We start from the raw sequence: 57,671 nt of genomic DNA on the forward strand, positions 1-57,671 counted from the left end.
GGTGCTTTTTTTCGCCTGCTCTGCTAAAAAATTCCTGCAATGCGCCTTTAGTTAAATTTTCGGCAAAATCAAAACGTTTTGATGATCTTCCCATAAAATAGAAATTTTCAGGCAGTACAACGAGGTTCGCTCCATCCGCTTTCGCATGACCGATTAGACGCTCTGCTGCTTCTAGGTTTCTTGCTATATTGTCACTTGCACTCATTTGAATGACACTTGCAATAAACATCATATTTTTTTCCTTATTCTTTCATCGATATCCAGTCTAACAAATTCATGATAAAATTAGAGTCTATCAGCATCGCAGATTTTTGAAGTTGTATATTATGAAAAAACGCCACTATAGCCACATTGACCGATTGATCCACGCCTTCGATAATAGTTTACGTACGCTAACCACCACACCTAAAAGTTCACGGCCGAATCCTGCGATTGATAAAAGCACAACAGAACTTAATGATAGTGAAAAAGAGCATATCGCCGGCCTCATGCGCATTAACCACACTGGGGAAGTCTGTGCCCAAGCCTTATACCAAGCGCAAGCACTAACGGCTGAAAAACCCAACAATCAAGCAATCAATGCAACAAGCTTCTATTGAGGAAAACGACCACCTAAACTGGTGTGCAACCCGCCTAGAAGAACTTGAAAGCCACACCAGCTATCTCGCCCCCCTCTGGTACAGCGCCTCTTTTGCCATTGGCACAGTTGCAGGACTCGCCGGAGACCGCTGGAACCTAGGCTTTGTTGCCGAAACCGAGGACCAAGTCACTCGTCACCTCGAAAAGCACCTAACTAAAATACCCAAGAAAGATGAAAAAACGCGTGCTATTCTCAATCAAATGACGATTGATGAGAAACAACATGCCGAACAAGCACGCTTGCAAGGCGGTAAGAAACTCCCCTTGCCCGTACGATTGGCGATGAAACTGACCGCAAAAGTGATGACAACAACCGCCTATAAGATATGAAACAGGAGCAAAGCAAATGCCAGGATTTTTAGATAACATGAGCGGTGTGATGGCCATTGGCGCTCCAGATACTGATATTGTGGGGCCAGCGGCCGTTGCTAGTGTAAATAATGCAAACTTTGCCGAAACCTTAAACCCTGTCGTCAATATTATTATGGGAGGATCACCAGCAATCAATTCACTAGCAAAAACAGCGACAACTCTTGGTAGCGTTGGCCCGGGTATGCTAAGTGGCACAGCTTGCGGTCCGGCATCACGCATCCCCAATCCAGCCAATATCACTCTAATCATTGGTGGTGCACCTGCTGCGACGTCTCCAGGTGATCAAACCATGCAAAATTTAACCAATGTGCCCATCGGCGCAACGGTCAAACCCGGCCAGTTCACAATTATGAAAGGCTAAAAGTCAAGCCAGAGCTCACTCCGACTTGACTGTAGTTTAACAAAATGAATGGACCTTTAGCTTAGCTTGATGCAATTTTAGTTGCATACTCACCTGATTTTTGACCACCATCAAATTGATAAGCAGGTGCGGCAACGGTCAAGTTGACATAAGCATCATCACTTTCTGAGTTTATACTCTCAAAGTTTAAGATTAATGCCTTATCAATTTTATAAGTCGCACTTACTTCCAGACTGCCTTTGACACGACGATATGTAACTAATTCAACATCAACAGTTTCCTGAGCGTTCATCGCATTTAAGCACCCTGCTATTAAGTCATTGCTTTGCTTAGTCTTGAATTCAAAGACATGTTGTTCTGCTCGATTATCTGTCGCTTGTGTTGTACCAAATGCAGCAAAGCTATGCTGAATAGACAAGCCAAAACCTTTTACAGGAACAAATTCATTATTATGCACCGGGTCGCCCCCATCGGCATTAGTAATGACATTACCTTCAAGTTTGACTTGCACAGCACAATTATAGTTCGATTGCTTATTAGCAGAGGTTGCTGTGTTAGACTGTAAAGATGCTATAGACATGGTATTTCTCCTAATTAAAACTATAAATTATAATCTTCATCTCGCCTTCAATATCAGTTTTTTCTTAATTGCTCTACCTCCTTCATTTTCATTTGAAAATATAACACTATTCCAGCCAAGCGCCGTCTTTCTCACCCCTAATTTAGCTTGATTACAACTGTTTTTACTATCTGTCATATAAACTTCAAAACTAACGGGTGACCTAATAAGCTGTTTAATTACTTTGAATAGATATGCTGTTAACTGTGCACCCGGATAAAAATCCTCACTATTTTTACAAATTATATTAATATAAACCATTGACTGATAGCTTTTCTTCTTAGAGCCAATATAGCTATCTACTTGCAAACTTGAATTTCGCAAACCCAAACATGCTCTAAACTCATGACCAATATCAACATAGGACAAGATAAAATCCTCAAAACTAACCGATTCAAATGAAAACAGTGATTTTATAAAAAAGCACATTGATGCCTTGCTCTTACCAGCAGCAATCAAACTTGCCAAAAAAATGATTGCTTATTAATGGATAGAGCTTCTTTAGGAAAATTTGAGATAGAAGATATATAATCAAATATCTTGTTATTTTCATTTAACTTATCAAATAAAAAATAATTCTCTTTTCTAATAAACTTTAAAAACACCTCAAAAAAATAAGACGAATAAAATGAAAAAATGCGCTGTAATATTTTGCGTATCATCCACCAAAGCAGACTCTATGTAATGATCCGGCAATGGAGAAGTAATGCTTGTCAAGCCAAAAAAATTTATATTTGCAGTAAAATAAATAAGATTATTATCGATAGAAACAAATTTTTTACTATCAACATCATAAATAGGATTAGATAAACTAGGCTTGGAATAAAAAAATAATTTATTACTATTTTTTTATTAATTAGCCTAGTTATATCACACAAGCCATCGATATCTATTTTTTTCGTCTGGTAGACAATAGATCGAGCGATTGGATTTACTTCATACTTGTCCATGACATTTCAACCATGTTATCCATATCGTTAATTAACAATCGATAAAAGCAGCCTAACTCAGCTTGATCAAATACAATTTCTTTTAAAATCCGGCAAAACAAATACATTTCGCCTTTATCAGTGAATTTACTTCCATTAATATCAATCTTTATATCAATACCATTCAAAATAACATCTTTGTAAGGAAAAGCCGAAATTTTTTCGGCCAACTGACTGTATACTATCAACAAATCGATTAACAATTACATGATATTTATCACCGTGATAAATAAACCCTTTCCATGATTGGATCAACTCTGACAAACCTTCTTTTGTCTCAACATCAAAATATTGACTACTGAAACAACCTGATAGTTTCCATAATGAGTCACCAGATAGATCAGGCATTAAAGGCTCTGATACACGACTAACATTCTTTAAATCAAAGCAAGCAGGCGCACCATCACCTAAGCGATTTACTGAAGCTGTTGTTAATTTTTCATGAGCAGTTGTATGCAAAACCTCCAGATCTGTAAAAATAATTTCCTCACCTTCATTTAAAGTCTCCAGAGGAAATCGCAATGCATATTTTAATTGTTTACAATCACTTGCAAGAGAGCAGACTTTTTCATAAACAGAGTCAATTTCATCATTTGTTTGAGAAATTGCCTCATAAATTTTTTTTCACACCATCAGCAACAATAAAGCTTCTCACTTGCTTAATATCACAAACACAATAGTCTTCATCGTAACTGTCTATATATACAGGATACTTAGACTTTTCAGGTATTCTTTTGATTGGAACCGCTGTTGCCTTTTCTATATTAACTCCTACCACACAGCCCAGCAGAAAGGTCTCTAAATCAACATCAGCGATTTCATTATTACGGTCATCAAAAATAAATTCAACACTAAAATCACTATCAATTTTTATATTTTTATTATCTGCATTGATCTCAAAAAATAAAAACCGCTCTGGAAAAGAAACAAACTCTTGAAAAAGATTAGTTCTTGAACATATTTTATCTAAATATTTCAAATTGAATGTATCAAGGCCATAATCCTCGATTTTAGCGGAAAATTTTTCCCCATTAACAACATAGTTAACGGAAATTATTTTATTAAAAAGATGGTAATATAAGTTATAAGCTTCATTTAGCTGCTTATTAATAAAATAACGCATATTAACATCGGCAAAAGAGAATACTGCACCTTCAAGAGTATTATAATCTAGCCTCACTTTAGTCCTATGGTGTTTTTTCTCTGTGACTGAATTAATTATTTTAATGGGTGGAATTTTCACCGTATCGGCCGTAGCAAAGATAATATTCCTCCCTTCCTGACTACTAAATGTTTGCACTCCTTTTTCAATGATAGCAGCAGAAAGCATAACTCTTTCTTTCGGAATAAAATTTAAGATTGTCGCACTCGGTTGCGGACGAATAAATTCAGGTGCTAATAAATCAAAAATTTTTAAAATCACTTCTGGATAAGACTGATCAATTCTTTGCTCAATTTTTGCAGCTAAATAAGCCAAGCTTTTATTAAGAATATCGACTTCAGGGCTAATAGCATCACGCCCCATCACATTTTCTAATGATGGGTGCAAACGTAAAAAGTCATCTCTTGCCTTGTCAACACTAGAAAGGTGCTTATTTAAATAGTCATCAAACACTGTCGTCACTTCATTACCTTTGCCATGCCATTCGGGTAAATTGCAGTCCTATAATTCACCTTTCTAGGTTTATCTTCATGATAAATATCGCCACTAATGATCAGTTCAAAGCGACTTTTACCCATACATTCTTCACCTAAATTTACAGAAATATTATTAATTCTTGATTCATACTCACCAATCAACCTTTCAATATCCCGACAAAAATCACTAAGTTCGACCTGATCTCCATGAATAATATCTGCAACATTCTTAATGCCGTAATTCCTAAACAATTTCGAGCTATCTTCTCGTGTATTCAATATTTTTATTAAAGATGCTTGAATATCGTCGTAGAGATTAACGCGATATGGAGCATGGCTCTCCATATCGCTTGCTTTTGCAACCTTATCAAGAAAGCCCATTACTCTTGCTCTAAGCGCCCAACAAGAGACAAAGTAATATCTGAACCCATATACTTAAAGTGTGGGCGTATGTTCATATTAATTGAGTACCAACCCGCATTACCCGGAACATCACTGACCTTAACACTAGCCTTACGCAAGGGCTTTCTTGAGCGTATCGACGCACTGACATTATCTTGATCAACAACAAATTGATTAATCCATTTGTTTAGCTCTTTTTCAAGATCAGCACGCTCACGCCATGAACCAATATTCTCACGCTGAATCACTTTAAGATAGTGGGCAATTCGGCAGATAATAAACATATAAGGCAGCTGAGTGCCTAATCGATAGTTCATTTCAGCCGCTCGCGCATCTTCATCTGTTCCAAAAAACTTTGGCTTTTGAATAGAGCTTGCCGAAAAAAATACCGCTTTATCTGTCCCTTTTTTAAAACTTAAAGGAATAAACCCTTCTTCAGAAAGTTCAAACTCACGGCGATCAGAGATTAAAACTTCTGTCGGTATTTTTGTTTCTATTTCGCCCATAGAGTCAAATAGGTGAATCGGCAATCCATCTACAGCACCACCACTGGTTGGCCCCGTAATATTCGGGCACCAGCGAAACTGTGCAAAACTATCAGTTAATCGTGTTGCAAATGCAAATGAACTATTACCCCATACATAGTCTGTATGTTGATTGACTTCTTCAGTATATCTAAACGTTTTGCAAGGATTTTCTTCAGGGTCATAAGGCGTACGCAACATAAATTTTGGTAACGTCAACCCGACATAACGAGAGTCTTCACGCTCCCTAAACGAACGCCACTTCGCATACATAGGCCCTTCGAAAATAGCATGCAAGTCTTTTAGGTTCGGTATTTTCTCATAGCTTTCTAAACCAAACATAGACTCAGCTGCAGAGGCTATAAATGGTGCATGAGACATTGCTGCAACCGAGGCAACATTTTCTAATAAGCTAATATCACGAGTTGACTGATTAAAGCTGTAATTTGCCAAAACACTCGCATAAGGTTCGCCTCCAAATTGCCCATACTCAGACGTATACATCACTTTATATAAGCCTGATTTAACGACTTCAGGAGAGTCTTCAAAGTCTTCGATCAAATCATCTTTTGAGATATTAACCATTTCGATTTTAGTATTTTCTCTAAAATCAGTCTGATCAACAACATATTTCAAACCACGCCAAGATGACTCTAAGCTTTGAAATTTTTCATTATGTAAAATTTCATCTACTTGTGCAGACAATACATCATCAATTTTAGAAATCATTAAATCAACCATAGAGCGGTCAATTTTGATATTATTTAAATCTTCTTTGCTTTGCAATTCACCAACGAGAGCCGTAATACCCTGCTTCACAACCGCGTACTCATCTGTGTTTGGTGTAATATTCGTATGTCCAATAATATCTTCAATCAAGATAGTATCATCTTTAACTTGTTCGTCTACGACTACAGATTCCATATCCAGTTACCCCTCTTGCTTTTCGATACCCAGCTCATTGCATACTTTATCTAAAGTGCCTTTATTTTCTATTACTTTTTGCAAGTTTTTCCTAAACTCAGGCACATTCGCCAATGGAGACTTTAATGAAACCAGTGCTTTACGCATCTCATACAGTTTTTTTAGTTCATCAACTTGCTGGACAATATTATCTGGTTTAAAGTCTGATATTTTTTCAAGTTTAAGCTCAACATTGATTTCACTATCATCATTCGCAATTTTATTTTTCACAGGAATAGTTAAATTTAACCCCATCCCTTGCATAACATCATTAAAATTATCTTTATCAATATTAATAGGCCGCCTATCTTCGACAGCTCGTTCGTCTGATTGACCTGTATAATCACCAACCATAAGCAACTTTAATGGCAATTCAACGGTCTCAGATTGATCCCCCGTATTTGGCTTATAAACAATATTCACCCGTTCTTTCGGTGCAACTGATGCATCACTCATCGCTCGTCTCCTTTACTAAGATTACACTTGGATAATAAACACTTAAGCTTTCTAAAAGAGTCTGATATGTTTCGTATTGATATTCTTGAAGATTATTTTCAGATATTTTTTTAAAATAGCAATGATAAAGCAAAGAAATACATTTAACATAGTGCGTATTTTCATTGGATAAATCTACTAAAATAGGATTTTTCTTTAAATCTTTATAAATTTTCTCAAGTGCATTAATCGCCATATCAAAATAACCTATTTTAATTAACTGCCAAGAGCGCTCTAAACAAAGTTCAATCTGCTCAATAGCCGACAATCGCTTTTGCAATTTATTTTGATAATAATTCACCAATTCACTAACATCATTAAATTCAAGATTTATTGTTTTTTCTTCTTTTAAGATTTTCTCTTGAAGCCAATTAATCGTCTTCTTAGAAGCACATGCCTCATTCTCAGCAAGCTTTGTAAATATTAGCCGAGGATAGCGAATAATAAATACTTTTAAATTATGCTTTAACGCCTCACCAATTAATAAGCTTTTAGAGTTTTCACTACAGACAAATAAATAATACTGTATATCTAAAGACAAGGGATACTGACAGAATAAACACTCTAAATAAACCATGGCTTTCTTATAATCACCTTGATCTATTAGGTATTTTGCATGGCAAATCTTATCAACAGACACCCCTGTAATACCAACCATTGATTGACACAATTCATCCTGAGAATCATTGACACGATGCCAAGTTAAGGATCGATTAATATTTATAACACTTGCATCAATATCACCTTTAGCTTGAATACTTTCTGAATTATCTTGCAATAGCTTTAATATTAGATCATTTTCAGAAAATGTTTCTTGTGTATTATCCTCATTATCATTAATATCAGCAACTACCTGATCATCATATTCATTCTTATTATCAATCGCTTCATGAAGCTGCTCTTTTTGGGTGTACTCTTGCTCAAGCAGTTTAGACTTTTTCTTTAACTCTGTACATAATGGTAAAAAACAAAAACCAGCTCCAATATTGAGTAAAACTTGATCCAATTGGCTCACTTTGCTCAAAATTGAGTTTATTGATACCTCTGTCAGTTCCCTATCTTGAAAATCAATACCTTCAACTTTAATTCGCTCATAAAGCCACTCTAATGCCGCATGCTTAAAGCGCTCCTTTCTCGGCATCGTATTAGCATCATAAAAATGATTTTTAAACAGCTCTGACAAATAATCTAAAAGACTTTCAAACTCTGCAACTTTTCTCAATTTTAAACAAGAAAATATAAAATAACTTGCTAAGACAAAATCATTAACTTTCTCTAAAATAAGTCGACAGTTCCTATAAATAATAGACCAATCAACTGTATCTGGATTATTCGAGCTTAACTTATTAATTTCAGCATTAACTAATAAATACTCATCACTGTATTTATATTCATTTAGGTCTAGCAGAGGCTCGACGACTGGATTCATCATATTAACCCATATTAATCAGATCACTACTAATATTAACATAGTCTGAGGACTGAATACTTGTTTGTTTTGATTTTATCGCCACACTATTATTCACTTTCATATTAATTTCTTCGGCATGAACAATTTCTGCTTCAGAAACTTTTCTTTCAATAAATTTCGCCTTTTGTAAAAGCTGCTTTACTGTTTGATCAAATAGCGAGCATATGGCGCGAACAGAGTTCACCGATGAACTCACACTGAAACCAAAAATAGAGAAATGTTCAAATCTTAATAAATTATTTCTTGAGTCTATTTCCATTTTTTTGCAGCTAAATCTATTTCATTGATTTTAACCGTAAATTTTTTAGATTGAATAGATAACTCATCATTTGAAATAATAAGCTCTCGATCCGTTTTTAAACTATGTGGCGCATTAGAGTGACGCTTTAATACAGCTAAAATTGTACACTCCCCATCACCTTCACAACAAAGTAACACCTTATCACCAACTTCAGGTACTGTCATACAAGAAAAAGCTAAATCTGCATTATGTGCCCCTAAAGAAGAAGATAGTCGATAAACTGATTTTGACTTCATAGCAATAAATGCTGTAATTAACTCACTATTAGTATCACTAAAAGAGTTTGATTTTATTTCATTATCAATATTAATAGGCTGGTGACCAGGCATCGGCTTGCTCCATCTCTTTATTAGACCCTAAAATTTTATTTACCTCTTTACCTGACACCTTACTTTTAATAATTTTGGTCTTATAAAGAGCCGCTTGTGAAAGCTCAGTCTGATCAATTTCACACTGGTGGAAGCTCGCATAATGAAGCAATATACTTTCAAAATTACAATTTATAAACCTAGAGCCATTAAATACACTTTCTGAAAGATTTGCACGTGATAATTCTACGTCTTTTAGTGCTAAATTATCTGCATTAGTTTGACTCAAATTTGCAGATAAAAAATTAGAATTTAATATTTTGACATTATTCAGATAAGCACCTTGAAGAAAAATATAAGGCGAGTCTACTTTTATAAATTCCGCATCATCAAGGTTCACATTGATGAATCTTGATAATTTCATCATTTTATTAGTATTAAAAGAAACTCCTTGTAGATTACAATGTATAAAATTTGCTGATATTAGATTCACAGAACTAAAGTCATAGTCCAAAAAGTGGGTATGAGAAATGACTGCTTTCTCTAAGCTTGCATCGATTAGACAAATCTTAACCTTTTGACACTTCACTAAGGAGCCGCCTTTCATATTTGCCTTGCTGAAATTAACCGTGTCAAGTCTAGAATCACAGAATGATACAAGTTTTAAAGAACCAGCCGTAAAGTCTATATCAATTAATTCGCATTTTGTAAAACTTGCTGAAAATAAATCATTGTGACTATAGTTGCAATCTTTCAATAGCGTCTGTGAAAAATTAGCTCCTTTCATACGAGAATCCGAACAATCATTATCCAATAATTCACATTCTGTCACTGATAATAAAGATTGATTCGACCCTTTAAATATAGATCGTTCTATTGTGCAATTATTAAATGAAGCGCCAACTAAAGATGCCTGAGAAAAATTGCATTGACTAATTTTACATTCATTAAAAGATACTCCTCCTAAGTCTTGCTTAGAAAAATCAACACCTAATAAATTTTCTTGGTAATAAGACTCTTTTATCACTCTACCCCCTCATACAACAGTGGAGGTCGCTGGTCTTCATTCGCAAGGTTCTTATCAATCATCTTTTCCAAATAATGATCAACAAGCGCATCTTTAATATTAACCTCAACAAACTTGGCATTATAAAAGTTACAGTGAAATAAGTTCGCGCCTAAAAAGCTGACAAAAATACAGCGTGACTTAGAAAACTCAGCCTGACTTAAATTTGCAGCGGTAAAATCACACTGATAAACAAACGAACTGGAAAAACCTGACTTTGAAAGCTTTGCACGATAAAAATTACTATCTTTAATCTCACTGCTAAAAAATGATGATTTATCTGCATTAACGCTAGAAAAATTAGATTCATCAATCTTTGAGTTACACCAACCGCTCTCTTGTAGATTACACCCATTTAGATCCAGCCGTAACAAGTTTGCTTTATGGCCACCAAATTTAAATAAGTCGCAAGAGTCCATTACAATATCTTGACTTTCAACCAGCGATATAGATGCCTTTTTTGAAATTAACTCTTTCAAACTTTAGGCTTAGTAAATTTGACTTTGTAAAATCTGCAAGCGTAAAATCTGAATCAGTAATTATACTATGAGCTAACTGACTATCTGATATTGATAGATTGATCGCTTTAACATTTAAAAATTTATATTTAATCAATTTGCTTTTAGAAAAAGTGCAGCCTGTCATTTTAACTGATGAAAAGCTGATAGAACGACTTTCAATTTCATAAAAATTAGCAAACACTAAATTACAATCACTAAATTCTGCTTGCTCCATAATAAAATTCACGGCATTGAGCGAGGAAAAAGAAGTGTTATTCGCCTTAAAATTAATAAACTGGCTATCTCCTATACTCATATCATTGCATTCACAGTGATTAAATAGGGCACTATTTATACTAGTTTCAGTTAATCGCATACTGTTTGCAAGCACGTTATTAAACTTTACATCCTCTATAACACAATGAATAAATAGGCTGGTATTAAGTTGGCAGTGATTTATTAAAGTCGATCGAAATGTACAGTGCTCAAATGTCGCATTATTAAAATTAGCTTGGTCAATAATACAATCAACAAATTGACATGCATTAAACCTGACACCTTGCATATTAAACTGATTTAGCTCATCGCCAGAAAAAGTAATATGGCCGACTGACTGCCCTGCAATCACCTCACCACTTTTCATTTTCCGCATAAATCTAGCTTTTGTTAGCATGATTATCCTGGTGTTTTCTGCATAGATTTTAATAAATTTTGCATACTATCCTGGTATTGATCCATCAGTTGTTTATATTTGTCATAGGATGCTGGGTCATTTGCATCTAGAGATTTTACGGTTTTATTCATTTTTCCCATAAGATCATACATCTTAGAAGTAGATTCATGCATATGTTGACTAAAATCATCCAGTTGAACGCCTCGCCATTGCTCCATACCTTTAGGAACCGGCATATCCCCTTTGAACATAGGCATATCCATGCCCGTTGGTTTTGGTTTATTCATTACATGCATTTTTTTGACATAGTCAAGATCTTGGTGATCAACCATTTCTTGATGCATCTTTACCACTTTCTTCTTAGCGTCATCCATTTTTTTATTATATTCTTGCTTTGCTGCATCCATTTTCTGGCGATTTTTTGCAAATAAATTCTCAAGCTCTCCCTCAAGCTCTTTAAAATCGTCAAAATCATCATGGGCGGATTTTGGCAAATACTTTTCAGGATTTTTAGCGCGATCTGCTGATTTCTTTTTATAATCCTGGATATCTAACGGCTGACCTAAAGGCTCACTTTCTATTTGTAAAAAATTAATATTTGTTGCATCTTCATCAATAACAGGAATTTGTCCATGAAAAATAATAACCCCGGTTGCTATTTCAGGAAACAACCAACAGGTATCAAGCTGCATTGGTGTTTCCGAATATACTCTTTCTTTACCCTCTTGCACCTCAGCAAAACAACGCACACGAATTCCCGGCAACCTTCCTTCAAGGACAGGTTGCTCTGCACTCATATTTTGCAAATAAAAATGCTCTTTTCCTGTTAACATAAAAGGAAGCTGTTGATCATCAGGAGCAATATTAAAATATTTCCAATTCACATCTGATGGGAAATAAGGCCAATGTCGCTCTAACCATTCTTGATTATAAGTACCAGCGAACTCTAACCGAGGTTGCCAAAGTGCACCGATAGGGCCAAAAGACGCTGGCCTTACCTGTTGGCCCGGTTGGGTTTGTCGATCATAAGGATATTCAATATTGGGGAGATGCCATAATTCTTTTTCAGGCGCCTTACCTTTGCCTAATGGGTTAGCATTAAACTTATCACCGCCAAAGGCATTAGGATAAGTTATTTCCAAACGCCGAAATTTTTGGGCATCAGTGGCTCGCAAGCCGACTGTCGACTCTTGCCAATAACGATCACCCGACACCAATAATGTTTTCTCAATCGATTCAAAATGAAGCTTAACAATAGTTTCTGAAACTGGTTCAGATGAATACGCCGCGCCTTGCACTAAAATGTCTGTATTTTGTTTAGCAATTCCATAAGGGTCTAAATGTTCAAAGTCGCGTAATTGCTCAAGGCAATCTTTCCAGACTATTTTTTCATGCAGCAACTGCTCTTGATTAAGTTCAAAAGGAACCATCACAGCAAGTGTTAAATAGAGTTTATTATCAAAGCCATAACAACGTGTTAAAGCTGCATGTTCTGTGCCTTTATAAATTTTCATCGCATATTTTCCAGTACAATTTTAGCTAGACACGTTGCCATTATACTATTGGTAAAAAGGATATCAATATAAAGCGCATTAGAAATTATTAAAGTTTTGTTAAATGGTTTTAAACAAAAAATTTGCCTATTTTATTAAATTAAAGAAAACACAAAACGAGTAATTAGCTTGTATCCACCGCTTGAATTCCTTGTTATCATCAGTTTTCATGGTATATTATTCTCGATTGAGTAAAAAACAAAAGGAACGAATTCGATAAAATGAAAAACCATATTCTCATTTTATTATTCACTTCATTTATAGCACTTGCAGGCTGCAGCCCCGGCTTACACCTAAATTTTAATGCCACAAGCAATCTAAATCCTGATATTAATCATCACCCTTCACCTGTTGTTGTTTATTTATACACTTTAAAGCAACGTGAGCTATTCGATCTTGCGAACTTTCAAAGCCTAGTAAATGCATCAAAAACATTAAGTGACTCGCTTGTTAAGTCATATACATTTGAAATCTACCCTGGGCAAACAAAAGAGTTATCATTGCCTCTATCAAAAACAGCAAGCTACATTGGCTTATTCGCAGCTTATAGAGACCTTCCTGTCAACAGTTGGAAGAATGTCATTGATATTAGTCATCACCCCAGTTCTGTGACACTCGCCATTAAGCTAGACAACAACACCATTAAAGTGAGCCGATGAAAACATAAAGAACAGAAGGATTAAAAATGGATACAGGTAAAGTTGTGTGGTCTGAGGGCTTATTTCTCAAGCCTCATCACTTCCAACAGCAAGATCGCTACTTTGAAGCGCTACTCACACAACACCAGCTTTGTTTGCAAAAATACGGCTGGGGGATTAAAACAATAACAATCAGCCCCACAGACATACAACAAAACAAACTGACTGTCAGCCAATGCTCAGCGATCTTCCCAGATGGCACTTTTATCAATGCAGGTCAAGGCGATATCAGTGGTCTATCACTAGAAAATATTGAAACCGATACAACCATTTATCTTGCAATTACTAAATCAAACGAAGTTGGCCTTGAAGTTGACCTTGATGGCACTGAATCAAAAACACGCTACAATGCAGTCCGAAAAAAGGTAAAGAACACCACAGACAGCCTTAATGAATATGAAGATCTTATTGTTGGTAAGCTTAATATTTTCCTCACAACAACGGTTATTTCTGAGCTCGAATGTATTCCTATACTGCAATTTTCTAAACACAAAAGTGATAACACTCCAGTTTTTAATACCGATTTCTCCCCTCCTTTACTTTCAACAACAGGCAGCACAGCCATTCAAAGTTTGCTTGAAGACGCCTTACAAATTCTTCAGCAACGCCGCCACAGCTTAGCAACACGCTTTGCCGATAACAGTAGCATCGACCGTGGCATGGTTGGCTTATTAATATTGCAATCTATCAATCGCTATTTGCCTCTGTTAGAACACACCCTCGATCATGACCATACTGCACCAGTGCAAATCTTTGAGTACTTATTACAGTTGGTCAATGAAGTTGCTACTTTCACGACCAAACCCCGTTATTGTGAAAAAATTATTTATGATCATATTAACCCCTATGGCAGCTTTTATAAACTCAATCAAACACTACATAAAGTATTGAATTATGTTATTGAAGATAATATCATTGAGATACCCATTAGCTATATGGATAACAGTGTGTTCCTTGGTTCATTGGAGAAAGTCAGCCCAAGCCATCGTATTATTCTTGCTGTTTCAGGAAAAGTAAATAAAGACATTATCCGCAACCAGTTGCCTTATCTCATAAAAATTGCATCTCCTGATGAAATCAATGACCTGATCCGCTTACAGTTACCTGGGATTCCTATCGATTCGATCATCCGCCTTCCTTACAATATCCCTTTTTATGAAAATACATCCTACTTTGAAATTAATCACTTTCACGACAAATGGGAATCATTAATTCACTCTGGCAGCATCGCCATGCATATCAGTGATTTCATCCCCGATATGAAGTTATATTTGTGGGCAATGAAAGAGGAATAAAAGAGGAATACTTGCATGAGTTTAGCAGAAAACTTTTTCACTCATTCACATAATGATGCAGCAACAATCATTGCTGACAACTTACTGCTTCAAGCATCAAGTTCAGTATTTTGCTTATTATTTGAAATCAATTGTGATCAAAAATTTTGATGCCAATACACTCAGACACCGAGTTATCTCCTGCCTCAATGATTATATCGATCAGTGCGGAAAACTATCAATAAGCCAAGAAAAAACAAAGGCTTCCACTTATATTCTTTGCTGCCTCATCGATGAGACGATTCTGCTACATTCATGGTCAAAGAAAATAGAATGGGATAAAGCAGGCGCACTTCATTTTTTCTTCAATGAATCTTGGGGGGGAGAAAAATTTTACCAAATATGCCAACATTGCCTGGATAAAATTGATACTTTCCACGATGTGCTCGATCTAATCCAAACAGCAATTAACTTTGGCTTTAAAGGTCGTTATGGCGCACAAACAGATGGTGAAATTCAACTTGCTAAGCTCAGTCACAACTTAAAAGAAAAGCTATCCAAATATCATCCAAAACCACCTACTCAGGAAAAAAAAATTAACGAGAAAAAAGTAAAAAAAAGTAAAATTAATTAAAAAAACATTGCTTGGTTCATTATCATTTTTGGTCATTCTTTATATCATCCTGACTATCACGCTGTACGAATATTCATCTCCTACGTACAACCTTCTTAGCACACTCATGCATTAATAAGGCAGTGTCATGATAAACTTTACAAAAAAGATATTTTCCATTCTTATCAGCAGAACCTTCGTAACATTGATACTATGCCTAATTCTCTGTGCTCTAGTCTGGTTTTATAGCCCAAAAATCAGCTTTAATGGTCACTATTATTTTGCTGCCCCCCTGCCTCGTGCTATTACTATTCTTATCATTGCTCTACTTTGGGGTCTTGCAAATCTGCGGTTTCGCATTCAGCCTTGGCGATCTCGCAAAGTCATTTCAGCAGCAAGGACCACAAAAAATAACAAGAGTTATAACCCAAAAATACAAGCCCTTTGCCAAAAATTAAAAAGTAAACACTTTAACAAAAATGACATAATTATTATTATTGGCGAAAGCAACCCGGCAAAGCGGTTTATTTTCAATCAAGTTAATATTATCAAGTCCTCTGAACACTCAAATAATAATGGCATTGATTGGATCATCACTGATCAACAGGTTTTAATTTATCTTCCACATGATGATCTAGTCGATGACAATTTAAAAAACATTACTCAGCCACTCATCAAACTCAATCCTATCAACCCGGTAAACTCTATTATTATCATTGAATCATGTGAAAATATTATCAATACAAATAAAATCAATAATAGAAATATTAAATCAGTCAATCAACTCAATCGGGCTATTGGTTACTCTACTCCAACTTATTTTTACTTTTCTAACAGTAATGAACTTACAGGCTATAAACAATATACCAAACTTGCCAATCAGAACAAAACATCTGCAACCGTAGGACTTTGCTCTTATGAGCGAAATAATGTTAAATTTTTTATGTGACTTTAATACACTAATAAAAACAAAACTCTCACACTATTACCAAATTTCAAATACAAGTAACAAATTCGATAATATCCTGTCATTTAAGTTTTTATTAGAGCTTAGTAAATTGCGCAATATTATTAGTAAGTTTATTACAGAAATCCCTCATTATACCAGTACAACACCACTGCATATCCACGGTCTCTATTTAAATCCCATCTTGCAAGGAAAACGTGGGCAGAGTGACGATACAATTATTTTTTCAAATAACACAATCATTAATAAAATTACTGAACATTCTAATAAAATTTCTGATAATTTCAATCAAATTCGCTTAAAACGAAAAAAAGTGAAGCACACCGCCATCGCTGGGATCATCCTATTATGTACACTTGCTATTTCCTCATCATGGATGGTTGCACTCAATAAAAATTATTAATTATGTCTACGATATTAATAATGACATTAATAAAAATTTAATTAATTCTAGCAATTTAGCAACAATAGATCGCCTTTCCAATTACATTCAAATACATTCTTGGCCATCATTCGGGCTGCTTAATATTAACAGCGTTCCGGCACAAACCAAACGACTTTACCACTATTATTTACGACAGTCTTTTCTCCCCTACATCAGCACAATCGCTGAAAACCAAATTCGCAATGCCATCAGCCATCATAATACACTTTACCTATACCAATGGCTCAGCAGCTATTTAATGCTAAGTGATAAGAAACATTTAAACAAAAATTTAATTCATAGCACTTATCTTGACTATTGGAATGAAAAAGTGGGCTATAGTAGCAGCACCCAGCAAAATCGCTTATTTCAATTAAATAATCTACTACAACTCAACTTCCAACCAATTCAGCTTAATAATCAACTCGTCAAAAAGGCTCGGGCAGTACTCGACAATAAAACACTAGCAGAGCAAGCTTACTTAAATCTAAGCAACTTTTACAGCCAAAAAATAAATCTTTATCCACCTCTCCTGTTGACTTAGACAGCACACTCTCTATATCAAAAAACACTAATATCCCCTACTTATTTACTCAAAGTGGCTATAATAGTGAATTTAAAGACTCTTATGCTGATTTTCTGAAAACAGTTATTAATAACCAGTGGATACTTGGTAAAAATTTCCAAGTCAGTGACCAATCGACGCTAGAAGCACAGATGAATAATTTATATTGGTCGCAATATTTAGATGTCTGGAATAATTATATCGCCAATATTAAAGTCACGCCATTTAGCAATTTATCCGCAGCAACACAAAATCTTGGTCTATTATCCAAAGACAATGAGTCCTCTATTGTTCGACTATTGCAAGTTGTCAGTGACAATACCAGCTTTACAAGTGATAGTAGCACTCTTTCTAATAATGTCATTTCTAATGCATATAGTGCTTCTAATAGCCTACTTATACAGCCAAATAAAAATACACCAGCACCCATTCATACTTATATTCAAGCAATTAATAACCTTTATCGCTACTTTGTGAATATTCAGCAAAGCGCAGTGCCTGATCAAGCCGCATTCCAGCAGGCAAAACAGTTATTTAGCGATAGTCAAACGAACCCAATCAAACAACTTAGAATACTTGCCTTGCAAGCTCCAGAACCTTTAGCCACTTGGCTCAATCAAATTGTAAGGTCCAGCCTAATTACTATTTTTAACTCAGCAAATAAATATATCGAAAGCCAGTGGGATAATAGCATTAAAAGCCGGTTTAATACCGCCTTTAAAGATAGCTACCCATTTACGAAAACCTCCAATAACAATGCAAGCCCAGATGATTTTTTAAATTTTATCAATAAAAATGGCGATATGCATGCATTTTTTACAAAATATCTTGAAGCTTTTATCTTTGCTAACAAGAACTATCAAGCTAAAAGCCTATATGGGGTGAAGTTCCCAATAAATGCCAATATTAGCAAAACACTAAATAATGTAAAACACCTTGCAGATATGTTTAACCTCAGCAAAGATAGTAAAGTCTCATTTATTATCGAGCCTCGAGCATTAAGCAAAAACATTCGAAATATTTCAATAAATTATGGCGACAATAGCTTTACCTATGCCTACGGGCCAATATTCCCATACCATTGGAGCTGGCCGCTTGCTTCATTAAACCAGGATTTGATTATCAAAGCGCAATTATTTTCTGGCACTTTAAAAACATATAGCTTCTCCGGTCCATGGAGCCTATTTAAGTTTTTATCACAGACAGACGTGAAGCAAATTTCACCCACTACCTATACTGTAGAATATAAAGACAATGGCATCGATATTTCCCTAACACTCACAGCAAGTAGCAGTCTCAACCCATTCAAAGGAACACTAACCGCAGCACTTTCTCCCTTAGTGCGTTATATCGACCTTTCTTAACTATATCGGTAGGTGCGTTTATGCTATTGTACCTACCGCCCTTCGCTCACACCACTATGGATAGAAGAATCACCACGATTCCATAGCACCTGCTGCGATATTTTTCTTATTTTCCACACATTAGTTTTGGATAAACTCAATTCAAAATTATAAACAGCATGGGTATTAAAATAATTTCCCTGATTATTTTCACGGTAAATCACCGCACTTAATCGACAATATGCATTTTCGCCCTGTACTTCTATTTCTAGGTTTGAAAACAAATGCTGTGTTTTCAAGTGGTGAAGCGACTCTTTTCTAGTGTGAATATAATCACTTTTATTATTTACAGATGCATTCCCTCGCAAACTTTTATAATCACACCAAATTTCATCGTTTAAGGTCTCTTCCAAACCTTGCCAATCTTTCACATCAAAACTATTTGCAAACTTATATAAGACATTACGTACTTTATCTGCTGTATCAATCATTCATTACCTTTCACTGCATATTACAGCATAAATTATATCAAATTCATCTGCTATAATTTATAACACACTGATACAATACTACAGAAAAGAAATCATTAGTGAGAGCAGACTATTGAATCAAACGATCTTTCACTTTATAGCAAATTTCTTCATAATCAAATTCAGATAGATGCAAATGATCCAAGACAACCGCTTCGATCTGTGGCCACTCCGGATCGATATCAGCTTCACCGAGTGTTTTATATTCTTTACAAATATGTTCAGATAACTTTAGAATCGCCAATGCATGTGCTTCTTCTTCAGAATGCTTCATAATATGAGGCATATCATGATGGTCACGAATCGCCAAACATAAAAACTCTGGAAGCTTCCATGTTTTTGCTAAATAATAACCGATCACCGTATGATTAGTCCTATAGCGCTTATCTTCTAATTCAGTCACTACTTCATGTTTGTAGCATTCATGCACAATATCTAAGTAATCATCAAATTTATTCCCTAGAATTAAAATGCCGGTGTTGTGAAATAAACCTAGAGTATAAGCCTCTTCTGTGGTTAAAAACTTAGTTTCTTCAGCAATGACCGCGCAACTCACGGCAATATCATTGGCATGATCCCAAAAAGTCATGAGTTTTTTAGGACAACCCAAAGCCTCTTTCAAAGCTGCAATATTCACCAAGCTCATAATTCGCTCTAGCCCCAGTAGCATGACCGCATGATTAATCGAAGAGATACTTTGCTTTAAACTAAAGGCCGCAGAATTTACAACTTTCAACGTCGCAGAGGCAAGCCCGGGATCAAGATGGATTAACCGGGAAACCTCACCAACATTGGGATAAGCCTCACGAATTTTATCAATCACATCCGGCTGTGGTGGAATCGAAAAGTCATTCAATGACAGTTGAGCTTGATCATCTTCGCCGTCTGACATGAACTCTCTCGCTTAGTAAGCGCCCACTGGTATCTAGACAGTATAGTCTAAATCAAGCCATTTCGTCAGCAAGCTTTATGAAAAAAACCCTTATAACTTAATAAACTATAAGGGATTTTATAAGAGTAGCATTTGATTTAAAAGGCTTAATAACGACCATCAATAGGGACGTCTGCCATATTGCGGCCATAGAAAATTTCTAACATTTCACGCTTAATTCTTGACCGAATCAATTGCTCATCATCATTAGACAGCTCTTTGGTTGTCGTGCCAAATAAATAATTATCTAGATCAAACTCTTTCAATAACATTTTAGTATGAAAGATATTTTCCTGATAAATATTAACATCAATCATTTCATAGCAATGACGCACATCTTCAGTGAAAAAGTTCTGAATCGAGTTAATCGGCGTATCTGTATAGAGCTTATTGCCATAAATATCACGCGTAAAGCCGCGGGTTCTATAATCCACCGTAGCAATATCACATTCAAAGCTATCTATCAATAAATTCAATGCCTTAAGTGGTGAAATCAGGCCACAGGTCGACACATCAATATCGGCCCTAAACGTGCAGATACCATGTTCATTATCAGGATGCATTTCAGGATAAGTATGCACGGCAATATGACTCTTATCCAAATGTCCAACCACAGCATCAGGTGTAATCGTTTTAGTTGGCAGCATGACCGGGCCTTCTGCAATCAACATCGTCACACTCGCTCCCTGCGGCTCATAATCCTGATAAGCGATGTTTAAAATATGCGCCCCTATCGTTTCTGTCACCTGATTCATCAGTTCAGTGATACGAGACGCACTATAGGCCTCATCGATGTACTCTAAATATTGCTGCTGCGCTTCTGGTGTCTTTGCATAGCAAATATCATAAATGTTAAAGCTTAAGCTCTTTGTCAGGTTGTTAAAACCATGAAGTTTCAATTTTTGCATTTTCTAATCTACCCACCCAGTGAGCCTCAAACTCTTTTCTTTTTAGAAAAGCGCCTGTAACTCTAAAGAATAGTCAAAAGCACAATTTACTGCTTTAAAAATTGCGCTAATAATTCATAACCATATTCTGTCAAGACCGCCTCAGGGTGAAACTGCACGCCATACAACGGATACTCTTTATGCTGCATCGCCATAACCAATCGCCCAGAGGACTCGTCTTGACACCAAGCCACCGCTTCTAAGCATTCCGGCAAGCTCTCCTCTGCTACAATCAGCGAATGATAGCGAGTGACTACAAATCGGCTTGGCAAAGCGTTAAATAACCCCTGATGATGATGCCAAACCTCAGATGTTTTGCCGTGCATGACCTGAGGTGCGCGCTCAACACGAGCACCAAAACATTGCCCCAGTGCTTGGTGGCCTAAGCATACACCAAGGATAGGAACTTTCCCAGCATAATAACGAATCACCTCTAAGGAAATTCCTGACTCATTCGGTGTACCGGGGCCTGGAGAAATAACAATATGGCTCGGATCCAACGCGATCAAACTCACCAGATCAATCTGGTCATTGCGAAATACTTTCACCTTTGCCCCTAATTTCGCTAAATACTGCACCAGGTTATAGGTAAACGAGTCATAATTATCAATAACAACTAGCATTATTTTTTTAGTCTATCACGACTACTTAGCCAAAGCTGATCGCAGCTCGCCAATGCGCTGCGTATAATCTTCAGCATTAAAAATAGCCGAACCGGCGACAAACGTATCCGCACCGGCTGCTGCAATTTTAGCAATATTTTTAACGTTCACACCGCCATCGACCTGTAAACGAATATCACGACCAGAATGATCAATAATACGTCTTGCCTCTTTCAGTTTCTCTAAAGCCATCGGAATAAAACTCTGACCACCAAAACCAGGGTTAACCGACATAATGAGCACCAAATCTACTTTATCAATCACATAATTTAAAACTTCCAGAGGAGTCGCCGGATTGAATGCAAGACCTGCCTGACAACCGTGATCTTTAATCAGTTGCAAACTTCTATCCACATGCTCAGAGGCTTCAGGGTGAAAGCTGATCAAATTCGCCCCGGCTTTGGCAAAATCAGGAATCAAGCGATCAACGGGTTTAACCATCAGATGCACATCAATAGGGGCAGTAATACCATGGTCTCTTAATGCTTTACACACCATCGGCCCAAACGTTAAATTTGGAACATAGTGGTTGTCCATCACATCGAAGTGCACCCAATCACCACCGGCTTGGATCACCTTGTTTACATCCTCACCAAGGGCAGCAAGATTGGCCGATAAGATAGAAGGGGCAATAAGATAAGGTTGCATAACTGGCTCCTAGGCTATACTCAAAAATAAAAGACACCCGCACATATGAAATATCTTGCTCTTAGCAGCCTTGCTCTTACCCTCTCTCTCACTTTGGCTAATGCTTATGGCGCTGAAGATCAAGCCGAGCAAGATAATAACAAACCTTCGACCGCTTCGCCTAGTGAATTTATGATTAATAGTGGTCATTTAAATCAACAACAAGCGATGACAAAGCGCCAATCAGCAATAAAACTACAATATGCCTGGCTCAATGCTGATGGCAAAGCCTTTCTCACCGCAACCAAAAACCAATACCTTCAGGCCGATGCTAAAGGCGCTGTCATCATCTTACATGATGAAGGCCAACACCTACGTTGGCCTTCCCCTTTAAGCGCACTTTACCAAACATTGCCTGAGCATGGCTGGACTGTTTTATCTTTACAACTTTCCAAAATACAAACAGAAAGCAAAAAAAGCTCAGACAGCAATAATAGCCAGCAACAGCAACTTTTAACCCAAAGGCTCTGGCTCTGCGTAGAGTTATTACGTTCACAAGGCTTGCATAATATCGCCATGATCGCTCTTGGGCGCTATGCCGATCAAGCGCTTAACTACCTTGCAAACCAAACCACACAAAAAAGTCTATGGCCTCGTTTTGCTCAATGCCTCAAGCAAAGTGACACCCAACTTTTTTGACTTTAAGCAATTAAAAGGGCTTCCTATTTTAGATGTTTACACCCTACAAGCCCATGACCCTCAAGTTCGCTCTGCGGCATTATTGCGTAAAGCAAAAAGCAGGCAGGCAGGCAATAGCAATTATCAGCAAGGCTTCTTTCTGTCCGAAGAATATAATTTCTCTAAAACGCAGAACATGCTCGCCAATCGTATCTACAGCTGGCTTAATAACAATATTAAATCTATTACTCTAGAAGAGGGTAAAGTCAAAGCACCAGGCAAAAAGAAATAATGCTAAGCCAGTTCTTTAATGTCGATAAACTGACTGACCTTGGAAACTAATGTATCCACTTCAAAGGGTTTAATAATGTAATTCGTTGCGCCTTCTGAAACCGCAGCGACCACATCCGTTTTATCTGAATGCGTCGTTACCATAATAATCGGCACCGTTTTATCAACATCACGAATCACATGAAGGACATTAAGTCCGTTCATTTTCGGCATATTCCAATCGAACAAGGCTAACCCAATCTTATCGCTTTCTGCTTGCCACAACTCTAAAGCACGCTCACCATCTTCAGCTTCAAGAATATTATCATGGGATGCACCATAGTTGATCAGTGCATTTACAATGATGCGCCGCATCGTCATCGAGTCATCAGCGATTAGAATTTTCACAAACAAACTACCTTTTATTCTCTCTATAAAAAGCATAGCTCCAATTTAGGAACGTACCAGTTGGCGGTACGCCTTTTGAATCCGCTGTGCCTTTTGTGTCGATTGCTGTATTTCGAGTGTTCCTAAACCTCTGGCCATGAGTTTATCTGGATGATAGCGACTCATCAAACGTCGATAGGCTGTCTTAATTTCTTGCATACTCGCACCCGGTAATAGCTCTAGCTGTCGATATGCCCAGCTTAGCTCTCTTTTAGCCTGCTTTTGACAAGATTGCTGACTCTTGCCTTGAGCCGATGCCGCAAACAAAGATTCAACAGCATGAACCTCCAGCGATGAATAGCCCAAACGCTCACTAATATAGCGAAAACGAGCGATACGGTGTTTCTTACCACGCTCGCTAACGTAACAACTCATACACAACGCCTGTAAAGTCAATTGACGCCACTCAAGCTGTTTTACCAGTAATGGACGCAGCTGATGAATCAGCTGCTCCAAACTTGAGCTTGGCGGTGCTAAAACCATTTGTTTAAGTTGCCAAAGCTTGGCCGTTGAAAAGTTCACGCGTGAAAAAAACCTGCTCTATGCGAACCAGCTCAGTCGTGAGTATTTTTCCCTCTATCCGCACAACAGCACACAAACCGCCCGATAGCAACTTTAAAAACTTTAAGTCTGATGTTTGACTTGCGCTTTCTTCAATAAAATTAAAACGTATTTTTTTAAGTAAAGCAGCACCTTTCAAGCCGTTTTTCATGAAATCAAAAACAGCTTGTCCAGGCCACGCCCGACTCACGCTAAAACCGTCCTTTTTGCTAACGCCTCACGCAGCGCTTCCAGACGCTCAGGTACACCGATATCTCGCCACTGTCCGGTGTGATATTCTCCGGTCATTTGTCCAAGGGCGATGGGCTCATCCCATAATTTCGTTACTCGAAACGCTTCAAGCGGTGCGTTTAAAAAAAACGCTTTCTTATAAATTGCAATTCCACTATACGTTAAAGAAGTGACCGAATTTTCCCGTTTTCCTTGACGCTTTTTACAAATCAAACCATTTTTCAACTCTAAGTCACCCTCGGAATGGTAAGGTGGGTTATCGACTAAAACTAAATGCGCCAATGCTGAATTAGGGCTTTCCTCAGAATTTAATTTTAATGCCTGCTGTAATAAGCTCGAAAAATCAAAATCGGTCCAGATATCGCTATTAACAATAATAAAGCAATCTGATAATAAGGGTAAGGCATTAACAATCCCCCCTCCTGTTTCTAAACGTTCACTTTCTACAGAGTACTCTATCGTTGCGCCATAACGCTTGCCATCCCCTAAAGCCTCAATTAAGCGCTCTGCCTGATACGACACATTAATCACAATATGACGAATACCAGCATCTACTAACGCCTCAATACGGTATTCAATCAGGGATTTTCCAGCAATATCGAGCAACGGTTTAGGTGTCGTATCTGTTAAAGGTCGCATGCGCTCACCACGACCCGCAGCGAGTATCATCGCTTTTATCGTCATAGTGAGCTCTCTTCTGCAAGTGTTGTATCCGTGTGCTCAAGCTTATTCAGCAGGTCAGAGAAAAAGCTAAATTCACTATACAGCTGCCCCACTTGACTAATATAACCAAGGACACGCGGCAATTCGCTTAAATATAATGTTTTTTGATCTCGTAAAGCTAAACGCGCAAATAATCCAGCACACTTAAGGTGACGTTGTAAACCGACAATATCAAACGCATATAGAAACTGATCTTCACTGATCATATCGCTTTGCAATCTCGTTAAGTGATGCTGATAAAAGTGCTTGACCCAAGCTTCCACTTGCTGACGCGGCCAGCTAATATAGCAATCTTTTAACAATGAAACGAGGTCATATACCAATGGGCCAATCACCGCCCCCTGATAATCAATAATGCCTAACTTGTCGCCGGTAAGGCACATAATATTGCGAGAATGGAAATCTCGATGCATCAAGCACTGCGGTAATGCTGCAATATAGCTTGTAATATTACTCAATGACTGGGTTAACTGTTGTTCTTGACCAGCGGATAACTTCACGTCACGATAAGCGGATAAAAACCACTCTTGAAATAAACTCATCTCACGCATCATAAATGTGGCATCAAATGCCTTAATTTCAGCTAGGTTCGCCACATTAATCGACTGAATTTTTGCAATATCGCCAAAGGCCAGGCGATAAAAGGCACCAGACTGGTTTCCAGAAGCCTGCAAACGATCAATCAATAGCTCATCACCAAAATCTGTCAGTAACATGAACCCTTGATCAACATCACTAGCATAAACCTCAGGTGTAATTAAACCCGCCTTCTTTAAGTAATCGCCAATGGATAAAAAAGGTAAGCACTCTTGTCGCTGCTGTCTTGCATCCATCAACACTAAAGACGGAGCACCCTCTTGGAGCACACGATAATAGCATCGTGCACTGGCATCTCCTGCGAGTGCGGTAATCTTGATTTGATCATTTTTGAGCTGCGCTTTCGCCCATGTGATCAGCGCTCGGTCTACCTTCTTCATTAAAATCTTTTCCTGGTCTACTACACCCATACGATGCTACTATGTTCTCCTTTGAGAGCAAGCAGTATACTATTTAAAAGTGTGACACAGAATTTGGCGTTGCACGAGCTGAAATAAAGAAAAAATGATGATAGTAAAAAAACGATACCTCATTCTTCAACTGATTACCGCATTAGGGCTTTTGCCTTCACTCGCTTACAGCAACAATGTTACGTCAAAAACAATAAATACCAACACAGAAAAACCTGCAAAAAAATCAAAAACCCCGCTGACAAAAAAAAGTCCATTAGGCTGGGTCAGTGGCGGTGACTCAACGGATTCATGCCGTGCCTGCGATGGTTATTATCAAGTGACTCCTTTCGCTATCCCAGGAACCCCTCTTGCTTTTAATCAAAGTAAGACTTATATCTCATCGAAAAGTACCACTTTATCGCCCACGGGCCAAACTCTGACCGACAATGTTTATTTATACCAAAAAGGCCGGGACTTGCGAGCGCATCAGGTACACCTAACACGTGATCCTAAAACAGGGGATATTACCCAAATCAATGCATCCGGACATGTCCGCTATCGCGAACCCAGCTTTTTAATCACAGGCAATAAAGCCAATTGGCAGCCACAAAAATTACAGGGTAATATGAGCGATGTTCAATATCGCTTAAAGCTTAAAAAAACCAATACAAAAAAAGAAAGCACACGCCTGCCTGACCCCAGTACCGGCTATGCTCATGGCGATGCCAGCTCTATTTTACAACAAGGTCCAGCCTTACTCGTTTTGCATGATGCGACTTACTCAACCTGTGCACCGGTACCTGGACAAACATGGCAGCTTAAAGCAAAAACCATCAAACTCAATCAAGCGACCGGCCGCGGGGAAGCCTATGATGCAATACTCGATGTAAAAGGCGTCCCTGTTTTTTATTCACCCTATTTTAATTTTCCGATTAACAATAACCGCCAAAGTGGTTTTTTATATCCAACAGCAAGCTTTAGCACTGATGGCGGTCTGTCTTTAACAACGCCTTATTATTTAAACTTGGCCCCGAACTACGATGACACCATCACACCGACAATCTACACCAAGCGCGGTTTATTATTGCAAAACGAGTTTCGCTATTTATTATTTGGCAATACGCAAGGTCAGTTAAACGTCAGTTATATTCATGATGATCACTCTTATGGCGATAAGCGTTACAGTGTCTTTTTCGGCCAACAAACGCAACTCAGCCCAAACTTTAAAGCATACATGCAATATAACCTCGCCAGCGATAAAGATGTTTTCGATGATTTCACTCTGGCGAAAAATCCTTTTGCAAATACGGCGAATACCATCCAGCTCCCCAGAAGTGCAGGCTTTAGCTATAACAAAGATTATCTAAACTTTAATGGCAATATCACCGGCTATCAATTCCCTGATTCAACGCTCTCTCTCGGTAACCGTTACTATTCGAAATTACCCGAATTCAATTTTAGTGATGCCGTTGACTTTGATCAATTGCAGCTGGGTATTAACAGCCAATATATCAACTTCTATAAGGCCGCTGTCGATAATGTTACACCACCCACCGGCCAACGTAGTTATCTCGCCCCTTACCTCACCTGGTCAGGACAAACCGATTTTGGTTACTTTAAGCCAACATTATCTTATTCACAGACTTATTATAATTTAAATAACAATAACCGCGGTGATAATAACTTAAGTCGTGGCATGCCAATATTCGACATTGATAGCGGCCTTTATTTTGATCGTAATTTGAATATTGAAGGCAAAAACTATAAACAAACGCTAGAACCTCGCCTCTATTACTTATACGTGCCTTATCGTGATCAAAGCCAAATTCCTATTTTTGATTCGGGCATAAAACCATTTGACTACAACTCGTTGTTTACCAATAACCGTTACTACAGCATAGATCGTATTGGTGATGCGAACCAGATCTCGCTAGCATTAGAATCGGCTTTAATCAACGAAAATGGTGAGCAAATATTAAAAGGCGGCATCGGCCAAATCTTCTATTTTCACAATCGTAAAGTCAACTTATCCCCCGCGGAGACTGGCTTAGATCACCGTCTATCTGATCTAACCAGTTTTTTAAGCTGGAATGTCTTACCCAGCATCACCCTTTCCACCAATATCAACTGGTCAACTTATGATCATCGCCTCACACGTGATAATTATAATGTCCAATATAAACCCGATTTAGACCATATCTTTAACATTGGCTACACTCATGATAACGAAAACTATGGCGTCTTATCACAAGATGACTTAATCAACGGTGTGGCACCTCCAAATACCAAAGGCCTGTACTCTTCTATGTATTGGGGGCTTAATGCCAGCTGGCGACTCTTCGGTGGGGGCAACTATCTTTGGTTTAAAGATCAAACAAGCTCTAAAAAACGTCTGGCATCAGCCTTTGCCGGTATCGAATACAGCAGCTGTTGCTCAGCCGTGCGCTTTTTCGTCAGCCATAGCCTCAAAGATGATGACCCGAATGATGTCAGCACGATCGATGGACGCGGCCAGAACACAATTATGTTACAATTCTTGCTCAAAGGTTTGAGCCGCTTTGGCTCAGGAGGCATTAGCAGCCTTCTTCAACAAATTAACGGTTACCAGGGTGATTCTGGATTCGAGAGGACCTAACAGTTTATGAAAGCACTACAACGTTTATTTTTAATGCTGGGTTTAAGCGTTTCAGCTTTTACGTTTGCAGCACCATCAGCAACCCCTTTAAATCAATCCGTTGCTATTGTTAATAACCAAGTGATTACCAGCCAAGACCTTGCCATAGAAACTTCATTTATGGCCGCCCAATTGCGCGGTCAAAGTCAGGCTGAGGTCAGAAAGGCCGCTCTTAATAACTTAATCACCCAAAAAGTCCTGCTTGAGCTGGCAAAACGTAATAATATTCATGCCTCTGCAGACTTGGTCAACAATGCCTTTAGTAGCGTTGCTCGCCAAAACAACATGTCGGCTGAGCAATTTTCGGTGGCATTAAACAAACAGGGTATTGCGGTTGACAATTATCGCAATTTTCTCAAAAACCAGTTGATCATCAGAAATCTAGAACAACGTGTTTTAGCGGGCGCAGGCTTACAAGTCAGTGATGCTGAGGTTGCCCAATATATGCAACGCCGACAAGTAAAACAACAAGCAACCACTCGATATAGCATCAATACCATCTTAATTTCTGCAAAAGACAATTCAAACACAGCACTTGCTGACGCAAAAGCAAAGGCTCAACAAGTCTTAAATGAAATTAAAGCGAAGAAAATAACCTTCAGCAAAGCCGCCAAAGAGTATTCACAAGGTGCTAACCCAAATAAAAGCGGTAGTTTAGGCTGGCTTAAACTTTCGCAGCTTCCCACCATGCTGGTCAGCCCTGCACAAAAATTAAAACTCGGTGAACTTGCACCACTCATCGATACTGGCAGTGGTTATTTAATCATTCAGCTCGCAGGCAAAAAATCCGATCACAAGCAGGCAATTAAAGTCACCGAAAATAAAGTACGCCAAATCGTCCTCAAAACAACACCCATATTTTCAGACCAACAAGCCGTGGCTAAACTCACCCAATTGCGTGAGCAATTAACCAAAGGCAGTATTTCATTTGCTAAAGTCGCGCAAAATTACTCCGAAGATCCAACATCCAGCGCGAAAGGCGGCGAACTTGGCTGGGTGTTACCCGGTCAACTTCCACCCCAACTAGAACAACGCATTGATAAACTCCCAGTCAATAGCATCAGTGAACCCATCCGCACACAAACCGACTGGCGCTTAATTGAAGTGACGGCCCGCCGTCAAGTGGATGCCAGCAAGACGGTGGCAAAAGCACAGGCCAAGCAAGCCATCTTTATCAAAAAGGCAGAAGCCTATATTGCGAATTGGCGTCAACAGATGCGTGATCAGGCCTATGTAGAGACCTTAGGCCAGGGTGACTCCTAATGCTGCCACGCCTTGCGATTACCCCGGGCGAGCCTGCGGGGATCGGTCCGGACCTGATTCTTATGCTCGCCCAGCATGCTTATCCTGCTGCACTGGCTGTCTTGGCTGACCCAGGCTTACTTAGGCAACGCGCTCAACATCTAGCGTTAGAAATAAAAATCAAAGAGCTGGCAAGCCTAGACCAAGTTCAGGCACATACCCCTGGCGAATTACAGGTGCTTCCCACCAAGCTTACAACACCTGCAATACCCGGGCAGCTTGCTAAAGAAAATGCCGGCTATGTCATTCAATCATTAGAACAAGCGGCAAATACTTATCTAAAAGGCCAAATCGATGGTATTGTCACCGGGCCTGTACATAAAGGCATTATTAATGATGCCGGTATTCCTTTTTCGGGGCATACAGAGTTCTTTGCCAATATCACCGGAGAAATACCAGTGATGATGCTAGCAACAGAAACTTTGCGAGTCGCCCTCGTCACAACCCATCTGCCTTTAAGTCAAGTAGCTGGCGCGATTACAGCAGATAAAGTTCGCTATACAATCAATACAGTTCACCAAGATTTGCGGCGTTATTATGGTATTAAGCAGCCACGCATTCTTATCAGTGGCTTAAACCCTCATGCTGGAGAAAATGGTCATTTGGGCCATGAAGAGATCGATACCATTATTCCAGCTATTCAAGTGCTAAGTGCACAAGGCATCAATGTGTCAGGCCCTTTTGCCGCAGATACGTTATTTACCGAACATCATTTAAAAAATGCCGATGCTGTAATTGCCATGTATCACGATCAAGGACTGCCCGTATTAAAATACAGCGGTTTTGGTCGCGCCATTAATATCACCCTTGGCCTGTCGATTTTAAGAACCTCTGTTGATCATGGCACTGCGCTTGATCTTGCAGGCACAGACAATATAGACCCTGGTAGTTTTGATTTAGCCATTAAAACGGCAATCACTATCGCTTCACAAAAAGGCAACAATGAAATCACTACAAGGCCACACAGCCCGCAAGCGCTTTGGGCAAAATTTTCTCCATGATGCGCATATTATTCGCCAGATTGTCGATGCTATTTCGCCTAAAAATACGGATCACATTGTTGAGATTGGCCCCGGTCTTGGTGCAATCACCGAATACCTTACCATTGATGCAGCAAGGCTTGATGTTATCGAAATCGATAGAGATTTAATCCCAAGACTACAAGAAAAATTTGGCATGAATAGTCAGTTTCAAATTCATGAATCAGATGCGCTAAAGTTTAACTTTGCCAAGCTATTAGATAAAAGCAATAACCCAGCGAGTAGTCAATTACGCATCGTCGGCAACTTGCCTTACAATATTTCAACACCTTTGCTATTTCACTTGTTTTCCTTTCCAGGCTTAATAGAAGACATGCATTTTATGCTGCAAAAGGAAGTCGTCGAACGCATGGCCGCTCCCGCCGGAAGTCCGGATTATGGCCGCCTGAGTATTATGGCGCAGTACCATAGTAAAGTCGATATGCTCTTTACTGTCCCTCCCGGCGCTTTTAACCCAGCTCCGAAAGTGGACTCCGCTATTGTTAGGCTACAACCCTACAAACAGCCAAAGATCATCGCTAAAAACGTAAAACACTTTGAAAAATTAGTCACTCAAGCCTTTACTCAGCGTCGCAAAACAATCCGTAATAGCTTAAAGACAATGGCAAATACTGAACAACTTGAACACGCCGGTATTTCACCTGAGCTAAGACCAGAAGTCATCACGCTTACCCAATATGTGACTCTAAGTAACTTACTACAGCAAAATAACAGCAATTAAAAAATTAAAACTTATGAAGACGCTAAAAGACATCACCCAATCAATACAAATAGAAGTAGAAACGCATTACAACGAGGATTTATCCATTCCAGAGGAAAATCACTATATATTCTCCTATACCATCACCATCTATAATAACTCTTCTACTCCAACACGTCTGACCCACCGCCACTGGACGATTACCGATGGTAATGGCAAAGTAGAAAAGATCGATGGACCAGGCGTTGTAGGCAAACAACCGTATATCGAAGCTGGTAGTAATTATCAATACAGCAGTGGTGCTGTGCTCGAAACCCCTTTTGGTATCATGCAAGGCTGTTATGATATGGTTACCGACCAAGGTTACCCATTTAAAGCAAAAATCAGCCCCTTCACCCTACTCAAATCAAAACTGACTTTACATTAGAGGCAATGGCACATGGCAACTTATGCAATCGGTGATGTACAAGGATGCTATGATGCCCTCCAACGTTTACTCGTTAAAATTAATTATGACGATCATCAAGATTGCCTATGGTTTGCAGGTGATTTAATTAACCGTGGCCCACAATCCCTTGAAAGCTTGCGCTTTATTAAAAATATCAAACACAGTATCGTCGTGCTAGGCAATCATGACCTGCATTTGCTCGCGGCCTTTTATGGTCATGCTCGCAAAAATAAAAAAGATACCCTCGATGGAATTTTAAATGCAGCTGACAGCCAAGAGCTGATTGATTGGCTTAGACTGCAGCCTTTAGCTCATTACGATAAAAATCTTAATACCTGTATGATCCATGCGGGTATTGCACCGCAGTGGAATCTAAAAAACACGCTGAATTATGCAAATGAAGTTCACCTTATGTTACAAGATGAAACAAAGTGCAAGAGTTTTATGGCCGAACTCTACGGCAACCACCCAAATTGCTGGCAAGAAGATCTAACAGGCAAAGCAAGATTGCGCTTTATTATCAACACCCTCACCCGCACTCGCTTTATTGATGACAAAAAATGCCTAGATCTGAAAACCAAAGGCAAAATAACTAATGCCCCTGAACACTTATCACCTTGGTTTCAAAATTTAAATTCAAGCTGGCAACAACTTGACATTATTTTCGGTCATTGGGCCGCCCTCGAAGGTCAGTCGGGCCTTGCTCACATTCATGCACTCGATACCGGCTGTGTTTGGGGAGGCGAGTTAACCGCAATGCGTCTAGAAGATAAAGTACGCTTTTCGGTCCCTGCATAAATCAGCAATCAGCAATCAGCAATCATCCAACGAGTGCAACAAGAACTAACAACATTTCATACGAACTTACTATCGCAAGTTAAATTAGCAATAGCCTGATTATTAATCAAAAATCTCGACAATATTAGAATATACATTCACCTTGACATAATAAATCTATATTTATTGCAGGTTAATGTAAAGCATTATTTAAGATAAAAACAAAACACACGCCAATAAAATAATAATAATAAAATGTTACATTTTGTATTGACTTAAAAATAGCCAAGCCATATTATTGATCCTAGCCTAAGCCTTAAGTAAAGCGAAAGGAAGACCAGAACAAAAGCACACAATCAAAATAAAAAATAATGCTATGTTTATTATTTAAAGGAAATAACATGATAAAAAGCAATATTATTGTTTCGTCTTTGTTAATCTTGCCCATACTCTCCTTTGGAAAAGCAGGAATCAACGTCTACATTGAGAATAATTGTTCAACCCCAGTTACCTTTACACAAGAGGATAATAGCCTCTCTAAACAAATCGCAAAAGACTCTACTCAAAAATTTACCTATATATCAACTGGCCGCTGGAGTGACACAACAATCTCCAGAACAATCAATCTTACAGATCCAAATAACCAAGCTATTGGCAACTTAACTTTCACTCTCGACAATGGCTGGCTTGCTAACTACTTTGATGTCAACCAGCAAACAGGGAAAATCTCCAGTGATAATAACAAGATGGAATGGCACAACTGGTATGGCACTCCTAATATCACCCTCTCAGCCTGTCCAAAATCTCTTGATATTTCCAAAAGCGACCTATTAAAAGACGTAAAAAGAATCTTAGTCTTTGGTGATAGCCTCTCTGATAAAGGCACTTTATTTGAATATTCACAAGGTGTTATCCCAAGCTCTAAAAGTTATTATAATGGCATGTTTTCAAATTCAGATGTTTGGGCTAAATTACTTAAGAATGATTTGAAAAAATACAATATTGAAGTAAGCAATTATGCAGTTGGCGGCGCGACGGCGGTATTAAATCCAGACTTAAAACATTTACCCTATAGTTTAAGTTCTGAAAATACAGCCTTTCAAGCCAATGCGTTAGATAAGCACTGGAAGGACTATAACCAGTTTTTAGCAATCATTTTTATCGGCGCAAATGATTATTTGACTGTGCAAAATAATATTTCCACAGAAACTCAAAAAACCTTAACAAGCGAAGTAATTAACAGTATTGACTCACAAGTACAAAGCCTTATTGCCAAAGGAGTTAAAAAATTTGTATTTCTAACACTACCGAATCTCTCATTTACACCAGAAAGTAAAGACGATTTACATAATACAACGGCCACCGCTAACCTCTCAACAATGCACAATAATAAATTACGAGCGCTAGTAAAGAGCTACCAAAACAGCTCGGACGAGTCTAATTCTGGAGAGGTATTTAAACTCATTGATATAGCGCCTTTATTTAACGATCTGGTCAGCGACGATCCTGTGATCAGGGATCAAACCAATAAAAAATATAACCTTCATATAACCAACATTGAAGATTCATGCTGGCATGGTAGTTACACTCTGTTACAGCAACAAGCCAATAACCCAACTAGTGCAATTCTAAATGCAAACCCAACCCTGCCTAGAACTGCAGACATATTAGTCGCTATTAAAACCTCAGAAAGTGGTGAGATGTGCAGCAACCCAGAAAATTATATTTTTTGGGATAGAGTCCACCCCACCAAACAAATCCATCAGGTGCTCTACCAAACAATTGCAAATACCCTCGGAGCAAAAATAATCACAAGCTAAATCAACCCTAGCCTAGAAAAGCAGCTATACTCGCTGCTTTTCCACTATCTACAGTAAAAGAATCAAAACAGAAACATCTAGCGTCTTCGTACACACTCAGCTCTGTCCATCAAAACGATGCAATCAATAATATTTACAATAAACTTACATTAAATTACAATAATGTTAATATTTCTAAAGTAAGCTAGCCCCAGTCAGAAAAAATTAATTATAACTTGCACAAGGGGTAGCTTCTTATGAAATTTGGCACTTTAATCAACACAGTTAAACATGGTAATTTCAACACGATCACGCCAGCCACGCTCGTAGAATTAGGTAATAGATACCTAGAAAAATATCCAAAATCCAGCAGCCGTCATAGCCACCAAGGAACAGCGCAAGCATTAGTAGATTTTGCAACAACAAACCCAGGGGCCGACTCTGAAAAATGCTGTAACGTATTAATGAAAGTTTTACAAAGAGGTGGTACTGTTGACGGTTGGTTAGCAAAAAAAAGTGTAGAATTGCTTAATAAAGGGCTCGGAACAAGTGTGCCGACTTGCTACTCAACAGGGAAAAGTGTCCATTCACGCTCAGTCTCAGAAGTCGTTGGAGACTTTGAGGCTCACCTAGACAGACGCACTAAAACTGTAGGAATAGAGCTTCAAGATACTGGCCTATTCGGCGCACGTCACCAGCAGCATCTTGATGAGGCTGCACGAGGACCTGTGCCCGAGTTTGTATAAAGGCCAGCTAAGCTAAAAAGAGCTCCTTAACAGAGCTCTTTTTCTCAACGATCACCATCGCTGTTACCTATTACTCTCACTCCATTTGTATTGTTCTTAATGGGCCTTATATTTTTCGATATATTCTCATTTAGCCCATAGCACACAGCTCAGTAAGCTTATACGCTACTATAACGCAGCCCCATGAGATGCACTCTGGCTTCGTTAAATATTTTCGACAGTGCTCCAAATAATCAGCCTAGAAAATAACATAGTTTTAAAACACCATGAGAGATATTTTATAAATTAATAACTGTCTAATGAGAGTGTTACCTTTGATCGCTTAATTCAAGGTTACTACTTTTTAAAAAAATTTGTTAATGCTAGAAAAGCATTGGTAGCAACATCAAAATTATTGACACACTTAAGTTGGTTTTTATTGGTTCTTTTTTTCTCTAAGCTTTCACAGTGTGCTTTCAGCTCTTCAAAAGGCAGAACTATTACGCGATTATTGTGCTCAAGATCGATATGAAATAATTGGCTAAGACAATCGCTATAATCAATCTCATCACCACAGTCAAAGGTGTCACGCAGTTTATTAAGTAGGCCGCATTTGTACATATAAGTTGTACGCATTTGCACACCTAACGTCTTTGAAATTTCTTTTGCTTTAACACCACGAAACTGGGCGAGTAGCAACAAAATTTGGATCTGTGATTTAGAAAATTTTTCATTGTTATAGGAAAGAGAGTTCAGCTCAGTAAAACAAGGATTGCTTACGACTTGCTCAATTCCTGCATTCGCCTTATTAATGACTCCAACAATTTTTCCTCGAGAAAATAAAGGCTCTTTTACAACCGTAGTAACAAAGCATGTTTTTTTGCTAAAGAGAATCACATGGCGAGTGATACTCTTGCTTTTCCCTGACCTCAAGTCAATAACATCTTTCATTAAATAATTTGAGCCTAGTGGATATAAAAATAAGTTAGCTAGATTCATTGCTTCTATTTTAGTTAAATTTATACCTAAAATATTTTCGATAAATTGAGTCGATGCTAAATCACTAAACATCAACTTCCCTTGATAGGTAATGTAGTGAAACTGTGTGTTTCGCTCTAAAATCATAAGCGCTCAACCCTGTTAATGGTGATTAAGGTAAATAAGTTTAAATTCATTAAAATTAAAATTTTTTGCGATAAATTTAGTCGACTCGCATGCAACACAAATTCATGCATAGAACTCCAATGTTCTGTTTGTTAAGGAAACGCTAATGGTTTTTAACATTTTTATATTTGCAAATCAATAGCAGCCTGACCATTTTTGTATATTTTTTCAATTAAAATCATAATTAACAACAAGTTACATTTATATAGTTTTATTAACTTGCTAGAATATTATGTTTTAATTTGAAATTCTACAAATTGTTCCTAATTGCCATAATCGCTAATAGTTATATACAGTTAGTTATTTTTTCTATGTAGCAATCAATGAGCTGATGGGTATCATAAAGCTCATTTGAACAGATATCTTCTACTTAGCCTGCTTGACCTATATAAAGGCCAGTGGATTTGCTGTTAGTGCTTTTCTTTTTAAAAGTTAATATTTAGGGTAAACTTCAAGGCAAAGTGATAAGGAGTTAATTATGGCTAATCGATTGAAAAATAAGGTAGTTATTCTGACAGGTGCTAGCCGTGGCATTGGTAAAGGCATTGCCAAAGTTTTTGCTGACGAGGGCGCAACACTTTATCTTGTTGCTAGACACCAAGAGGCGCTATTACAGTGTGCTAAAGAACTTGCAGGCCACCCCATGACTTACCCCTGTGATATCTCCAATGAAGAAGAGGTTAAGGCACTCATTAATCACGTGGTTGAGCAAGAGGGAAAGATTGATGTATTGTGCCATAATGCTGGGGTTTACCCAGATGTGCTGATTGAAAAGATGACAGTGCAAGATTGGGATCACGTCCATCATGTTAATTTACGTGGAACTTTTTTAATCACTAAAGAATGTTTAAAACATATGAAAGCTGCCGGTTATGGCAAAGTGGTTATTACTTCATCAATTACTGGTGTACGTGTTGGCAACCCAGGCTTAGCTCATTACAGTTCAACCAAAGCCGGTATTAATGGTTTTGTGAAAACCGCAGCGATAGAATACGCACAATATGGCATTACTATCAATACCGTAGAGCCAGGCAATATCTTAACCGAGGGTTTGGAAGAACTTGGGACGGATTATATTAAAGCACAAGAGAGAACAATTCCAACCGGTAAATTAGGCACGCCTGAAGATATCGGCTATGCAAGCTTATACTTTGCTTGTGATGAATCAAGTTATGTCACCGGCCAATCGATTGTCGTCGATGGTGGGCAGATCTTACCAGAAGCCTTACTTGATTAATTGTAAATTAAGAGATTAAATGCTGTGACGATGAAAACAGAGAGCCAACGACTCAATTCCTTTGGCTATGAACAAGAGCTGGACCGATCATTAAATACTGCGCAGCTCACCGCCTTTGGTTTGAACTACATGATCCCAATTGCCCCCGCCATCGTCTTTGGCTTTGTTATGGTGCAATCAGGTGGTACCGTTGCTCTGCCCTATCTACTTGCCTTTTTTGGCATGATATTCACAGCATTTAGCTATGTGATTTTAATAAAAAACTTCCCACTTTCAGGCTCAGTCTATAATTATGTCGGTCGAGGAATCTCACCTAGTTTAGGGTTTATCGCCGGTTGGGCGATTTTACTGGATTATCTGGTGATTCCTTCAGTCACAGCGGCCAGCTCAGCAATTTATCTACAACAACTCTTTCCTCAAACGTCTTACTATCTGTGGCTAGTATTATTTATTGCGATCACTGGAGGATTAAATCTAGTAGGTATTAAGCCTATCGCAAAATTAGGTGTATGGTTATTAATCATTGGTGAGCTTGTCATTTTTGCTGGTTTTACTTCTTGGGGCCATGCTATTGTTGTAAACCATATGGGGGTAGGACATTTAATCAGCTCAGAGCCTTTTCATTTTTCCAGCTGGGGGGCTTTAGCCTCTGCCACTTCTATCGGTATGTTAAGCTATTTAGGCTTTGATGCTATTTCTACACTCACAGAAGAGGCCAAAAATCCACGGCGTGATGTGCCACGAGCGATTTACCTATCATTAATCATCGGTGCAACGACCATGATTATTACCGGTTATTTAGGCATGCTCGTCATTCCTAATTGGCATGATTATATCAACAACCCCACTTGGATCAGCAGCTCGTTGTTTCATATCACCCAAATGGCAGGTGGCCAGGTGATGGGAATGATTTATACAACAGGCTTCGTCCTTGCCATGGGGGTATTCAATATTGTAGCCACTGCATCATGCTCGCGCATTTTATTTGGCATGGGGCGTGATAACACCTTACCGAAGGCAATTTTCGGCAAAATCAACCCCAAAAGTAAAGTACCACAGATTAATATCTTAATTATCATGATATTACAAATCATATTAGGCAGCATCGGCCAAGTTGATTTACTCTCTTCACTCGTTAATTTTGGTGCGATTATTGGCTTTATTTTATTAAATACTGCTGTCATTTATTTGTATTTTATTAAAAATCAGGAATTTCCACTAATTTAACTCAAAATAATTGGATACCTGCATTGAAAAATTATCCACGTTATTTATTAGCCCCGGTGATAGGCTGCTTGGTCATGCTATGGATTTTAGCAGGGATGAATCAATTTATTTTAATCGTTGGCTTAATTTGGATAGTGATTGGTATCGGAACTTTTTTTACTAAGAAAACGTAAGACCTACAACTCTGTTTCGATATAAGTTATAATGCCTCGCTTAAATCACAATTAATTTTTAATCACAGGTAGATAGCGTGATTCATTCTTACCCATTAGCTGTTTTTATGTTATTTGTTGCGATGCTATGTTGGGGAAGCTGGGCTAATTTTCAGCGCTTAGCTAGCGTATCTTTCATACGTTTTTATATCAATTATTCTATAGGAATATTCCTAGCCGCTTTGATCATTTTAGGGATAGGTTTCTACTATGTTCCTGCGATGATGAGCGATAGTGACAAATTCTCCGCCTTAGGTTTTGCATTGTTAGCTGGGCTAGTGTGGAATGGTGGTAATATATTGCTAACAAAGGCCATTCGCCTTGTCGGCATGTCTGTTGCATTTCCAATTGGGATTGGCATCGCCTTAATTGAAGGTGTTATTACCAATTATATTGCTCAGCCTTCTGCAAATGTTTATTTATTATTTACTGGTGTTGCCACGATAGTCTTTGCCATTTTTATTGATGCTTACGCCTGTTACTTGCGAGATAAAAGCAAACATGCAGCACATGGTTCCAAAATAGGTATTTTCTATGCGGTTATTGCTGGATTAATTTTAGGTTGGGTGTTTCGAATTTTAATGATTTCAATGACAAAACCTGAGCATATCAGTGCCTTTAGCGCAGTGCCAGCTTTTGCCTTTGGCGTGCTACTGTCCACTCTAGTATTAGGGTATATTTATAAAAATAAATTTAAAAATAGCAATGAGCGCTTTAAGGCTAAATCTTTTGGTTATTCAATTGCAGCTGGATTGGTTTGGGCTACTGGGCTTTCTTGTGTGCTATTCGGTTCTGCTGCCGCTGGATTTGCAATATCTGATGCGCTAAGCCAAGGAGCAACCATGGTTGCAGCACTTTGGGGAGTATTTTTGTGGAAAGAGTTTGCAAGTTATAAAAAAACATGGCCGCTACTAGCACTAGGATTTGTTAGCTATATTTTAGGTCTTGGTTTAGTGATAATGTCCCATTATTTCTCATAAGTGCAAACTACAGAAATATAGATACCCACAGACCGGAGTCCGAGGTGCTTAGGCGGCTAAGCACCGCTGCATAACTGCATTATGCTGTTACAGATCGAGTTCGATCTGACCTGAATCCTCCTGACCTTGGTACTCAACGTATCTACGAATAACTTCTTCATCAACTCCAACACTACTTACGAAGAAGCCTGGCGACCAAAATATATTCTCTTTCCAATATACTCGACTTAACCAAGAAAATTTCTTTCTTAAATAAGCCGTCGATCGGCTTTTTAAATCTCTCATTACGCCTGATACGCTATATTTAGGGGGTATCACCATTAGCATATGAACATGACCTTCATCAAAGCCAACCGACTCCAACAACACGCCAGGCATACTTCTCAGTAGTTTTGCCAATACCCGCTCAATATACGGGCTGACTCCAAGATTCAGGACCTTCCGGCAATATTTACATACCCAAACAATATGATATTGGAGTTTATACACTCCATGAACTGATTTATATGCCTTCATCCAATCATTATACCGCCCAAAGGCTCATTCACCCACCCGTGGTGCTCTGTCTGCGACCGTATAGATACATCAACTCTATCTATCTTTGCTTCCTCACAGATACTTTTTTGTAGCCGTTATAGAGCCAATAATAATGCAAATCAATTTTATTGCTATACACATACATCGTTATATAACCATGCTGAGATTGATAAATCTCAGGCTCTTTTATAAGAACAGGAAATTTTAAACTAGAATATAACTTTCTTGTATGATCCCACTCAATTTTTTCTAATTTTGCGCCACCTCCACCAGAAATGACTTGAAACGCACCATTAGTGAGGTAGTATCCTGCTAAGAAATGATCATGAGCTGAAAGGATAATATCAAAACTATAACTCTCTAATAAAGCATATAAATATTTATTATGAGGTCCCTCTACACCACTTTTACTGACAGTTGGGGTAAAATACTTTGTATATTTATAGCGATCCCCCAAACTTTTTGGATTACGAAGATTTCTCTTACCTAAAGAAACTAAAGGGTGGTGAGAAACAAGTATCTGCCATTTATTGCCATCCTTATCTTTTCTACAAAAAACTGCTTTCAGCCACTCCTGTTGCTTTTCATCATCTGGAAAAGAGGTTGAGTCAATACAGTAATAATCTGCAAAACCTGTAGTGAAGTGATAATAACGATAAGGCATATTCCAATCAATTGTTTGTTTCTCATTCGAGTAACAAACATCTACTTGATTATGCGCTAGTTTTAATTTGTATTTAAGGTCATGTGAACCGCCCCTTCCCCATAAGCCCCAATCATGATTCCCTAATATCGCAAATGACCTACCATAAGGCAACCTAGAAAAATTAAATGCAAAATGCTTTGATTGTCCTGGGTTAAATGTTGTAAACCACTTTTTATAGCCCAACCCATCAGAGTAAAAGTTATCACCTAGGAGCAATGTTACTGTTTTCGCCATCACTGATTCATCTCGATATCTGGGACTTATATAGCCAGAGCGAATTTGAAAATTATCAGGATGTACACGCCAACGTCTTCTCTTCTCATTCAACATATAAGCAACTTCACTTTGATTGTTTTCATTGTGAAATACACTAAAAATATTTCCAGAGTTATATATAGACCCACTATGGCCACTAACACCTTGACACCCTACTAAATCCAACCTATCTACAGAGCCTAAATTAAAACTAAGGTCAAGGCTATCTGCAGGCTTTTTGTTTCTAAAATGGCACTTTTCTCGTATGGATTTAAATCTATACTTCTTATTAAATTTTTTTCGATAGCTCTCAAAACTATCACTCAAAATATCATTACATATTTTTGGCATACTATATTCTTCTTCAGTAAAATTTTATACAGTGTATTGCTTACCAAGTATTAATTTAGCCTTTCTAAAAGCCCCTCTATCATGATCAGGACTCCTAAGTGTCCACTCACGCTTTGTGTGAAATATTCTCCCCATATTAGTTTCAGTATCAAATATATTCTTTACTATTCCAATAACGATATCTTTGCATTTCATTGCATCTAATACATTTAATATATCAATTTTTTTTTGCTGCAAGAAGTCTAATCTCTTCACTTGTCAAGGGCTCATTTTCAATACCCAAAATAAAACTATCAAGACCACCGAATTTACAAATTTTATATTGCACCGACAAAGATTGAATCGTTGGCAAGTAACTAATTAGATTAACCTTATACTTTGATGATAAGGATGTGATCATACCAACAACACCCCCCCTAAGACTAAATATATCATCAATAACCCTTTTTATAATATGGCAGCTCTCATGAGAGTTAATATTATTCTCAGAAATAATCTTTGACTTAATAAACTCAACAGTATCATCTAATCTATAAGCCAACATTTTTCGATACCTTTCGACTTTTGATTTTACATGAATAAATCTAGGGTGAGGTGATAATAAAAAACTAGACATTGATTCATGATCTATCCTAGATTCAATAGCACATAGCATGTCTTTTGTAGTGACAAAAACTCTATTCCAATTGTATTGACTACCCTCAAAGTCTATATTAGCAACAGTCATTCTTGCTCGACTAGAGTATTTATCAATAGAGGCTCTATCAACACAATTAGCTGATTGCATATTGCCTATTTTATCAACTATACAGGCAGAGTATTTACCTCCCTGACCATTTATGCCATGAGTATCATTACTAACTTTATTTGTTCGCGCTGGTTTGGACTCTTCTAATCCAACCATAACTGCATTTGGATACTTGCCATTGCATAAAATATATAAATGACCAAATTTTCCACTGCTATCAATCAAATGCTCTTTGCCATCAAGTGACTCTACTGTATTTCCATACCCTCCTATTGGAATATCAAGCCCCCAATGGCCGGTATTATTTCTCAAAATAGATCCATTAAATAAATTTTGAATTGCACACTTGGTTGACTTTAGAGTACCTAATTTAAGTTCTCTAACCTTGCCAAAATCATTAAAAGCATGAGTTGCAGCAGAGCGAGAATATATGGGGCTTTCTTTTTGATCTTCCAGTAGAATGAACTCTCTGAAAAATTTTCTACCTCCACGGTTCAACTGGCTTAAGTCAAATAACAACCGGCCACCATGCATAATATACTCACCTAAACTATAGTCATAGTCAGGCGGCTGGCCACATATTTCAAATCTATTATAACGAAGTATGGCTATTACTCTTCCAAGAATACATAACCTTCTTAAATTATCTTCACGCTCTTTTAAAGATAACTTACTATTATCAGGCTTAAAAGTTCTAATTAATCGATCCAAACCATTATTTTCTAAATCTGTTCTCAAATTACTGCTAGGCACCTTACATCCTCACTTACATTTAATTAAAATACACAATCATTGTTGAAATTAAGTACAGAAAAAATGCGCATATAAAAACAGCCTTATAATTTGAGAGTATTTTCAATATACTACTCTTCTTAGTTTCTATATTACCTTCTGTATTAAAATTTAATAAGGTTTTATTAGTATCAGCCAAATTCCCTTCACACTTATTTTCTAGCTGAATTAAATAGTCCCTTGCCACATTACTATTATGGTTAACCATCTCCCCCATAAAGCCATCTTTTAAAATAAAATAATAAACTTGATAAACAATCTTAGGGTAATATTTATTACTGACAATATGATTCAAAGCTTTATAGAAATAATTACCACCAGTATCTAAATCAAACATTTCACGCTGCACCAACTCCCAAGCCTCTCCCTCTTTATAACCAACCTTTAAGTTAACATATTCATCAAGATATACCGTCAATGCAAAAGCAATCAAATATGCAACATCCCCGCCGTAAGTTTTACCTAAAAAAATGATTAATCTCTTTAATATTACCAATAAGCTTGCTTCTATAATCAGATGGATTGATGTCACTTTCTTTATATTTTTTCACTGCTACTAAGAAACTAGAAATTTTGAATATCGCAGCTTGCATATTGACCTCTATTAATTTCCTGAAGAGATGATGTTATTGTTTACTTCAACAATCACGCTTTCAACACCTACCTTGACACGTTTTTTCCATTGACGACTCTCACTATTAAATAAAAAGTAAAGCGATATTGGTTTACTATTATCATATGTATAATAAAACAAATAAGTAGACTTATATTTTGGTGTAATAAAATATTTTTTATATTTATCATTATTAAACTGACTATAAAGACTATAGTAATTATTGCCAATATAATTTTTACTGTCATCTTGAACAACAAGCAAATAAAAGTTATTTCCATTATTGACGTACTTATCAGTCTTAACTTTAATCTTAAATTTAGGATCACCACCTAAACCAAGCATGGAGCAGCTATTGAGCATAACTACTGCAGCCATGATAGATACACAATAAGAAATACTAACTAATCGTTTTTTCATATATTTTTACCCGGTGATAATCTAACTTCGACTGTGGTAGTTTTTTCATCTTTTCCAATCGATTATTAATATAATCTTTATAAATAATGCCATATACAACCACTCGATGATTCATAAAATTTTCTTTATAATTTATAATAACTCTATCTAAGCAGGCCATTTTTCTTTTACATAGTATAATATTTGAATATATATTTACCTTAATACACTTTACAGAGAACTCTGAAAATCGCCCTAATGTTGAGTAACCAGAGAGTTGATCTTCCAAAAATTGAAATGGCTGTTTTTTACACTGCTCTTTAAAGGTTTCAAGAGAAACTTCAAAATCTAACCCTGCTAAAGCATATGAAAATAACCTCCTTATTATTGCTAAGCTATGGCAATTAATCTTGGAAATACTCGGGATTAACCTACTTTTTGCAAGCATAGCTTCTATTCCTGAATGCTCTTGTAAAATAGTATCAAGCTCAAACTTTAACAGCTGATCAGCGATATACTGTATGTAAATACTCTCAGCTGTTTTACTATCGTACAAGATACAATCAATTGATCGGTCATCAAGTTTTGATTGTGCAGTTAACAAACCATCATTAATTTTTAACTTCACTGATTGGCCTTGCAAAGACACTGTATCAATATAGTGTCTTGGTGAGTGACGACCTACACATGAACTAAAGTAAATATCACTATAATTAACTCCTTGATTAACTAAGGTTTTAATCAAAATATTTATATTATTTGAGTACTTTATAATCGACACGGTAATTCAGCATATTAGTAAAGTTATAATTAATAAATCGTTGTAATACATTACATACATAAGCAAATAAATACTCATCTCCCTGTTCAGCTATCAGTACATGCAAGCAGATGATAAAGCTATCTGAAACCCTCGATGTTTTAATGCCTGAAATATGGTTACGCAAACGGAATAATGCGTTATCCTTTTCAATTAATAAATCAAAGAAAAGTTGAATCGAACTAAGCTCAGCCACATTTCCAAAATGAATATCCATAAAGCGCTCAACCAACAACAAACGATCATCATAATGCATACGCTTCATTGAATGACTTGAAACCGCAGAAAATATGATATTTTCATCCAAATTACTGATCTGTTCTATTTGATCAAACTCAAAGTGACTACAACATATACACTCTACATCAACAGAACCAACTCGAAATTTATCGCTATAATGAAACTCTATTGTTGGAGAGACTAAATTATTATAGTGCAGCATGTAGGTTAATACTGACTGCTCATGAAAGAGATAATAAGGATAAATATCAGTTTTTTCACTATGTATACTTTCTACTGAGAACAACTCATCACTATCTTTTTCTAAAATCAAGGGGTAATGCTCAGCATCATTTAAGTAAATTCGGCGAGCCTGATTCTTGTGTAGGTGCAATAAGGTTAAAGTATTAAACTGTAGAGCATCAATCACATCACCTACATATTCATGTGAATTTAGCGGAATATAAAAGTCAATTGAGTGTGCCTCATAAGGCATGGTAGCATTAACTATAATATCAAAAAAGCAAAAGTGCTCTGGAGCATCGATCAATTGACGCAATAAATGGTTGCGACAAATAAAGCTTTCTATATTTTGATAATCAATATTAGCTTTGAGTTCGAGGTTATTATTAATAATCGCTTGAGATCCACAAACATTCCCCTTTAGAAAGTTAAGAAGAACTATATTATATATTGCACGCTCATGACATAAATGAAATCGAAAACGAGACTGGGCATTAATGGTTACCTCTTCATTAAACTTCAGTGAAATTATAATTTTCTCATTACTTAAAGAAATATTGATATCAATAATATTATAGAGCTGAGTTTCAAATAAGTTCATTACTTGAAACGTATTACCACTACAAGCTACAGACAATGGTTGGCCTTTATCTATACAAGGGTCTGCCTTATTATCCAAATAACTCATTTTTACCAGAGAAGACATTGGTAATGTACAAAATAAACTATGATAGAGATCTATTAATCTATTTTTCTTAAGGTTTGCTGTATATTGATAAAACTGCTTATATATTTTATCAATATTAAATGCGACCTCTCGTTTTTAAATTTTGCCCCCTTGTTGTCATACTTCTAGCCCTAGCCCTGTTAATCGATAAGCAACACGGATATCTGACTGTTTATCTTGCCATTGATATGTACCATTATTTGTCTTTGCTTTGGACATCAATTTAAACAAGCACAATGGCGTATAATCATTAAAAATATTAACTGTACTTCCTGATGAGGTCTGATAGCCTACAGAACAGCTTTGCTCTTTCCACCATGCATAAGCAACTGTTTGGCTAATTCCAAAGACATTAATACCAATCACCGTATCCTGACCTACTTTTAAAAAACTCATATTAACAAAGTTTTTGTTTTCTAGCTGTCTATTCATCATCTTTTCTGGATAAATTTTAATATTTAATACTTTAGGCTGACCATTTGCTTGCCAAAAATTTTTAGATAACTCCATCATACGATTGACTTGTGCTAATTGGTGTGATGACAATAACCCTTGATTGACAACGGATTGATTGTTAATCCAACCATTCGGGGTATAAATCAAGAATGGCTTTAACCATTGATCAAATACTTGCCAGAAATAACCACTCTTAGGATTAACACTCTGATCAAGTGTCTTTACATCAATCACTTTATCTGAAGTCATAATTAATGGATAAAAACTATCAAGGTGATCAATCAGTGTCTGTAGCTGCGTTTGCCATATTTCTTGGATATTACGCCTAATGCCATTTAAACCGATCCTAATAATTTGGTTAAATACTACTGTAAAATTATCCCGTATCACAGAACTAACAGTGATAGGGAGCCAGCTTTTTACTTTATTTAAAGGATTATCTTCGATATTGCCATAATAACCATACACCAGTTTAACTAACCGCTTATTTTGCATTTGCAAACTTAAGCTATAGCCCCCATAAACTGTATTATAAATTGAATTTAGATATAAAACGAAATCGCTATTTTCATAATTTTTATAGAGGTCATTTAGAAATGAAAACTTACTTGTAATGATCTTAAATTCCCCATCATCAAACTCAGTATTTTCTTTAATATATTTTAACCCTTTATAGATGATTGAATTTGAAGAAACAATGTTTTCAAGATAAATTTTTAAATCCTCTGTATTATTAACGCTTGCTGAAAATAAAACATGTGAAAAACTATAATAATTATCTATATATCTTTGAATGTAATTATCCATTGATTGACTAATAAGCTGATTAAGCTCAGATAAGTCAATAATACCATCTAATTTCTTCTGTAGTGATTGATAATCCTTTAATCCTGGCAAAATAACACTTGTTACATAAAGTTTAGTATACAGGCTACTAATCTCTGCCTGCTTGCCAGAAAAAGGGTTGTTCATTACAACACCTTGACCACTATAACTTGAGTTCATAACACTGGCACTGTGTTGACTATAATATCTTGAAACATCATTAATAATTGCTTTTAGAGCAATGATATTAATATTCTTCCCCCGATAATCAACTGGATTAGCAGTATATTGATCACTGATCATATCAACTTTTTTCAATAAGATTAAAAAAGTCTATTTTCTTATTAGGCTCATGAATTTTAATTTTCATAATAGCAGACAATGATTTTATCGATTTATTATCAATAATAGCTTCACTCTTACTCGTTTTAATTGTATCTATACACTGACTTAACTTATCAGCGAGATAAAGCCTAATTTTATGCTGGCTATTTTTAAACTCTTGAACTGTAATCTTGGGGTCAGCGAGAACACGATCAATAATATTAATGTCGATCATGTCCCTTTCTTGGCTGAAGTGATAAGATTGATAATGAGTAAGTGGGCTGCTTTCAACATAAATTAATAATTTATCACGATTAACCGATAATATTTCTGCGATTAAGGTAATATGGCCTTTAACAAAACTAGCAAATTCGCTATTATTATTTGACAGATAAATTTGATGGTATAATTTTCCTAAAGGATTATTGGAATTCTTTGAGATACCCGTTACCAGCTGCCGCCTTACTTTATTTATAGTATCTTTATTTATTGCATCAACTAATAAAATATCAGGATAAATAACTGTATAAAACGGCTTATCTGTAGCATTATTTTGACTGGCTACAATTAGTTTATGTTTATAATCTAAGGCTCCAACAGTCATCAATGAGATACTTCCAAATAAGACCCCATATATAACCAAAGGGAAACGATGATGCAATTGAGCTTGTCTTAACATTGAATTCAATGACAGTGTATGGCTCACTCTACTCGCATTTATTTTTTTTACTTGTGACTCTATTTTGTTGTGATAATGGCAAACTATACCAATACTATCAGCATAGCGTGTATATTTATCTGTTGACATAGCTACTAGTGCTGCATTCAAGCTCATACTAAGCGTTGACAAAAATTCATTAATGTTTCCAAAAACACGATTTTGATTTTCCAGGCCAATAAGCTCCTCAGCTATGAGTTGAGGTAATTTTGTACTAACAACAAATTTAATATCTTTAATAAGGTCAATCAATCCAAATAATTGCTTTTGAAAAAAGGCAGCAGATACCTCACTCAACTCTGCAAGCTCGGAGCTAATAATGACTGTGGGGCTCAATTTACTTTTCTGACGCATAAGAAAAAGCAGTTAATACTTTAAATCGCTTGCTAGGGGCACTCTCCCACTCACTCACAACTAAATTAATTAATATTGAATTCCCTAACACACTGAAAATACTTTTTTGGTAGACTAAATCATCAGCTCGATAATCAAGTTTTGATAGTATTATCTGTGGCTTGGTTAGGTTTTTTTCTTAAAATAAAAATATTATACAGCTTAAGTCCAGTTAATGAAACCGAGTACTTATTAAACACATAAATATCGAAAAAAATCTTTCAAATAAACCCAATATTTCTTTAGCTTTAATTTTTTAATTAAAACGATCAAGACTATGACTATAGCTAAAGCAATTAACATAGTTTGTATCGTCAATAATTTATTAATTGAAGGCAAGTATTTTTCCATAACTAACCTTCACTTCCACTGCTTGTAAAACTAAAGATAAGCCTTGATCAGTAAATCGTACTGACTGTTTATTTTCTCCATTAGCATTATTAAGTTCTAATTCAATTTTATTTGACTTATCACATGATTTGATCCATGAATTACGCTCTTTGCCAAAATTTATCATATTAGCCTGTTCGTCCTGGTTAATTAATCCGGGATCAATAGATAATGTTAATGCACCAGTAATAGTTGCCTTTTCTCTCCATAAGCTAAGGTTAACATTAACACCATTAGCATAAGGGTGATAAACCTGATCTGAATATAAACTAGGTAAGTAAGCAGCAATTTGCAAAGGCTTATTATCTTCATCAAAAAGATAAGGAATTTCAACCGTGTAAGAAAATTCTCCTGACTTCATCGCTGCATCTATATTATTAATATAGTATTCATATTTATCATCAGCCTGTTGTTTTTTAACAACACCCTGAACATTGATTGGATAATCTAGCATTTGACACTCAGGGTAGCTGGTATAATCACAGGAAATATCTAAAAATTTAATTTTAGTTTTAATGCGATAGTTAAGTCGAGAATCACAAGCATCCTGTTTGAAAAAGCCAATTTGATTTATTTCCACATCTTTTGTTATAGAGCATGAAAAGTAGCAGGGTTTCACTGTTTTTCCAATTAAAGGCTTAGGTATATATTTCTCTATATCACTATTAGAGCTTATAGATAACCCCATATTTTGGCTAATATTTTGCAACAACTCAGTTACTCCATAAGTAACAACTCTTACTTCATAGCCACATGAATCTAATTGCTTGTTTCGTTGATCTATCAGTGTTGCAGCACCATCAATATCAGCATGATCAACTGCTAAATATTGCATTATAGGCTTTTCAAGCGCTTCAGGACTAGCGTCAATTCTGGTATTAAATGCCTTAGTATCAAAAAGCGCAGGTTGATATCTATCTAATTCACATTGCTCTATTAGCATCCCATCAATATAGTTAAGCTGGTAATCTTTAGTATTATCTTCACCGATAATAATATATTTATTTATACCATCGTATCTTAATTGTAAATTGTAGTAACGCAAAGTTTGAAACAAATAATCATAGAATGAAACAGAATTATCATTTCCATACTTGTTACAACAAATAGCCAACAACTCTTTTTTATTAGTTAAATCACTAACAGAGCCATCAATTGTTAACTCAATAAATTTTTATTAGGATCTAATAAATTTATATACTTTGAAAAAATATCCTGATATGAAGCTCCTGAAAAAACATCAAAACATAAAAATGTTGATAAAAGTACCTTAAGCGGGTCATAAAAATCAATGGTTATTTTTTTATTACTATAATTATTAATATAATTAATGGAGTATATCGCTTTAGGCGGGCATTGGCTATATACAGTCATTAATAACTCATACTCCTGCCCAGATTTATCAATTGCCATGCTGTTTGATGCTTTAACTACTAACTTAATCAAGCTTGCCTTTGATAGATATTGCTCTTCAACATCATCATCGCTTTCTTTAAGATGACTTTCATAGAATACGACCCGACCTGACACCCCATACTGATACCGATGGTAATCGACTGATTCAATATAAGCATTGCCTATAGAAAACTGACCTATTTCAGCAAAGTTATTATCATAACAAGTAACATCGATTGTTAATGACTGATTATTAATATACGACATTTAAATTAATTGTTTTACTATGTGTTATTTTATGAAGCACTAACTGTCATTGCTTTAAGAGCAACTTCCTGCGTGCCGCTAATATTTACCGAGCCACTTGCTGAGACTTTCACATCGCTACCATTCACTTGAATATTTGAGCTCGTTAAATCAATGATATTGCCACTACATGCCAACTCAATTTTACCACTCTCCAAACGAATATAGGTTTCATCATTAATAGAAAATTGTATTGATTCTTTATTGATATTAATCTTACTATCATCAACAGATAATGTCGTATTTTCCTCTGATTTTATTAAAGTAGCATTTGCTGTCATCGATAATAACTCCTTGACCAAGTCCAGAGAAAGTGTCAAAACTTTATCATTATTCGATGTATATAAATGAACTCCTTCATTGTCATTCACGATTGAAGATATAATTGATTGTGTCATCATTAAGTTACCGTCATCTCATCTTGCCCAGGATCTGCCACTGTGAGCTTAGAGCTTAATGCGCTAAATATGCAGTAACATTCACTTTTATCTGTAGCCACAGGAATGTCTAATACTTTAGTTAATACCGCCGTAGGAAAAAAAGGAGTCACTAGCGGAATACATGTGGTCGGTAAGATGCCGAAATTAGCAATCGCTAATGGGTTAGATGAAGACATGCATGAACCGAAGCTTGGAATATTTAAATAGGGAATAACATTAAGCATCACCGTCATAGACTTTCCTGGCCCATACTCTTTACCTAACGGAATAATATTTAGCGGCATTTCTGCAAGGCCCTTATCACATTTGACTGTAGCACCAGAGGCAATCCCTAAACTCTCACCGTCAACGCTACCAGCAAATGCAGCAAAGCTTGATGCTAAACAAGCTATAGCCTCATTAATTGCATTTATAATACCTGTCATACCAGGCAAAAAGCTCATTAACCCTCCCATATCAAGCGATGGCATTGTCGGCAAAAAGCCTTGCATCATTGCTAAAATATTTTGATAGGCCGCTAGCGCCTTAGCCACTAAGCCTTGCAGCTTTGCTAAAGCAGTATCAATATTCCCGGTCACAAAAGATTTCATGCCATCAAAACAATCACCAATCCCTTTTAATTGAGATAAACCATCAACATGAAGTTTCAATATATCTGGCATAAAATCAAGATTTTTTAAACTGTCATACATCCCTTTTAGCTTATCAAGTGCTCCGGTAATGCTATCTAGAGAAAGTGCATTTGCAAAAACTCCAACCAAGCCCGTTGCCGCAGCTATTAACTTAGCAAGAATCGATGAGATATTACCGCACATTGAAAATCTATCAAAAACACTTGTTAATTTAGACAGCAATGATTTTAATTTAGCTAAAATATTAGGCAAAGAAAAATCAAATAAACCCGCTATTTTATCAAAAAATGCCACCTGCAGCACTTCCTGCGCAACTTGTGACTTTATCTAACATATCTTTAATTTTTTTCAAAATATTTTCAATAAGATTAAAATTAGTTGATGGGAAACTGGGCATAGAGGGTAATAAGCCTTCTAGTAACTTAGCCAGCTCAGTGAGCTTTAATAAGTTAATACTTGGCAAGCCCAAACTTAAACTTGGCATGGAAAAATCTACATTAAATAAAGGCGGCAATGCTAAGCCACAGACATCCATCTCAATATTATTTTTCAGTGCCTCACTGGCTTCGGTCAGTGCAGTACTCACGACCATCGCTTCTAACTGATTTTGTAAAGCGGCTTGTGTCATATCAAGATTAGAAAGAGACAGCGCAAGAGAGTCAACCAGAGCCATTTTATCCGCTAAACTCATCTGGCTATTGAATGCCGATAAAGCCCCTTGTATATCAGATAACTGACCAGTGACTCCTAGAGCCTGCTGCAATAATGCATCTTTTTGGCTTGAATATGCACCTAACAACCCTAACTGCGCCCCGCCTAAAATATCTTGGTAATCTGACACTTTATTCGCAAGTGCATCAAAACCGTTATAACCAATACTCGATAAACCACCGGCAAGCTGATTAAAAGTGTCAGCATAGCCTGCCATAGCACCTACATCAGCTGCTGAGAAGTCCGCGCAAGTGCTGCATTGCTGCCATGCTTCTGCCTGTATATTAGCTTGATCCACCTGTGATGAGAGTTTAACAATAGAATTATTCTCATCGAGTTGATCATTAATCTCATCAATTTTAGCTTGAGGGTAGGGGTTATAGCTCTGGTAATTATTAATAAGCTGTTGATATTGGTTATCAACCACACCATTTAGTTGCTCCAATTGCTGAGGGGGAATTTGATCGAGTGAAGGTGGTTTATCCCCCCAGTTATTAATCATTGATTGCATCATCAATAAATTTTGCGTGTTCTGCTGCACTGCTGACTGGTTTGCACCCACTGCACTGAGTTGCTGCTGCATTTGCCCAACATGTTGATCTAGCGCATCCCTAAGCTCGTTTTCATTCAGCGTTGATGTGCCCTGACTATACCCTAGCCACCCTCCTCCAGCAGTTTTATCTTTTGCTTTAGAACCATAGGCTACCACCGAAGCATTACCCTCTTCAAAAAATCGACTCATGCTTTCTTGCAGTGAATTCTCAGAAGTTTCCCAATCAAAAGGGGATTGATCAGATGGCTTTGCATCACTATTAACAATTTCACTGGCATGATGCCCACTATAGCCTAACCAAGTAACTGCCCCTACTGTTGCTACACCCGCTGTAGCTAATGCTGCCTTACTAGGAATATTACCATTTGCTATTTTAAGTGTATTATTGATTTGATTCACACTTTCTTGCAGTTGGTCAAAAGATTCTCCATTCGTATCTCCTGGCACTTGGTGTTTATCATAAAGGTTCACTAAAGAAGATTTAAGCTCCTGCAAATGATAAGCCTGTGGTGCCCGATTTTGAATTTTATGGTATTCAAGCAACTGCTGTTGAGAACGGTCTGATAATTCAGCAATCTGGCTTGCAGTTTTATCATTTAAATCCTCAGGACTTAAGAATAAAGCCTGCTTATCCATTGCTACAGCATCTTGAACCTTTTGTGCATGATATTGACAAGCTGCAAGCGGATCAGCAAATACAGGTCGCTTTTCTTGGGTTTGCGAAAATTCAGCAACGGCTTGTATATCAGCGTTATTTAGCTGCTCGATACTTTCATCAATGCCTGTGGTTGCAGCCCCAGGTTGATGCAGGCTACCATGCAGTTCTTTAAATTGCTGGACATCAAAAGCCATTATTCATCAAACTCTATATCAAAATCGTACTCATCTGCAATCTCATTCAAGCAATTTTCTTCTTGATCATTGATATGATTATCTTCATTTTCATAATTATCATTTATATCGTCATGGTCAATATTATCTTTTTCATCTAGCTTATTATTATAATTTCCATTTAATTCGCTATTTAATTTATCGTCCATATCAGAATTTAACTTAGAAAATCCTCCAGCTTCAATCACTCCTGCATTAGGCAAAATAGACTTATGTTCTCGCACAAAGTCTGTTATCTCATTCATAGCAACTAAAGCATCACTTTGAAAAACCTCACCGCCAGAGACAAGCCCTTCAGGGCTCGCTTTATACATCTGTTCGGCAATATGCCACTCCAAAGTTTCTTGATGCTTATCGATAAAGCCATGTATTTTCACATAAGACTTCGACAAGTTCTGATAAAAGGGAATAAAAACTTCAGGAAAATAACTGATAGGGTCAAAATTTTTAACTTCTTCTTGGATATTCTTATAAAACAATGCTGCTTCAAATATGCGCTCTTGATTACATAATTCCATACATAACTTTATACGCTGGAACAATAATTCAAGTTTTGAAGACTTCACACTGTATTGACCATCATGGCTATCATGTGTCTCGCTCTTATCATCCGTTATTTTTTCTTCGTTATTAACCGTATTAAGCTTCCTATTAATTTCTCCATTAAGTGTTTTCACCAGCCGATTAACCCCAGCACGAATATTAAAACTCTCTGGACTGCACTTTTTAAATTCAGCTAAGCTATCTAGAATAGGCTCAATATCCTCACACAATACTAAGCCATTATCCGCGATATGATCATTAATAGTTTCAAAAATCCAATTAAGACTGCGCTCATTTTTTTTAGTCTTACTATTATTAAAATCTTCACCTTGAATATAATCATTTAGCTTAACAATATTCGCAGAAATGCACCCTTCAACAACATACTGACAAACAGTAAGGTAAGAAAGCATCTGTAAACTAACACCACCTTCGTTCACCACCTCAGCTTGGATTAAACCCAGCGCTAAGTCATAGTCAAGGTCATAAATATGCTTAGTTATTAACTCGTTCATAGCTGTGCTACCGCATCAGCTTTCTTTTGGTCTCTTTCACTAAGCGATCTAATTTCTAATACTGAACTAGCACTAAACTCTAAGTCATGTTTTGACAAATGCTTGGGTTGAATAAACATACTCTTATAAGTATCTATCTTGAAGTGAGATATTTTATTCCCCTTATTAGCTTGAAATTTATATAAATTTTTATATAAATAGAACACAAGATCCTTCTTAGTTTCATCTTTTTTATACAAGACTGATTTTGCAGAAAACCTAAAACTTTTTTCACGTTTCTTAAGCAATTCATTGAGTTCAGTACATTTTTTACTATATTCTATAAAAGCTTCATTAACACTAGTATAATATCTTTTGTCTAAGCCGGTGTAGGCAGGTCTACTAGGCACTAATTTTACCTTTGAGAGAACAGCAAGAGACTCATACAGGTCAGACGCCTTAGGATAAATAAGAATAAGGTCACATATTTTATCCTCCTCGGAACTCAATCCCTTTGTTCTAGCTCCGTCGATAATAGCATCTAACTTTAAAGCACCTTTAGAGTTTTGAGCAACTACTCTTCCCTGTAAAGATTTTAAAGTCTTTATCAACTGCTTTTGCTCTAACCCAGTTATTTTTTCATCTAATTTAGCACGAGGTTTTAACTCACTACCTTTCATCAAGTTAAAACAATAACGTGCTTTAACATTCTGAAGGTTTTGGAGGGCATCAGCAGGTTCACCAGATAGACTAGCATCAACTAGTTTAACTTCATCAGTATCTAACTCTTTAACCGAAGAAAAATCAACCTCTGCTCCAACAAAATGTATTATTTTATTTAATTTTTCCTTATCAAGACAAAATCCAAATAAGGATGATAGCTTAATGACTTCAGCAAACATATTTTTTGCACATGAAATTAGTGATGTAAACTCGCTACTAAGTTGGCCTGAAGATGATTTAACAAAATATTTATACCCGCATATTTTTCCTAACAAATACAAAGACAGATATAAGGCTGACGCTCCAGAATGCTGTAATAAGCTTACAACAAACAACTGAAGTCTCGAAGGGTGACTAAAAGTCTTATTAACCTTTCCTGCTCTACTCATGCTAGAGCATGCAGTCACTATTGCTTGAAATGGAACAAGTCCAGAGAAATATTGAGGAGAAGAAAACTCTTTGTAAAAATCTACCACCCACCTCTGCTTACTAGCATGGTCTGAGGGGTAAAATATTTCCATCAATTTACTTTTAAGCTCATTTACCTTCTCATCATACCTACTAAATAGAATACCTGAAATAGCTGGATGTATAATATCCCCAGAGCTCGAAATTTTTATCTTTGCCCTTGATATTGAACTGACTGACTGACTTTTAAGAGTATCAAAAGTGACAGAAGCATCTAGGAATATCAAGCCAGATGCTCTCATATACTCCATCACAAAACATAAATTTTTATAGAATTCATTCAAGTATTGAGTCGTAATTTCCTTAATTTTCTGACTAAGTTTCAGCCTATCAGCAACGCCTAAACTACTATAATAATCC

The 57,671-nt window shown here is 36.9% G+C and carries 69 protein-coding genes and 1 pseudogene (1 of these 70 cut by a window edge); 25 read left to right on the forward strand and 45 right to left on the reverse strand.

Going from position 1 to position 57,671, the window contains the following annotated elements:
• On the reverse strand, positions 1 to 232 hold a 232-nt coding region (locus BGC07_RS21880), incomplete at its 3' end, for a nitrilase-related carbon-nitrogen hydrolase (RefSeq protein WP_317135121.1).
• Between the two features lie 94 nt (positions 233 to 326).
• Here BGC07_RS21880 and BGC07_RS24125 point away from each other — a divergent pair.
• Genes BGC07_RS24125 through BGC07_RS05695 form a run of 3 tightly spaced genes read left to right on the forward strand, consistent with a single transcriptional unit; the run spans position 327 to position 1,372 of the window.
• Entirely contained in the window at positions 327 to 599 is a 273-nt protein-coding gene (locus BGC07_RS24125; protein WP_449421071.1) for a demethoxyubiquinone hydroxylase family protein, read from the forward strand.
• On the forward strand, positions 580 to 969 hold the full coding sequence (gene coq7, locus BGC07_RS24130) for a 2-polyprenyl-3-methyl-6-methoxy-1,4-benzoquinone monooxygenase (RefSeq protein WP_449421072.1): 390 nt from the start codon (positions 580 to 582) through the stop codon (positions 967 to 969). Before BGC07_RS24125 ends, coq7 begins: the two co-directional genes overlap by 20 nt.
• A 16-nt stretch (positions 970 to 985) precedes the next feature.
• On the forward strand, positions 986 to 1,372 hold the full coding sequence (locus tag BGC07_RS05695; RefSeq protein WP_069312309.1) for a hypothetical protein: 387 nt from the start codon (positions 986 to 988) through the stop codon (positions 1,370 to 1,372).
• A gap of 61 nt (positions 1,373 to 1,433) precedes the next feature.
• On the opposite strand, the gene BGC07_RS05700 is transcribed toward BGC07_RS05695, so the two are convergent.
• From BGC07_RS05700 to BGC07_RS05770, 16 genes and pseudogenes are all read right to left on the reverse strand, one after another.
• The gene (locus BGC07_RS05700; RefSeq protein ID WP_069312310.1) at positions 1,434 to 1,952 is read right to left on the reverse strand and encodes a hypothetical protein; all 519 of its coding nucleotides are present in this window, start codon (positions 1,950 to 1,952) and stop codon (positions 1,434 to 1,436) included.
• 36 nt (positions 1,953 to 1,988) lie between these two features.
• Positions 1,989 to 2,459, reverse strand: coding sequence for a type VI secretion system baseplate subunit TssG (locus BGC07_RS05705; RefSeq protein WP_069312311.1), 471 nt, complete (start codon positions 2,457 to 2,459; stop codon positions 1,989 to 1,991).
• 138 nt (positions 2,460 to 2,597) lie between these two features.
• A pseudogene (locus tag BGC07_RS23830) lies at positions 2,598 to 2,813 on the reverse strand (hypothetical protein); the annotation flags it as partial.
• 109 nt (positions 2,814 to 2,922) lie between these two features.
• Entirely contained in the window at positions 2,923 to 3,108 is a 186-nt protein-coding gene (locus tag BGC07_RS21885; RefSeq protein WP_235602965.1) for a hypothetical protein, read from the reverse strand.
• Entirely contained in the window at positions 3,095 to 3,439 is a 345-nt protein-coding gene (locus tag BGC07_RS21890; RefSeq protein ID WP_235602966.1) for a hypothetical protein, read from the reverse strand. The genes BGC07_RS21885 and BGC07_RS21890 overlap by 14 nt, the downstream gene beginning before the upstream one ends.
• A gap of 151 nt (positions 3,440 to 3,590) precedes the next feature.
• On the reverse strand, positions 3,591 to 4,604 hold the full coding sequence (locus BGC07_RS21895; RefSeq protein ID WP_235602967.1) for a type VI secretion system baseplate subunit TssF: 1,014 nt from the start codon (positions 4,602 to 4,604) through the stop codon (positions 3,591 to 3,593).
• On the reverse strand, positions 4,601 to 4,999 hold the full coding sequence (gene tssE / locus BGC07_RS05725) for a type VI secretion system baseplate subunit TssE (protein WP_069312314.1): 399 nt from the start codon (positions 4,997 to 4,999) through the stop codon (positions 4,601 to 4,603). The genes BGC07_RS21895 and tssE overlap by 4 nt, the downstream gene beginning before the upstream one ends.
• Positions 4,999 to 6,468 (reverse strand): type VI secretion system contractile sheath large subunit, encoded by a 1,470-nt coding sequence (gene tssC, locus BGC07_RS05730; RefSeq protein ID WP_069312315.1) that lies wholly within the window; start codon positions 6,466 to 6,468, stop codon positions 4,999 to 5,001. Before tssC ends, tssE begins: the two co-directional genes overlap by 1 nt.
• Positions 6,469 to 6,474: 6 nt before the next feature.
• Positions 6,475 to 6,963 (reverse strand): type VI secretion system contractile sheath small subunit, encoded by a 489-nt coding sequence (gene tssB / locus BGC07_RS05735; RefSeq protein ID WP_069312316.1) that lies wholly within the window; start codon positions 6,961 to 6,963, stop codon positions 6,475 to 6,477.
• Positions 6,956 to 8,434, reverse strand: coding sequence for a type VI secretion system domain-containing protein (locus BGC07_RS05740; protein WP_069312317.1), 1,479 nt, complete (start codon positions 8,432 to 8,434; stop codon positions 6,956 to 6,958). Before BGC07_RS05740 ends, tssB begins: the two co-directional genes overlap by 8 nt.
• A gap of 1 nt (position 8,435) precedes the next feature.
• Positions 8,436 to 8,732 carry a DUF3540 domain-containing protein gene (locus tag BGC07_RS23110; protein WP_069312318.1) on the reverse strand — a complete coding sequence of 99 codons (297 nt, stop codon included), beginning with the start codon at positions 8,730 to 8,732 and terminating at the stop codon, positions 8,436 to 8,438.
• Positions 8,723 to 9,103, reverse strand: a complete 381-nt coding sequence (locus BGC07_RS23115; protein WP_069312319.1) for a DUF3540 domain-containing protein — start codon at positions 9,101 to 9,103, stop codon at positions 8,723 to 8,725. The genes BGC07_RS23110 and BGC07_RS23115 overlap by 10 nt, the downstream gene beginning before the upstream one ends.
• Complete coding sequence (locus BGC07_RS05755) at positions 9,081 to 10,109, reverse strand: pentapeptide repeat-containing protein (protein ID WP_069312320.1); 1,029 nt, start codon at positions 10,107 to 10,109, stop codon at positions 9,081 to 9,083. The genes BGC07_RS23115 and BGC07_RS05755 overlap by 23 nt, the downstream gene beginning before the upstream one ends.
• A complete protein-coding gene (locus BGC07_RS05760) occupies positions 10,106 to 10,627 on the reverse strand; it encodes a pentapeptide repeat-containing protein (protein WP_139121635.1) in 522 nt (173 codons plus the stop codon). The genes BGC07_RS05755 and BGC07_RS05760 overlap by 4 nt, the downstream gene beginning before the upstream one ends.
• Entirely contained in the window at positions 10,584 to 11,300 is a 717-nt protein-coding gene (locus BGC07_RS05765; RefSeq protein WP_158006876.1) for a pentapeptide repeat-containing protein, read from the reverse strand. Before BGC07_RS05765 ends, BGC07_RS05760 begins: the two co-directional genes overlap by 44 nt.
• A 23-nt stretch (positions 11,301 to 11,323) precedes the next feature.
• Positions 11,324 to 12,835, reverse strand: a complete 1,512-nt coding sequence (locus BGC07_RS05770) for a DUF2169 family type VI secretion system accessory protein (RefSeq protein ID WP_069312323.1) — start codon at positions 12,833 to 12,835, stop codon at positions 11,324 to 11,326.
• Positions 12,836 to 13,095: 260 nt separating this feature from the next.
• On the opposite strand from BGC07_RS05770, the gene tssJ reads away from it, so the two are divergent.
• The 8 genes from tssJ to BGC07_RS23125 all read left to right on the forward strand — a co-directional run bounded on the left by tssJ (position 13,096) and on the right by BGC07_RS23125 (position 18,779).
• The gene (gene tssJ / locus BGC07_RS05775) at positions 13,096 to 13,533 is read left to right on the forward strand and encodes a type VI secretion system lipoprotein TssJ (RefSeq protein ID WP_069312324.1); all 438 of its coding nucleotides are present in this window, start codon (positions 13,096 to 13,098) and stop codon (positions 13,531 to 13,533) included.
• A gap of 26 nt (positions 13,534 to 13,559) precedes the next feature.
• Complete coding sequence (gene tssK / locus BGC07_RS05780; protein WP_069312325.1) at positions 13,560 to 14,867, forward strand: type VI secretion system baseplate subunit TssK; 1,308 nt, start codon at positions 13,560 to 13,562, stop codon at positions 14,865 to 14,867.
• 15 nt (positions 14,868 to 14,882) lie between these two features.
• Positions 14,883 to 15,017, forward strand: a complete 135-nt coding sequence (locus BGC07_RS23120; RefSeq protein WP_268801621.1) for a hypothetical protein — start codon at positions 14,883 to 14,885, stop codon at positions 15,015 to 15,017.
• Complete coding sequence (icmH, locus tag BGC07_RS05785; protein WP_158006877.1) at positions 15,001 to 15,480, forward strand: type IVB secretion system protein IcmH/DotU; 480 nt, start codon at positions 15,001 to 15,003, stop codon at positions 15,478 to 15,480. Before BGC07_RS23120 ends, icmH begins: the two co-directional genes overlap by 17 nt.
• A 127-nt stretch (positions 15,481 to 15,607) precedes the next feature.
• Positions 15,608 to 16,408 carry a hypothetical protein gene (locus tag BGC07_RS05790; RefSeq protein ID WP_069312327.1) on the forward strand — a complete coding sequence of 267 codons (801 nt, stop codon included), beginning with the start codon at positions 15,608 to 15,610 and terminating at the stop codon, positions 16,406 to 16,408.
• Positions 16,389 to 16,829, forward strand: coding sequence for a hypothetical protein (locus BGC07_RS05795; RefSeq protein WP_069312328.1), 441 nt, complete (start codon positions 16,389 to 16,391; stop codon positions 16,827 to 16,829). Before BGC07_RS05790 ends, BGC07_RS05795 begins: the two co-directional genes overlap by 20 nt.
• Positions 16,807 to 17,394 (forward strand): ImcF-related family protein, encoded by a 588-nt coding sequence (locus BGC07_RS05800; protein ID WP_069312329.1) that lies wholly within the window; start codon positions 16,807 to 16,809, stop codon positions 17,392 to 17,394. The genes BGC07_RS05795 and BGC07_RS05800 overlap by 23 nt, the downstream gene beginning before the upstream one ends.
• Positions 17,395 to 17,426: 32 nt before the next feature.
• The gene (locus BGC07_RS23125) at positions 17,427 to 18,779 is read left to right on the forward strand and encodes an ImcF-related family protein (RefSeq protein ID WP_394332130.1); all 1,353 of its coding nucleotides are present in this window, start codon (positions 17,427 to 17,429) and stop codon (positions 18,777 to 18,779) included.
• 32 nt (positions 18,780 to 18,811) lie between these two features.
• On the opposite strand, the gene BGC07_RS05810 is transcribed toward BGC07_RS23125, so the two are convergent.
• The 5 genes from BGC07_RS05810 to rpe all read right to left on the reverse strand — a co-directional run bounded on the left by BGC07_RS05810 (position 18,812) and on the right by rpe (position 22,476).
• Positions 18,812 to 19,249 (reverse strand): nuclear transport factor 2 family protein, encoded by a 438-nt coding sequence (locus tag BGC07_RS05810; RefSeq protein ID WP_069312331.1) that lies wholly within the window; start codon positions 19,247 to 19,249, stop codon positions 18,812 to 18,814.
• Between the two features lie 109 nt (positions 19,250 to 19,358).
• A complete protein-coding gene (locus BGC07_RS05815; RefSeq protein WP_069312332.1) occupies positions 19,359 to 20,180 on the reverse strand; it encodes an HDOD domain-containing protein in 822 nt (273 codons plus the stop codon).
• A 146-nt stretch (positions 20,181 to 20,326) separates the two neighbouring features.
• The gene (gene speD, locus BGC07_RS05820) at positions 20,327 to 21,127 is read right to left on the reverse strand and encodes an adenosylmethionine decarboxylase (protein WP_069312333.1); all 801 of its coding nucleotides are present in this window, start codon (positions 21,125 to 21,127) and stop codon (positions 20,327 to 20,329) included.
• Between the two features lie 86 nt (positions 21,128 to 21,213).
• The gene (locus BGC07_RS05825; RefSeq protein ID WP_069312334.1) at positions 21,214 to 21,789 is read right to left on the reverse strand and encodes an anthranilate synthase component II; all 576 of its coding nucleotides are present in this window, start codon (positions 21,787 to 21,789) and stop codon (positions 21,214 to 21,216) included.
• A gap of 21 nt (positions 21,790 to 21,810) precedes the next feature.
• Complete coding sequence (gene rpe, locus BGC07_RS05830) at positions 21,811 to 22,476, reverse strand: ribulose-phosphate 3-epimerase (protein WP_069312335.1); 666 nt, start codon at positions 22,474 to 22,476, stop codon at positions 21,811 to 21,813.
• A gap of 45 nt (positions 22,477 to 22,521) precedes the next feature.
• Between rpe and BGC07_RS05835 the strand changes: the two genes are divergently transcribed.
• Positions 22,522 to 23,154 carry a DUF3530 family protein gene (locus BGC07_RS05835; RefSeq protein WP_235602968.1) on the forward strand — a complete coding sequence of 211 codons (633 nt, stop codon included), beginning with the start codon at positions 22,522 to 22,524 and terminating at the stop codon, positions 23,152 to 23,154.
• Complete coding sequence (locus tag BGC07_RS21910) at positions 23,051 to 23,425, forward strand: DUF3530 family protein (RefSeq protein WP_235602969.1); 375 nt, start codon at positions 23,051 to 23,053, stop codon at positions 23,423 to 23,425. The genes BGC07_RS05835 and BGC07_RS21910 overlap by 104 nt, the downstream gene beginning before the upstream one ends.
• 2 nt (positions 23,426 to 23,427) lie before the next feature.
• Here the strand turns inward: BGC07_RS21910 and BGC07_RS05840 are convergent, their stop codons facing one another.
• The 5 genes from BGC07_RS05840 to BGC07_RS05860 are packed head-to-tail and all read right to left on the reverse strand — an operon-like array spanning position 23,428 to position 26,342.
• Complete coding sequence (locus tag BGC07_RS05840; RefSeq protein ID WP_077216954.1) at positions 23,428 to 23,811, reverse strand: response regulator; 384 nt, start codon at positions 23,809 to 23,811, stop codon at positions 23,428 to 23,430.
• Positions 23,812 to 23,856: 45 nt separating this feature from the next.
• A complete protein-coding gene (locus BGC07_RS05845; protein ID WP_139121636.1) occupies positions 23,857 to 24,372 on the reverse strand; it encodes a DnaJ domain-containing protein in 516 nt (171 codons plus the stop codon).
• A complete protein-coding gene (locus BGC07_RS05850; protein WP_069312338.1) occupies positions 24,338 to 24,601 on the reverse strand; it encodes a hypothetical protein in 264 nt (87 codons plus the stop codon). Before BGC07_RS05850 ends, BGC07_RS05845 begins: the two co-directional genes overlap by 35 nt.
• Positions 24,598 to 25,326, reverse strand: coding sequence for an N-acetylmuramate alpha-1-phosphate uridylyltransferase MurU (gene murU / locus BGC07_RS05855; protein WP_069312339.1), 729 nt, complete (start codon positions 25,324 to 25,326; stop codon positions 24,598 to 24,600). Before murU ends, BGC07_RS05850 begins: the two co-directional genes overlap by 4 nt.
• The gene (locus tag BGC07_RS05860; RefSeq protein WP_069313808.1) at positions 25,323 to 26,342 is read right to left on the reverse strand and encodes an aminoglycoside phosphotransferase family protein; all 1,020 of its coding nucleotides are present in this window, start codon (positions 26,340 to 26,342) and stop codon (positions 25,323 to 25,325) included. Before BGC07_RS05860 ends, murU begins: the two co-directional genes overlap by 4 nt.
• Positions 26,343 to 26,466: 124 nt before the next feature.
• Here BGC07_RS05860 and lptD point away from each other — a divergent pair, with 124 nt between their 5' ends.
• The 8 genes from lptD (at position 26,467) to BGC07_RS05900 (ending at position 35,840) form a co-directional block, all read left to right on the forward strand.
• Positions 26,467 to 28,989, forward strand: coding sequence for an LPS assembly protein LptD (lptD, locus tag BGC07_RS05865; RefSeq protein ID WP_077216781.1), 2,523 nt, complete (start codon positions 26,467 to 26,469; stop codon positions 28,987 to 28,989).
• 6 nt (positions 28,990 to 28,995) lie between these two features.
• The gene (locus tag BGC07_RS05870; protein WP_069312341.1) at positions 28,996 to 30,291 is read left to right on the forward strand and encodes a peptidylprolyl isomerase; all 1,296 of its coding nucleotides are present in this window, start codon (positions 28,996 to 28,998) and stop codon (positions 30,289 to 30,291) included.
• Positions 30,291 to 31,331, forward strand: a complete 1,041-nt coding sequence (gene pdxA / locus BGC07_RS05875) for a 4-hydroxythreonine-4-phosphate dehydrogenase PdxA (protein WP_077216782.1) — start codon at positions 30,291 to 30,293, stop codon at positions 31,329 to 31,331. The genes BGC07_RS05870 and pdxA overlap by 1 nt, the downstream gene beginning before the upstream one ends.
• Complete coding sequence (rsmA, locus tag BGC07_RS05880; protein WP_069312342.1) at positions 31,273 to 32,091, forward strand: 16S rRNA (adenine(1518)-N(6)/adenine(1519)-N(6))-dimethyltransferase RsmA; 819 nt, start codon at positions 31,273 to 31,275, stop codon at positions 32,089 to 32,091. Before pdxA ends, rsmA begins: the two co-directional genes overlap by 59 nt.
• A gap of 13 nt (positions 32,092 to 32,104) precedes the next feature.
• Entirely contained in the window at positions 32,105 to 32,497 is a 393-nt protein-coding gene (gene apaG, locus BGC07_RS05885) for a Co2+/Mg2+ efflux protein ApaG (protein WP_069312343.1), read from the forward strand.
• 12 nt (positions 32,498 to 32,509) lie between these two features.
• Positions 32,510 to 33,316 carry a symmetrical bis(5'-nucleosyl)-tetraphosphatase gene (locus tag BGC07_RS05890; protein ID WP_069312344.1) on the forward strand — a complete coding sequence of 269 codons (807 nt, stop codon included), beginning with the start codon at positions 32,510 to 32,512 and terminating at the stop codon, positions 33,314 to 33,316.
• A gap of 380 nt (positions 33,317 to 33,696) precedes the next feature.
• Complete coding sequence (locus tag BGC07_RS05895) at positions 33,697 to 35,115, forward strand: SGNH/GDSL hydrolase family protein (protein ID WP_069312345.1); 1,419 nt, start codon at positions 33,697 to 33,699, stop codon at positions 35,113 to 35,115.
• 236 nt (positions 35,116 to 35,351) lie between these two features.
• Positions 35,352 to 35,840: a hypothetical protein gene (locus BGC07_RS05900; protein ID WP_069312346.1), complete on the forward strand. Its 489-nt coding sequence runs from the start codon at positions 35,352 to 35,354 to the stop codon at positions 35,838 to 35,840.
• A 336-nt stretch (positions 35,841 to 36,176) separates the two neighbouring features.
• On the opposite strand, the gene BGC07_RS05905 is transcribed toward BGC07_RS05900, so the two are convergent.
• Complete coding sequence (locus BGC07_RS05905; protein WP_069312347.1) at positions 36,177 to 36,944, reverse strand: hypothetical protein; 768 nt, start codon at positions 36,942 to 36,944, stop codon at positions 36,177 to 36,179.
• Between the two features lie 517 nt (positions 36,945 to 37,461).
• On the opposite strand from BGC07_RS05905, the gene BGC07_RS05910 reads away from it, so the two are divergent.
• The 4 genes from BGC07_RS05910 (at position 37,462) to BGC07_RS05920 (ending at position 40,639) form a co-directional block, all read left to right on the forward strand.
• Positions 37,462 to 38,220 (forward strand): SDR family oxidoreductase, encoded by a 759-nt coding sequence (locus BGC07_RS05910; protein ID WP_069312348.1) that lies wholly within the window; start codon positions 37,462 to 37,464, stop codon positions 38,218 to 38,220.
• 30 nt (positions 38,221 to 38,250) lie between these two features.
• Entirely contained in the window at positions 38,251 to 39,447 is a 1,197-nt protein-coding gene (locus tag BGC07_RS05915; protein WP_069312349.1) for an APC family permease, read from the forward strand.
• 23 nt (positions 39,448 to 39,470) lie between these two features.
• Positions 39,471 to 39,620 (forward strand): hypothetical protein, encoded by a 150-nt coding sequence (locus BGC07_RS20565; RefSeq protein ID WP_158006878.1) that lies wholly within the window; start codon positions 39,471 to 39,473, stop codon positions 39,618 to 39,620.
• 77 nt (positions 39,621 to 39,697) lie between these two features.
• The gene (locus BGC07_RS05920) at positions 39,698 to 40,639 is read left to right on the forward strand and encodes a GRP family sugar transporter (RefSeq protein WP_077216784.1); all 942 of its coding nucleotides are present in this window, start codon (positions 39,698 to 39,700) and stop codon (positions 40,637 to 40,639) included.
• An 87-nt stretch (positions 40,640 to 40,726) separates the two neighbouring features.
• On the opposite strand, the gene tnpA is transcribed toward BGC07_RS05920, so the two are convergent.
• The 17 genes from tnpA to BGC07_RS06005 all read right to left on the reverse strand — a co-directional run.
• On the reverse strand, positions 40,727 to 41,155 hold the full coding sequence (gene tnpA, locus BGC07_RS05925; protein WP_069312350.1) for an IS200/IS605 family transposase: 429 nt from the start codon (positions 41,153 to 41,155) through the stop codon (positions 40,727 to 40,729).
• Between the two features lie 79 nt (positions 41,156 to 41,234).
• A complete protein-coding gene (locus tag BGC07_RS05930) occupies positions 41,235 to 42,488 on the reverse strand; it encodes a metallophosphoesterase (RefSeq protein WP_069312351.1) in 1,254 nt (417 codons plus the stop codon).
• Between the two features lie 24 nt (positions 42,489 to 42,512).
• Positions 42,513 to 42,725, reverse strand: coding sequence for a hypothetical protein (locus BGC07_RS05935; protein ID WP_069312352.1), 213 nt, complete (start codon positions 42,723 to 42,725; stop codon positions 42,513 to 42,515).
• Positions 42,706 to 43,989, reverse strand: a complete 1,284-nt coding sequence (locus BGC07_RS05940) for a hypothetical protein (protein WP_069312353.1) — start codon at positions 43,987 to 43,989, stop codon at positions 42,706 to 42,708. Before BGC07_RS05940 ends, BGC07_RS05935 begins: the two co-directional genes overlap by 20 nt.
• A 19-nt stretch (positions 43,990 to 44,008) precedes the next feature.
• A complete protein-coding gene (locus BGC07_RS05945) occupies positions 44,009 to 44,524 on the reverse strand; it encodes a DotU family type IV/VI secretion system protein (RefSeq protein WP_158006879.1) in 516 nt (171 codons plus the stop codon).
• Between the two features lie 108 nt (positions 44,525 to 44,632).
• Positions 44,633 to 45,061 (reverse strand): hypothetical protein, encoded by a 429-nt coding sequence (locus BGC07_RS05950; RefSeq protein WP_069312355.1) that lies wholly within the window; start codon positions 45,059 to 45,061, stop codon positions 44,633 to 44,635.
• Positions 45,042 to 45,668 carry a hypothetical protein gene (locus BGC07_RS05955; protein WP_235602970.1) on the reverse strand — a complete coding sequence of 209 codons (627 nt, stop codon included), beginning with the start codon at positions 45,666 to 45,668 and terminating at the stop codon, positions 45,042 to 45,044. Before BGC07_RS05955 ends, BGC07_RS05950 begins: the two co-directional genes overlap by 20 nt.
• Positions 45,669 to 45,795: 127 nt before the next feature.
• On the reverse strand, positions 45,796 to 47,010 hold the full coding sequence (locus BGC07_RS05960) for a hypothetical protein (protein ID WP_235602971.1): 1,215 nt from the start codon (positions 47,008 to 47,010) through the stop codon (positions 45,796 to 45,798).
• A 156-nt stretch (positions 47,011 to 47,166) separates the two neighbouring features.
• Complete coding sequence (locus tag BGC07_RS05965) at positions 47,167 to 48,648, reverse strand: hypothetical protein (RefSeq protein WP_069312357.1); 1,482 nt, start codon at positions 48,646 to 48,648, stop codon at positions 47,167 to 47,169.
• Positions 48,635 to 49,726, reverse strand: a complete 1,092-nt coding sequence (locus BGC07_RS05970; RefSeq protein ID WP_069312358.1) for a hypothetical protein — start codon at positions 49,724 to 49,726, stop codon at positions 48,635 to 48,637. Before BGC07_RS05970 ends, BGC07_RS05965 begins: the two co-directional genes overlap by 14 nt.
• A 364-nt stretch (positions 49,727 to 50,090) precedes the next feature.
• Positions 50,091 to 51,269, reverse strand: coding sequence for a hypothetical protein (locus BGC07_RS05975; RefSeq protein ID WP_069312359.1), 1,179 nt, complete (start codon positions 51,267 to 51,269; stop codon positions 50,091 to 50,093).
• Between the two features lie 44 nt (positions 51,270 to 51,313).
• Positions 51,314 to 51,817 carry a hypothetical protein gene (locus tag BGC07_RS05980; protein ID WP_069312360.1) on the reverse strand — a complete coding sequence of 168 codons (504 nt, stop codon included), beginning with the start codon at positions 51,815 to 51,817 and terminating at the stop codon, positions 51,314 to 51,316.
• Between the two features lie 29 nt (positions 51,818 to 51,846).
• Positions 51,847 to 52,137 (reverse strand): hypothetical protein, encoded by a 291-nt coding sequence (locus BGC07_RS05985; RefSeq protein ID WP_235602972.1) that lies wholly within the window; start codon positions 52,135 to 52,137, stop codon positions 51,847 to 51,849.
• Positions 52,138 to 52,256: 119 nt separating this feature from the next.
• Positions 52,257 to 53,222: a PAAR-like protein gene (locus BGC07_RS20075; RefSeq protein WP_069312361.1), complete on the reverse strand. Its 966-nt coding sequence runs from the start codon at positions 53,220 to 53,222 to the stop codon at positions 52,257 to 52,259.
• Positions 53,209 to 55,044: a hypothetical protein gene (locus tag BGC07_RS05995; RefSeq protein WP_069312362.1), complete on the reverse strand. Its 1,836-nt coding sequence runs from the start codon at positions 55,042 to 55,044 to the stop codon at positions 53,209 to 53,211. The genes BGC07_RS20075 and BGC07_RS05995 overlap by 14 nt, the downstream gene beginning before the upstream one ends.
• Positions 55,044 to 56,141 carry a type VI secretion system protein IglI family protein gene (locus tag BGC07_RS06000; protein WP_069312363.1) on the reverse strand — a complete coding sequence of 366 codons (1,098 nt, stop codon included), beginning with the start codon at positions 56,139 to 56,141 and terminating at the stop codon, positions 55,044 to 55,046. Before BGC07_RS06000 ends, BGC07_RS05995 begins: the two co-directional genes overlap by 1 nt.
• Positions 56,138 to 57,671 carry the 3' portion of a hypothetical protein gene (locus BGC07_RS06005; RefSeq protein WP_069312364.1) on the reverse strand. 1,454 nt of this gene lie beyond the right edge of the window, so only the last 1,534 of its 2,988 coding nucleotides appear in the window; its start codon lies off the right edge, out of view; the stop codon is at positions 56,138 to 56,140. The genes BGC07_RS06000 and BGC07_RS06005 overlap by 4 nt, the downstream gene beginning before the upstream one ends.

This window comes from Piscirickettsia litoralis, from assembly GCF_001720395.1.
GTDB lineage: Bacteria > Pseudomonadota > Gammaproteobacteria > Piscirickettsiales > Piscirickettsiaceae > Piscirickettsia > Piscirickettsia litoralis.

What these genes read in the sequence shown, in the direction of transcription:
- BGC07_RS05995 (WP_069312362.1), bottom strand. Translation starts at nt 55,044, where the DNA reads ATGGCTTTTGATGTCCAGCAATTTAAAGAACTGCATGGTAGCCTGCAT.
- apaG (WP_069312343.1), top strand. Translation starts at nt 32,105, where the DNA reads ATGAAGACGCTAAAAGACATCACCCAATCAATACAAATAGAAGTAGAA.
- BGC07_RS05905 (WP_069312347.1), bottom strand. Translation starts at nt 36,944, where the DNA reads ATGATTTTAGAGCGAAACACACAGTTTCACTACATTACCTATCAAGGG.
- BGC07_RS05740 (WP_069312317.1), bottom strand. Translation starts at nt 8,434, where the DNA reads ATGATGAATCCAGTCGTCGAGCCTCTGCTAGACCTAAATGAATATAAA.
- BGC07_RS05930 (WP_069312351.1), bottom strand. Translation starts at nt 42,488, where the DNA reads ATGCCAAAAATATGTAATGATATTTTGAGTGATAGTTTTGAGAGCTAT.
- BGC07_RS05860 (WP_069313808.1), bottom strand. Translation starts at nt 26,342, where the DNA reads ATGAAGAAGGTAGACCGAGCGCTGATCACATGGGCGAAAGCGCAGCTC.
- BGC07_RS05915 (WP_069312349.1), top strand. Translation starts at nt 38,251, where the DNA reads ATGAAAACAGAGAGCCAACGACTCAATTCCTTTGGCTATGAACAAGAG.
- tssJ (WP_069312324.1), top strand. Translation starts at nt 13,096, where the DNA reads ATGAAAAACCATATTCTCATTTTATTATTCACTTCATTTATAGCACTT.
- BGC07_RS05815 (WP_069312332.1), bottom strand. Translation starts at nt 20,180, where the DNA reads ATGTCAGACGGCGAAGATGATCAAGCTCAACTGTCATTGAATGACTTT.
- BGC07_RS23110 (WP_069312318.1), bottom strand. Translation starts at nt 8,732, where the DNA reads ATGGAAATAGACTCAAGAAATAATTTATTAAGATTTGAACATTTCTCT.
- BGC07_RS23120 (WP_268801621.1), top strand. Translation starts at nt 14,883, where the DNA reads ATGAGTTTAGCAGAAAACTTTTTCACTCATTCACATAATGATGCAGCA.
- BGC07_RS05770 (WP_069312323.1), bottom strand. Translation starts at nt 12,835, where the DNA reads ATGAAAATTTATAAAGGCACAGAACATGCAGCTTTAACACGTTGTTAT.
- tssK (WP_069312325.1), top strand. Translation starts at nt 13,560, where the DNA reads ATGGATACAGGTAAAGTTGTGTGGTCTGAGGGCTTATTTCTCAAGCCT.
- BGC07_RS05890 (WP_069312344.1), top strand. Translation starts at nt 32,510, where the DNA reads ATGGCAACTTATGCAATCGGTGATGTACAAGGATGCTATGATGCCCTC.
- BGC07_RS05895 (WP_069312345.1), top strand. Translation starts at nt 33,697, where the DNA reads ATGATAAAAAGCAATATTATTGTTTCGTCTTTGTTAATCTTGCCCATA.
- BGC07_RS05790 (WP_069312327.1), top strand. Translation starts at nt 15,608, where the DNA reads ATGATAAACTTTACAAAAAAGATATTTTCCATTCTTATCAGCAGAACC.
- BGC07_RS05700 (WP_069312310.1), bottom strand. Translation starts at nt 1,952, where the DNA reads ATGTCTATAGCATCTTTACAGTCTAACACAGCAACCTCTGCTAATAAG.
- BGC07_RS05870 (WP_069312341.1), top strand. Translation starts at nt 28,996, where the DNA reads ATGAAAGCACTACAACGTTTATTTTTAATGCTGGGTTTAAGCGTTTCA.
- BGC07_RS05980 (WP_069312360.1), bottom strand. Translation starts at nt 51,817, where the DNA reads ATGTCGTATATTAATAATCAGTCATTAACAATCGATGTTACTTGTTAT.
- tssB (WP_069312316.1), bottom strand. Translation starts at nt 6,963, where the DNA reads ATGAGTGATGCATCAGTTGCACCGAAAGAACGGGTGAATATTGTTTAT.
- BGC07_RS05910 (WP_069312348.1), top strand. Translation starts at nt 37,462, where the DNA reads ATGGCTAATCGATTGAAAAATAAGGTAGTTATTCTGACAGGTGCTAGC.
- BGC07_RS05985 (WP_235602972.1), bottom strand. Translation starts at nt 52,137, where the DNA reads ATGACAGCAAATGCTACTTTAATAAAATCAGAGGAAAATACGACATTA.
- tnpA (WP_069312350.1), bottom strand. Translation starts at nt 41,155, where the DNA reads ATGAAGGCATATAAATCAGTTCATGGAGTGTATAAACTCCAATATCAT.
- BGC07_RS24125 (WP_449421071.1), top strand. Translation starts at nt 327, where the DNA reads ATGAAAAAACGCCACTATAGCCACATTGACCGATTGATCCACGCCTTC.
- rsmA (WP_069312342.1), top strand. Translation starts at nt 31,273, where the DNA reads ATGAAATCACTACAAGGCCACACAGCCCGCAAGCGCTTTGGGCAAAAT.
- BGC07_RS21910 (WP_235602969.1), top strand. Translation starts at nt 23,051, where the DNA reads ATGCCGATCAAGCGCTTAACTACCTTGCAAACCAAACCACACAAAAAA.
- BGC07_RS05950 (WP_069312355.1), bottom strand. Translation starts at nt 45,061, where the DNA reads ATGAAAAAACGATTAGTTAGTATTTCTTATTGTGTATCTATCATGGCT.
- BGC07_RS05900 (WP_069312346.1), top strand. Translation starts at nt 35,352, where the DNA reads ATGAAATTTGGCACTTTAATCAACACAGTTAAACATGGTAATTTCAAC.
- BGC07_RS05960 (WP_235602971.1), bottom strand. Translation starts at nt 47,010, where the DNA reads ATGAGTTATTTGGATAATAAGGCAGACCCTTGTATAGATAAAGGCCAA.
- BGC07_RS05825 (WP_069312334.1), bottom strand. Translation starts at nt 21,789, where the DNA reads ATGCTAGTTGTTATTGATAATTATGACTCGTTTACCTATAACCTGGTG.
- BGC07_RS05795 (WP_069312328.1), top strand. Translation starts at nt 16,389, where the DNA reads ATGTTAAATTTTTTATGTGACTTTAATACACTAATAAAAACAAAACTC.
- tssC (WP_069312315.1), bottom strand. Translation starts at nt 6,468, where the DNA reads ATGGAATCTGTAGTCGTAGACGAACAAGTTAAAGATGATACTATCTTG.
- BGC07_RS05835 (WP_235602968.1), top strand. Translation starts at nt 22,522, where the DNA reads ATGAAATATCTTGCTCTTAGCAGCCTTGCTCTTACCCTCTCTCTCACT.
- rpe (WP_069312335.1), bottom strand. Translation starts at nt 22,476, where the DNA reads ATGCAACCTTATCTTATTGCCCCTTCTATCTTATCGGCCAATCTTGCT.
- lptD (WP_077216781.1), top strand. Translation starts at nt 26,467, where the DNA reads ATGATGATAGTAAAAAAACGATACCTCATTCTTCAACTGATTACCGCA.
- speD (WP_069312333.1), bottom strand. Translation starts at nt 21,127, where the DNA reads ATGCAAAAATTGAAACTTCATGGTTTTAACAACCTGACAAAGAGCTTA.
- BGC07_RS05810 (WP_069312331.1), bottom strand. Translation starts at nt 19,249, where the DNA reads ATGATTGATACAGCAGATAAAGTACGTAATGTCTTATATAAGTTTGCA.
- pdxA (WP_077216782.1), top strand. Translation starts at nt 30,291, where the DNA reads ATGCTGCCACGCCTTGCGATTACCCCGGGCGAGCCTGCGGGGATCGGT.
- murU (WP_069312339.1), bottom strand. Translation starts at nt 25,326, where the DNA reads ATGACGATAAAAGCGATGATACTCGCTGCGGGTCGTGGTGAGCGCATG.
- BGC07_RS23115 (WP_069312319.1), bottom strand. Translation starts at nt 9,103, where the DNA reads ATGCCTGGTCACCAGCCTATTAATATTGATAATGAAATAAAATCAAAC.
- BGC07_RS05765 (WP_158006876.1), bottom strand. Translation starts at nt 11,300, where the DNA reads ATGCGGAAAATGAAAAGTGGTGAGGTGATTGCAGGGCAGTCAGTCGGC.
- tssE (WP_069312314.1), bottom strand. Translation starts at nt 4,999, where the DNA reads ATGGGCTTTCTTGATAAGGTTGCAAAAGCAAGCGATATGGAGAGCCAT.
- BGC07_RS05970 (WP_069312358.1), bottom strand. Translation starts at nt 49,726, where the DNA reads ATGCGTCAGAAAAGTAAATTGAGCCCCACAGTCATTATTAGCTCCGAG.
- coq7 (WP_449421072.1), top strand. Translation starts at nt 580, where the DNA reads ATGCAACAAGCTTCTATTGAGGAAAACGACCACCTAAACTGGTGTGCA.
- BGC07_RS05695 (WP_069312309.1), top strand. Translation starts at nt 986, where the DNA reads ATGCCAGGATTTTTAGATAACATGAGCGGTGTGATGGCCATTGGCGCT.
- BGC07_RS06000 (WP_069312363.1), bottom strand. Translation starts at nt 56,141, where the DNA reads ATGAACGAGTTAATAACTAAGCATATTTATGACCTTGACTATGACTTA.